The 50,942-nt window shown below is 74.7% G+C and carries 27 protein-coding genes and 3 pseudogenes; 14 read left to right on the forward strand and 16 right to left on the reverse strand.

Annotated elements, in window-relative coordinates; all coding sequences use genetic code 11:
- The first annotated feature begins 588 nt into the window (after positions 1–588).
- Entirely contained in the window at positions 589–1,227 is a 639-nt protein-coding gene (locus ACFVFR_RS10750) for a LuxR C-terminal-related transcriptional regulator (RefSeq protein WP_383699626.1), read from the forward strand.
- Positions 1,228–1,272: 45 nt separating this feature from the next.
- On the opposite strand, the gene ACFVFR_RS10755 is transcribed toward ACFVFR_RS10750, so the two are convergent.
- The 3 genes from ACFVFR_RS10755 to ACFVFR_RS10765 are packed head-to-tail and all read right to left on the reverse strand — an operon-like array spanning position 1,273 to position 7,005.
- Positions 1,273–4,239 carry a Z1 domain-containing protein gene (locus ACFVFR_RS10755; protein WP_383699628.1) on the reverse strand — a complete coding sequence of 989 codons (2,967 nt, stop codon included), beginning with the start codon at positions 4,237–4,239 and terminating at the stop codon, positions 1,273–1,275.
- A 1-nt stretch (position 4,240) separates the two neighbouring features.
- Positions 4,241–5,482, reverse strand: a complete 1,242-nt coding sequence (locus ACFVFR_RS10760; RefSeq protein WP_383699630.1) for a PD-(D/E)XK motif protein — start codon at positions 5,480–5,482, stop codon at positions 4,241–4,243.
- Positions 5,479–7,005 carry an ATP-binding protein gene (locus ACFVFR_RS10765; RefSeq protein ID WP_383699632.1) on the reverse strand — a complete coding sequence of 509 codons (1,527 nt, stop codon included), beginning with the start codon at positions 7,003–7,005 and terminating at the stop codon, positions 5,479–5,481. The genes ACFVFR_RS10760 and ACFVFR_RS10765 overlap by 4 nt, the downstream gene beginning before the upstream one ends.
- A 545-nt stretch (positions 7,006–7,550) precedes the next feature.
- Here ACFVFR_RS10765 and ACFVFR_RS10770 point away from each other — a divergent pair.
- A complete protein-coding gene (locus ACFVFR_RS10770; RefSeq protein WP_383699634.1) occupies positions 7,551–8,081 on the forward strand; it encodes a ricin-type beta-trefoil lectin domain protein in 531 nt (176 codons plus the stop codon).
- 105 nt (positions 8,082–8,186) lie between these two features.
- Here the strand turns inward: ACFVFR_RS10770 and ACFVFR_RS10775 are convergent, their stop codons facing one another.
- On the reverse strand, positions 8,187–9,329 hold the full coding sequence (locus ACFVFR_RS10775) for a LuxR C-terminal-related transcriptional regulator (protein WP_383699636.1): 1,143 nt from the start codon (positions 9,327–9,329) through the stop codon (positions 8,187–8,189).
- Positions 9,330–9,696: 367 nt separating this feature from the next.
- Here ACFVFR_RS10775 and ACFVFR_RS10780 point away from each other — a divergent pair, with 367 nt between their 5' ends.
- Positions 9,697–11,256, forward strand: coding sequence for an FAD/NAD(P)-binding protein (locus ACFVFR_RS10780; RefSeq protein ID WP_383699638.1), 1,560 nt, complete (start codon positions 9,697–9,699; stop codon positions 11,254–11,256).
- Positions 11,257–11,298: 42 nt separating this feature from the next.
- Here the strand turns inward: ACFVFR_RS10780 and ACFVFR_RS10785 are convergent, their stop codons facing one another.
- The gene (locus ACFVFR_RS10785) at positions 11,299–11,871 is read right to left on the reverse strand and encodes an HD family hydrolase (protein ID WP_383699640.1); all 573 of its coding nucleotides are present in this window, start codon (positions 11,869–11,871) and stop codon (positions 11,299–11,301) included.
- 158 nt (positions 11,872–12,029) lie between these two features.
- Here ACFVFR_RS10785 and ACFVFR_RS10790 point away from each other — a divergent pair, with 158 nt between their 5' ends.
- Positions 12,030–13,217, forward strand: a complete 1,188-nt coding sequence (locus ACFVFR_RS10790) for a helix-turn-helix domain-containing protein (RefSeq protein ID WP_383699642.1) — start codon at positions 12,030–12,032, stop codon at positions 13,215–13,217.
- Between the two features lie 149 nt (positions 13,218–13,366).
- Here ACFVFR_RS10790 and ACFVFR_RS10795 read toward each other — a convergent pair whose 3' ends face one another.
- Complete coding sequence (locus tag ACFVFR_RS10795; RefSeq protein WP_383699644.1) at positions 13,367–13,570, reverse strand: DUF397 domain-containing protein; 204 nt, start codon at positions 13,568–13,570, stop codon at positions 13,367–13,369.
- Positions 13,557–14,435: a helix-turn-helix domain-containing protein gene (locus ACFVFR_RS10800; RefSeq protein WP_383699686.1), complete on the reverse strand. Its 879-nt coding sequence runs from the start codon at positions 14,433–14,435 to the stop codon at positions 13,557–13,559. Before ACFVFR_RS10800 ends, ACFVFR_RS10795 begins: the two co-directional genes overlap by 14 nt.
- Positions 14,436–14,863: 428 nt before the next feature.
- Between ACFVFR_RS10800 and ACFVFR_RS10805 the strand changes: the two genes are divergently transcribed.
- Together ACFVFR_RS10805 and ACFVFR_RS10810 are read left to right on the forward strand one after the other, a co-directional pair.
- The gene (locus tag ACFVFR_RS10805; protein ID WP_383699646.1) at positions 14,864–15,445 is read left to right on the forward strand and encodes a hypothetical protein; all 582 of its coding nucleotides are present in this window, start codon (positions 14,864–14,866) and stop codon (positions 15,443–15,445) included.
- On the forward strand, positions 15,442–15,750 hold the full coding sequence (locus ACFVFR_RS10810; RefSeq protein ID WP_383699648.1) for a hypothetical protein: 309 nt from the start codon (positions 15,442–15,444) through the stop codon (positions 15,748–15,750). The genes ACFVFR_RS10805 and ACFVFR_RS10810 overlap by 4 nt, the downstream gene beginning before the upstream one ends.
- Before the next feature lie 32 nt (positions 15,751–15,782).
- Here ACFVFR_RS10810 and ACFVFR_RS10815 read toward each other — a convergent pair whose 3' ends face one another.
- The 3 genes and pseudogenes from ACFVFR_RS10815 to trmB all read right to left on the reverse strand — a co-directional run.
- On the reverse strand, positions 15,783–16,394 hold the full coding sequence (locus ACFVFR_RS10815; protein WP_383699650.1) for a dihydrofolate reductase family protein: 612 nt from the start codon (positions 16,392–16,394) through the stop codon (positions 15,783–15,785).
- 209 nt (positions 16,395–16,603) lie between these two features.
- On the reverse strand, positions 16,604–18,112 hold the full coding sequence (locus ACFVFR_RS10820) for a PrsW family glutamic-type intramembrane protease (RefSeq protein ID WP_383699652.1): 1,509 nt from the start codon (positions 18,110–18,112) through the stop codon (positions 16,604–16,606).
- A 1,308-nt stretch (positions 18,113–19,420) separates the two neighbouring features.
- Positions 19,421–20,173 (reverse strand): annotated as a pseudogene (gene trmB / locus ACFVFR_RS10825) (tRNA (guanosine(46)-N7)-methyltransferase TrmB); the annotation flags it as partial.
- Positions 20,174–20,680: 507 nt separating this feature from the next.
- On the opposite strand from trmB, the gene ACFVFR_RS10830 reads away from it, so the two are divergent.
- Complete coding sequence (locus ACFVFR_RS10830; RefSeq protein WP_383699654.1) at positions 20,681–20,935, forward strand: hypothetical protein; 255 nt, start codon at positions 20,681–20,683, stop codon at positions 20,933–20,935.
- Positions 20,936–21,812: 877 nt separating this feature from the next.
- Here the strand turns inward: ACFVFR_RS10830 and lhgO are convergent.
- Both lhgO and ACFVFR_RS10840 read right to left on the reverse strand, forming a co-directional pair.
- The gene (gene lhgO / locus ACFVFR_RS10835) at positions 21,813–23,018 is read right to left on the reverse strand and encodes an L-2-hydroxyglutarate oxidase (protein ID WP_383699656.1); all 1,206 of its coding nucleotides are present in this window, start codon (positions 23,016–23,018) and stop codon (positions 21,813–21,815) included.
- Between the two features lie 375 nt (positions 23,019–23,393).
- Positions 23,394–24,914, reverse strand: a complete 1,521-nt coding sequence (locus tag ACFVFR_RS10840) for a hypothetical protein (protein WP_383699658.1) — start codon at positions 24,912–24,914, stop codon at positions 23,394–23,396.
- A 1,281-nt stretch (positions 24,915–26,195) separates the two neighbouring features.
- Here ACFVFR_RS10840 and ACFVFR_RS10845 point away from each other — a divergent pair.
- The 3 genes and pseudogenes from ACFVFR_RS10845 to ACFVFR_RS10855 all read left to right on the forward strand — a co-directional run.
- Positions 26,196–28,493 (forward strand): asparagine synthase-related protein, encoded by a 2,298-nt coding sequence (locus tag ACFVFR_RS10845; RefSeq protein ID WP_383699660.1) that lies wholly within the window; start codon positions 26,196–26,198, stop codon positions 28,491–28,493.
- Between the two features lie 1,029 nt (positions 28,494–29,522).
- Positions 29,523–30,509, forward strand: a pseudogene (locus ACFVFR_RS10850) (BTAD domain-containing putative transcriptional regulator); the annotation flags it as partial.
- Positions 30,510–32,180: 1,671 nt separating this feature from the next.
- Positions 32,181–33,377: pseudogene (locus ACFVFR_RS10855) on the forward strand (ATP-binding protein); the annotation flags it as partial.
- Positions 33,378–35,460: 2,083 nt separating this feature from the next.
- Here ACFVFR_RS10855 and ACFVFR_RS10860 read toward each other — a convergent pair.
- Together ACFVFR_RS10860 and ACFVFR_RS10865 are read right to left on the reverse strand one after the other, a co-directional pair.
- A complete protein-coding gene (locus ACFVFR_RS10860; RefSeq protein WP_383699662.1) occupies positions 35,461–36,417 on the reverse strand; it encodes a glycerophosphodiester phosphodiesterase family protein in 957 nt (318 codons plus the stop codon).
- Positions 36,418–36,784: 367 nt separating this feature from the next.
- Positions 36,785–38,737, reverse strand: coding sequence for a sigma-70 family RNA polymerase sigma factor (locus ACFVFR_RS10865; protein ID WP_383699688.1), 1,953 nt, complete (start codon positions 38,735–38,737; stop codon positions 36,785–36,787).
- A gap of 457 nt (positions 38,738–39,194) precedes the next feature.
- Between ACFVFR_RS10865 and ACFVFR_RS10870 the strand changes: the two genes are divergently transcribed.
- Positions 39,195–39,704, forward strand: a complete 510-nt coding sequence (locus ACFVFR_RS10870; RefSeq protein ID WP_383699692.1) for a hypothetical protein — start codon at positions 39,195–39,197, stop codon at positions 39,702–39,704.
- 2,087 nt (positions 39,705–41,791) lie between these two features.
- Here ACFVFR_RS10870 and ACFVFR_RS10875 read toward each other — a convergent pair.
- The gene (locus ACFVFR_RS10875; RefSeq protein WP_383699664.1) at positions 41,792–42,670 is read right to left on the reverse strand and encodes a TetR/AcrR family transcriptional regulator; all 879 of its coding nucleotides are present in this window, start codon (positions 42,668–42,670) and stop codon (positions 41,792–41,794) included.
- Positions 42,671–42,992: 322 nt separating this feature from the next.
- Between ACFVFR_RS10875 and ACFVFR_RS10880 the strand changes: the two genes are divergently transcribed.
- Together ACFVFR_RS10880 and ACFVFR_RS10885 are read left to right on the forward strand one after the other, a co-directional pair.
- Complete coding sequence (locus ACFVFR_RS10880; RefSeq protein ID WP_383699666.1) at positions 42,993–44,336, forward strand: NAD(P)/FAD-dependent oxidoreductase; 1,344 nt, start codon at positions 42,993–42,995, stop codon at positions 44,334–44,336.
- 330 nt (positions 44,337–44,666) lie between these two features.
- Positions 44,667–48,359, forward strand: a complete 3,693-nt coding sequence (locus ACFVFR_RS10885; RefSeq protein WP_383699668.1) for a SpoIIE family protein phosphatase — start codon at positions 44,667–44,669, stop codon at positions 48,357–48,359.
- Positions 48,360–48,541: 182 nt separating this feature from the next.
- On the opposite strand, the gene ACFVFR_RS10890 is transcribed toward ACFVFR_RS10885, so the two are convergent.
- Positions 48,542–49,879: an MFS transporter gene (locus ACFVFR_RS10890; protein WP_383699690.1), complete on the reverse strand. Its 1,338-nt coding sequence runs from the start codon at positions 49,877–49,879 to the stop codon at positions 48,542–48,544.
- A 138-nt stretch (positions 49,880–50,017) separates the two neighbouring features.
- Here ACFVFR_RS10890 and ACFVFR_RS10895 point away from each other — a divergent pair, with 138 nt between their 5' ends.
- A complete protein-coding gene (locus ACFVFR_RS10895) occupies positions 50,018–50,578 on the forward strand; it encodes a MarR family winged helix-turn-helix transcriptional regulator (RefSeq protein ID WP_383699670.1) in 561 nt (186 codons plus the stop codon).
- Positions 50,579–50,942: the final 364 nt, after the last annotated feature.

Here is a 50,942-nt window from a genome sequence, read left to right on the forward strand (position 1 = left end):
ACCCCCCCCCTGGGGGGGGGGCTGCCGGCGGCCTGGCCCTGCGCCCGCGGGGGGGCCGGGGGCGGGGGGGGGGCGGGGCGGGCGGGCGCGCGCCCGCCGCGCCGGCACGGCCCCGCCCAACCCCCCTCGCACGGACGGGCGGCCGGCACCCCCGGTGCCCAACTCGCGGCAATAATCCGGCAAAGAGAATACGCCGAACCCGACACCGGGGAAGCGGGCGCGGCGCACGCTCATATCTCCGTCATTGCGCCGGCATTACCTCTCGACGAACACGGCCCCGATAAGGGCAATGTGGATTGTGCTCGCCTCCGCATTCCGTACGCGCTACCCGCCTGCCACGACCGGAGTTCGCGTACGGGCACGAAGTCCCGTCAAGCGGGTGTGCTAAGTTCCGGCTACTCGATGGGACTGCCGATGGCCGGCGTTGATCGACGTCTGACCAACGTCGAACGGGCATTGAATGCTGACTTCCCGGAAGCGTCCGACTACGAATAGTGTGCGCTCGCCGGGCGATTTCGTCGGCTTGGCCGTCCCGTTCAGGCGCCTCGGCGGCGCGGCCGTCGACCTTGAATCCAGGCAGGGGAAGCCATGGGTCGCATTGTTCTCGTCATTAGTTCTCCCTCGTTGCACCGCCGTGTCGGCGACGCGCTGACCGCGCCCGGCTGGGGCGTCGCGTCGTGGACCAAGACCCAGCGTGGCCGGGTGGCGCCCGCCGTGGACGTGGCCGTCGTCGAATCCCGGGCACTCGCCGCCGAACCCTCCTTCGCCCGGCTCGGGATGCGGGTGATCGCGCTGGTCAACGGCGTGAGCGACCCGTTCTGGCGCTCGCCCCAACGACAGTCGGTGGCCGGCGTCGTGGACCGGCACGACCCCGACCACGGCTATGTGTCCGCGGTGCGCGAGGTGCTCAGCGGGCGCGGCTGGATCTCCCCGGAGCTGGTGCCCTGCGTGCTCGCGGGCCCGACCGCCGGGTCACGGCCGGCGGCCCCGCAGCCGCCCGCCTCCGGCCGCCTCACCGGCCGCGAGGAGGACGTGGCGCTGCTCGTCGCGGAGGGCCTGTCCAACCCGGAGATCGCCGACCGGCTGAGCGTCGAACTGAGCACCGTGAAGTTCCACGTCTCCAACGTGCTGCGCAAGCTGGGCTGCCGCAGCCGCGCCCAACTGGCCGGCGTCTTCCACGCGTACGAGCGCACCGCGCGCGTCGGATCGGCGGGCCCGCCGAGGTAGCGGGCCGGGCCCCGGCCGGCCGGGCGCCCCCGGCGGGCCGGCGGCTCAGCGCTCGGCCGGGGCGGACAGCACGTCCACGATGGGGGCGTCCCGCAGGGCAGAGATCTTTGCGCGAAAGTGCACGAGTCGCCGCTTGGTGTCGATCGCGCTGCGGGGCGGCAGCAGCGCGAAGGCCATGATCACCCGGGTGGCGTCGGCCACGCCGTCGGTGATCGCGTCGCGCACCGGGCGCTCGCCGGTGATGTCGAGCACCGGGTAGAGCAGGGCCACCCCCTGGCGCGGGGCCACCAGCGCGCCCGGCTGGCCCGCCTCGGCGATCAGCCGCTCGGCCGCCACCCGGTGCTCGAAGCCGGTGACGCGGCTGAACGCGTCCCGGAAGGGGGCCTTGCTGCGCTGGGCCAGCGACAGCGGCGGCGAGCCGTCGATCGTGGCCCACAGCCGGTCCTTGGCCACCAACTGCGGCGCCACCAGCAGCCAGTCGTCCACCCGCGCGAGCCGGCCGTCCAACTGCTGCAGATACGTCAGGTGCGGCTGGAACAGGTCGGGCCGGCTCCACTCCAGCTCCTCCAGGACGCCCACCAGCCGCGCGTGCGGGACCACCGTCGTCCGGGCCGGGAAGCGGCGCACCAGCGCGCTGGAGGCGTCCGGCGGGTTGGTGAACTGCTGGTCCGCGCCGCCCAGCTCGGCCAGCAGCGACTTCCAGCGCCCGACGTTGCGCCGCACGGCGGCGGGCTGGCCCGCGTAGGCGGCCGGCTCGATCCAGGTGCCCGGCGAGCGGATCTCGATCAGCTCGGCGTTGTACATCTTGTTGGCGCTGGTGGGCTTGAGCCACGGCAGGTGCTGCGCCACCAGCGGCGGTACCTGCGCGGGCGTGACCTGCGGCCGCCCGTCGATCAGCGGCGCGTACCGGTTGAGCTCGGCGCGGAAGCTCTCCTCGTCGCGGCAGACCGCCTCGAACGCGTCGTACAGGTCGATCTCCCTGCGCCCGGACGCCTCGCCCCGGCTGATGTACAGCCGCACCAGGTCGCGGTAGCCCTTGCGGAAGCCGAACCAACGGCCCATCTGCATCAGCGTGTCGGCCTGTGTGGTGGTGCGCCGGTAGTAGGAGATCGTCAGGCCCTCGACGGTGAAGCCACGGGACAGCTTGGCGCCGCCGACCAGGATCTTCCACAGCGACCGCTTGTCGAAGTCGGCCGTGCCCTGCTCGATGTCCTTGTCGCTGTTGACCACCAGGACGGGGTTCTCGTCGCCGCCGATACGGATACAGGCCGCGCCGACGTGCGCGGCCACCTCCGCGAAGCTGGCCGGCGTCGCGTACCCGTCACAGCGGGCGGCGCTGACCGGCGCGAAGTCCGTCTCGAAGAGCGTCCGCAGCCGGGCGTGCCCGCTCGGGCCCATGTAGCCGGCCGAGTCCCACAGCTGGGTCAGCCGCTCGGCCAGCGCGCGGTGGTCGGCGGTGCGTACCGACTCGTGGACCAGCATCGTGTGGTGCGGGTAGCGCACGCCGCGTGGGTCGTGCCGCTCCCGGTAGAGCTTGACGGCCGCCGACAGCACGAAGGCGTCCAGGGCCTGTTGGAGCGAGGCGGTGTCGGCCTCGCCCGTGCTGGGCGGGATATCGCGCACATGGGCCTTGCCCTGCGAATTGGCGTACGTGCGCTCGTGCCACGGAATTCCCGAATCGAGGTCGTGGAAGGCCCGAATGCCCATGTATCCGGCGGGCGCGGGCAGCGAGACGATGAAGTCCTTCGGGAAGATGTCGGCCGTATCGCTGGGGTCGATGAAGACATTGGCGAACGGCGTCGCCGTGTACCCGACGTACTGGGAACGCGGCAACAGCGCCAGCAGGCTGGACACCAGGCCGTTGATGGCGGTGCGTTCGGCCTTGCCCTCGCGGAGTTTGCGCGGGTCGGAGGTGTTGACCGACGCCTGGTCGGATTCGTCGTCGATGATGATGACGGGAATCTCGTTCAGTGGCGTGCGGATCTTCTTCAGGTCCTTGAGGAGTTTCGTCAGGACGGTCTTGTTCTTCTTCACCACCATCAACCGGGCCGCGCTCCGGTGCAGGTTGCGCGGGTCGTGTAAGGGCAGCGCGGGTTCCTGCTTCTCGAATTCGAGGGCGGTGATGCCCTGGAGGAGGCGTTTGTAGTCGTTGTCGCGGGTCGTCATCCGCATGATGTCGAAGGCGCCGAGCACCGACGGCAGCCCGCCGTGGGCCAGGAACCCCTCCCGGTGCCACTCGGGGTCGTCCGCGTAGTCCGACTCGCTCTCGTCGCCGCCGCGCAGGATGTTCTCCCGGCCCACCAGCTCCATGTCCAGCCGGCGTTGGGTCTGTTGGCGCAGCAGGTTCAGGGTGCCGGCCAGCACGATCACCAGCCGGTAGCCGGAGTCGATGGCCTTGGCGATCACGCCGGTGAAGTTGGCCGTCTTGCCCGACTGCACGTGCCCCACCACCAGCCCCTTGGACTGGTACGCGGTGGCCGTGGCCGGGTTCGCCAGCCGCTCCACCACCCGGTCGGTGGCCTCGTCCAACGCGGCCAGCGCCTCCGCGTTCCATCCCTTGCGCTCCAGCACCCGCTCGTACGCCGGCCAGTACCAGTGCCGGCTCTGCTGGGCGGCCGGTGTGTACCAGGGCGTGAACTCGGTGCTGATGACGGTGGGCGCGTCCGCCACCGCCACCGGCACCAGCTCGGTGAGCGCCTTGCGCGTCCGCTCGTCCAGCGCGAGCTGGGCGTAGACGTCCGCGCGGCGCGCGTCCGTGCAGGCCGGGGCGGCCGACCAGGCCGGCGCCTGGGCGAAGTCCCAGGCGGTGACCGCGCGCCGCCACAGCTCCACCAGCGGGTGGCCCGCGTACCCGGCCAGCAGCCGGTCCCGGAACCCCGCCTCGGTGGTGTCCGGCTCGCCCTCCACCCCCCGCGCCCAGTAGTCCAGCCCCCCGGCCAGCGGCTGCGGGCCGGCCTGGCGCAGCGCGGCGAGGACGATGGTGTGCAGGCGCAGCGTGGGGTCGTCGCTCATGTCAGACGCTCCGGGTGGTGCGGGCTGAGGGGGCGCTCGTGGGCGCGGGCCCGGTCGGGGCGAGGCCCGTACGCGTGCGGCCGGGCGCGGGGCCCGGCGTGCTCGCGGGCGCGGGCCCGGTCGGGGGAGTGCCGGGGCCCGGGGCGGCGGCGCCGGGGCTCGGGGTGCCGTCGGGTGGTGTGGCGGGGGCCTTCGCGGGGTGCCCACCGGCCGGGGCCCGCCGCCCGGCGCCGGCCGGCGGGTGGCTCTCGGCGGGCAGCCGCAGCTCCGCCGGCGCGTCGGCCGCGTCCGTCAGGCCCGTCAGGTCGATGCCGTAGGTCAGGCCCACGATCCGCTGCCGGGCCTCGTCGGACAGCGCGGCCAGCACGTCCGGACCCAGCCGTGGCACCCGCGCGTCGCCGGCGCTCAGCACCAGCGGCTCGGTCCGCAGCGACCACCGCTCCGGGTCGGGCGCCGTCGCCAGCGGGCCCAGCCACTCGCACCGGCCCAGCAGCTCCGTCAGCCGGGGGGTGAGGTCCGGCGCGTGCTCGGCGACCTCCTCGCGGACCCGACGTACCCGCTCGCTCAGCGTCTCGCCGGCCGAACCGCCCCGGGTGAACTGGAGGGAGAGCAGCCACAGCGGCCGGCCGCCGGTCGGCACGAGCTGTGTGGTGCCCCGCACGCTGTGCAGCCGGCGTTCGCTGGCCGTGCTCTTGACCTCGACATCGTGGTCGGGCAGTCCGAAGTCGTGCTCCTCGCTGTCCGGCCCGCGCCACGAGGTGAGCGCCACCGGCCAACCGAAGCGGCTCGCGAACCACTCCAGCGCGTACAGCTCGCCCAGCAGCCCGACGCGCTTCTCCTCGCTGACGCCCCGGGTGCGCGCGAGCAGCTCCGTCCACGAGGCCAGCGTCTCGGTGAACGCCCGCGCCGGGCTGTGCCCCTCGCGGCGGACCCGGTCGGCCACGCCCGTGAGCAGGTCGTGGAAGTCGCGGAACAGGGCCCGCTCGGCGGTCGCGATCTCCAGCATGCGCTGGCCCCGCGCCGCCACGGGCCGTACGACCACCGCCGTCAGACCCGACAGCGGCACCCGGTCGGCCGGGTCGAGCGCGATGCGCAGCCCGGTACGCGCCCCGTACGCGTCCACGAAGAACTCGATGCGCGGCTCGCCCGCCAGCGGGATGACGGTCGGGGTGCCGTCGTCCACGTATCCGGCCACCGTGGGCCACTCGACGTGCGGGGTGCCGGCCGGTGGGCCGCCGGTCACTGTTCGTCCATGCGGTCCAGCTCGGTGCGCGCGGCGGAGAGCAGGATGGACTGCCAGAGCTGGAGGTTGTCCTTCTCCCGCGAGCCGCTGTACTCCTTCTCGAAGACCTGGTGCAGCAGCAGGTAGACCAGCGACTTGACCATGGGCGCGTCGTTGAGCCCGCCGCGCCGCCCGCCCAGCAGCGCGGGCCGGTACGTCTTGTTCAGCAGGATCGCCCGCTCCTCGCGGTCGACCGCGAAGAACACGTCGCTGCCCAGCTTCTCCCAGCGGATCGCGATCGGCTCCTCGCCGGGGATCAGCGGCAACTCCTCCTCGACGGTCCGCTTGACCTCGGCGGCCAGGCCCTTGCCGGGCCCGATGACCGGCTTGCGGTCCACCCCGGCCCGCTTGCGCGCCTCGCGGTAGGTGGCCTCCGCCGCGTCCAGGTACTCCTTGAACGCGTAACCCGACGCGTCGCGCGCCTCGTTGAGCGCCACCGCGAACGCCGGGGACGCCTCGACACCGGCCTTCTTGACCGTCAGCCGGAACGCGTCGCCACCGTCCGGCGGCAGCTCCACCGCGACCCGGGCCAGCGCCAGGTGCGGGTCGGGCTGCCGGAAGCCGTTCCAGCCACCGGCCTGCACGAGCCGGTCGTTGCGGTAGAAGTAGAAGCCCTGCTTGTCCAGGACGGTGCCCACCGCCCGGTACTCGTCCAGGTTCGACTTCGGCGTCCACACGTGCCCGGCCAGCGGTACGCCACCAGCCCCCTCGACGTCGGCGGTAAACACCTTCGGGAAGCCCGCCGCGCCGGTGACCGGGTAGCCGAACGGGTCCAGCGACTCCACGCCGAAGTCCATGTACACCGTGCTGGTCCGCACGTCCTCGACGGCGATGGTGATGTTGAAGTCGGGCCGGGCCAGGAACCGGTGCAGGTAGAGCCCCAGGTGCAGGCCGAGCTTGGGGATCATCCGGGTCAGGTAGCGGTCGGTCTGCCCGCCGCCGCCGTGCTTGGGGAAGTCCCGTACGCCGTCCCAGCGCACGATGGTGCCGTGCCAGGTGATGGGCCGGTCGTAGTAGCGGTCCATCAGCTCCTGCGCGTAGCCCGGCTCCACGATGTCGCACTGGAAGCTCTCCTTGGCCTGCGCGGTCACCCACCGCCGGCCGGCCGCGCGGCTGCGCTTGGTCTTGCTGATCACCGACACCGAGTCGGCGTGGCTGAGCGAGGCGGCCTTCAGTCCCGTACCGAAGATGCCGAGTGACCTCTCGCCGTACTCGCGCCGCCCGCCGACCGTCATCGCGACGTCGAGGGCCTCCTCGTCCATGCCGCGCCCGTCGTCCACGACGAGCAGGCTCACCAGCTCGTCGCCGTCGCGTAAGACGTGGATCACCACGTCCTTGGCGCCCGCGTCGATCGAGTTGTCGATGAGGTCGGCCAACGCCACCTCGAATCCGTAACCCTGGCTGCTCAACGCGTCCATGTACCGGGGGTCCGGCGGAAGCCGCTTGCTGCCGGTGGTGGGTACCTCAAAGTGCCAGTCGCTCATGGCCTACCTGCCTCGGAAACACTGCTCGCAACGTTCCCCGCCCCGACGGAGGCGGTGGGGGGTAGGCGCACGTCGGAGGGTCTCTGGGATCGAGCTGATCGTACCCGGGCACGTCGCCGAACAGGGAGAAGTCGGCAGAAGTCAGTTGCCCCGTCAACGGAGTTCGGCACGGGGTGCCCTTCGGGCGGGGGCGGGGTGTGCTCCGGGCCGGGTGTGAGGGGTGCCCGTCGGGCGGGCGTGGGGGCGCCCTTCGGGGGAGGGGGAGCGGTCGTGCGGCGGCGGGGGGAGGGGAGTTGGCGGTGGCACGCGGTGCCGTGCGGAGGGTCCGGGGTGGGCGTGCGCACGTGTGGCGTACGAGGTGGCCCGCCGCCGGGGGCCACCGGGCGGCGTGGCGGCACCTCGCGCCGCGCCCGAGCCCGTCCGCGTGAGGTGGCCGGGAGGTGGGGATTCATCTCAACGTCGTTATCACCCGGGTCTGTTGGCCGGGGCCCGCCGTCGTGCTCCGGCCGCCGTCGACCTGTCGATCGGGAAGGGACACACACCCCGTGGCTCACACGTTCCGCAAGCTCCTCGTCCCGGCGTTGCTCGCGCTCGCCACCCCCACGCTGCCCTCGGCCGCCGCGCCCGCCGCCGCGGCCACAACGCTCGCTCAGACCCCGCCCGCCGCACCCGCCCAGACCCCGGCCGGCGGGACCCCGCGCGCGGGCACCACCTGCCTGGCGCACGACTATCCGCGTACGCGCATCGTCAACGTGGAACCCTGCAACGCTTTTGACCCGCAGCACCGTTGGACCTCCAACGGCGCCTTACTCCCCGCCGCCTCGCACTCCAACATGTGCCTGACCAGCGACTATCCGAGAACCCGGATAGTGAACGTGGAGTCGTGCGACGCCTCGTCGTCCCGGCAGAGATGGGCGCTCAACGGCGAGTCGCTCTCCCAGGTGGGCCACCCCGGTATCTGTCTGGCCACCGACTACCCGAGAACCCGGATCGTCAACGTCGAGTCGTGCGACGCCTCCTCCCCGCGCCAGCGCTGGACCGTCCAGGGGCAGCAGATCTCCCTGAGCGTGCTGTGACCGGCTGACCCGTAGGCGGGGCCGCTGTCGGGAAGGGCGCCGCCGCGCGAGGGGCGTGGCGGCGCTCGTACGGGGGCCGGCGTCCGGTCGGAGGGGTGCCCGCGTTCAGACGGCGCGGGCCCAGGCGGGCGGCTGCCCCGGGCGGTGGAGGTCGGCCGGTTCGGGGAGCGCGGGCCAGTAGTGGTCGGTGAACAGGCGGGCGACCAGCGCGCCCCGGCTGGTGACACCGGCCTTCGCGAACACCGTCTTGAGGTGGTCGCGCACCGTGTGCGGCGAGATGAACAGCGTCGTGGCGATCTCGGCGGTGGCCATCCCCCGCGCGGTGAGCTGCGTGATCTCCAGCTCCCGCGAGGTCAGGCCGTACGCCTCGGCGACCAGCACCGCCAGATCGGCGGGCGTCGCCGGCTCGATGACCAGCGCCACCGGCCCCGGCCCGCCGCCCGCGCCGGTCAGGCACGAGGCGTGGCAGGTCAGCCAGCGGCCGTCGACCGTCCGGAGGCGTACGCGGGCGTTGCCCCGGGCCCGGCCCTCGGCGACGGCACGCGCCTGGAGTGCCGCGCCCATCACCCAGATCGGCAGTTCCAGCCCGAGCGGCGTCGGGAACGCGGGCCCCGCGGGCAGCCGCGCGAGATGGTCGCGCGCCTCGTCGTTGACGGAGGTGGCCTCGCCGTCCGCGTCGAAGAGGATCAGCCCCGGCGCTGGCGGGTCGGTGCCGCGCGCGGTCGCGGCCGGCTGGGCGAACGTCCGCAGTCGCTCGGCCAGCGGCTGGGACAGTCCGGCCAGCAGCGCCGTCTCACGCGGGCCGAACGCCTCGGCGGTCCGGAACAGGCTCAGCAGCCCCCACGGCCGTGCGCCGATCCGGAACACGGCCCGCAGTTCGTCGTGTACGCCCTGGTCGCGCAGCAGCCGGCGGAACCGTGAGCTGCGGGCCGGCAGGTCACCGGTGGCCGCGCGCAACCCGGCGGCCGGTACGGCGGCGTGGGCCAGTTCGCGGAACGGCAGGATGTCCTCCTCCAGGAGTTCGCTGCGCCAGTAGGCCGCGCAGCCCTCGCCCGAGCCCATGTTCTCCACCAGCATCGGCGCGGTGATCAGCCCCGTCTCCGGGTCGGCGGCGGTCCACACGGCCGAGTCGAACGGCACCAGCCGCCGCAGTGTGCCCGAGGCGCGACGGAAGAGGTCCAGCGCGTCGGTGGCCTGGTCAGCGGCCACGAGCACCGGTCGGTAGCGGTCACTCACCCGTGTCCCCATAGCTGGTCCCCCGTCTCCTCGTCGGCCTCGCGGCCCTGCGGCTTCGTGCCCCTCGTGGCCCTCACCCCGTCCGCCCCACGCCCCCCAGCCTGCCCCGCCGCCCGACCGAACAGAACCCCTCATCCGAGGGGGTCACCGCCCCCCAAGCCCCCGAAAGCGGGGGATGGGGCGGCCCGCCGACAGCCGGCAGGGTCGGTGCTGTCCGCAGCCACCGAACGAGCGCGGCGGACCAGCCCGCCGAACAAGTGGGGCGGATGTGCGGGACGGACGCGTACGGCGGTCGTGCGCGCCGGACGAGCGGGGCCACCGAGTGCGGCGCCCGTGCGCGGCGAACAAGCACAGCGAACGAGTACCGGAGGGAAAGACCATGGACATAGCGATCGTCGGAGGAGGCCCGGCGGCCGTCAGCCTGCTGGACGCGCTCGCCTTTGCCCAGGGGGGCGAGGGTGGCGCGGACGGCGCCACGCGGGGTGGCGCCGGGAGCGGCGGGGCGGCTGGGCCCACCGGGCGCGGCCCCGTCACGGCGGGTGGGCCCGCCACCGGCACGCCGGGTTCGCCCGGCCCCGGCAGACCGGGCGAGCCCGGCACCATCACCGTCTTCGAACCGTCGCCCCACCTGTGGCGGGGCCGCCCGTACGGTCCGGACCTGGCGGCGGTGCTGGTCAACACGCCGCCCGCGCTCATGTCGGTCCGAGCCGGCGACCGCGACCACTTCGCGGCCTGGCTCGGGGAACGTGGCGCCGAGCACACCGACCCGCTCTTCGGCCAACCCCTGGTGCCCCGCGCCCTGTACGGCGACTACCTGGCCCACAGCGCCGAGCGGGCCGTGGCCGCGCTGGCCGAACAGGGCCGGCCGGTACGCGTCGTGCCGGCCCGCGTGGTGGGCGTCACCGTCGGCGCGGGCGGGCGGTTGGTGTCGCGGACGGACGACGGGCAGGAGTACGCGGCCGACCGGGTAGCGCTGTGCGTGGGCGGAGGCACGCCCCCCGACCCGTACGAACTGAGCGGTACGCCGGGCTTCACGGCCGACCCGTACCCGCTCGCCGACTCGCTCGACGCCGTCGGTACGGGCGAGGACGTGACGGTCCTCGGCAGTGGACTGACCGCCGTGGACGTCGTCGTGGCGCTCGCCGCGCGCGGCTACCAGGGCCGGATCTCGCTCCTGTCGCGCGGCGGGGTGCTCCCGTACGTCTGGCAGCGCCCGACCGGCCACCAACCCACCCACGTCACCGTGGAACGGGTGACGCGCGCGCACCGCGAACGGGGTCAGCTCGCGCTGAGCGACCTGGTCGACCTGTTGCGCGCGGAACTGGCCGACGCGGGCGAGGACGTCGACGCCCTGACGGCCCAGCTCAGCGCGACGCGCACGGCCGACCCGGTGCGGCGGCTACGGGAACAGCTCGCCGAGGTGGACGACCCCCGCATCGGCCGCCGCGTCCTCCAGCAGACGGCCCACACCGTCGGCCCGCACGCCTGGCGCCTGCTACGCGAACCCGACCGCGCGTGGCTACGGCGCCACCACCGCACGGCCGTCAGCGTCGCCTCCCCGATGGTCCCGGTCAACGCGTCCGTCCTGATGCGCCTCCTGGATTCCGGCCAGCTCACCATCGCCTCCGGCGTCCGCTCCGTCGAGCCGGCCAACGGAGGCTTCCGCATCCGCGACGCCGACGGCGAGCGCACCACGAGTGCCCTGGTCAATGCGGTGAACGCGGCCACCCAGGCCGCCCCCGACCCGACCCGCCCCCTGATCCACTCCCTCACCACCACCGGCCTGGCCACCCCCCACCCCGCCGGCGGCCTCCTCCCCACCGACCCCCGCCTGCACGTGATCGGCGACCTGTCCGGCGGCGGCCCGTTCCTCACCTCCAGCGTCGCGGGCGTCGCCCCCCAGGCAAGCCGCGCGGCGGCGGCGTTGGGGAGGGGGTAGGGGGCGGGGCGCCGCGCGAGGGGGCGCGGGGCGCCGGCGCGGCTACCGCAGGTACGTGCGCTGCCACTCGGCCGAGGACATGTCCTGCGCGGCGTCGGCCAGTTCGATGGCGGACGCGGTCCTGAGCTTCGTCCGGGTGTTGTCGACCCATTCCCGCGCGTTGCGGTAGCCCTGTTCCAGGTATTCGAGTCCCTGGATCATGCACTCCAGCGCGTCGGCGTCGTGCGCGACGAGGACCTCGACGGAGTCGCCGTTCTCGTACTCGTCCACCACGGCCTGAATCCCCGCCGCGACCACCGGGTGCGCGTCGGCGACCTGGTCACGGGTGACGTCCTCGTTGCTGGCCGCCGTCAGATAACGCCGCCCGATCCAGGTGATGTCACCGACGCGCGTCTCCTGCGTGTCGTGAAAGGTGCACAGCAACGCGACCCTGCCCGGGTCGGCCCCCTCCATCATCGCCAACACCGCCCCGATGACGGCCACGCGAAACGAGTGCTCCGCGATGGTCTCCGGATCCCTGACCCCCGCGATCCACCACCCGGAGCGCTTCCCGCGCTTCAACGCGCCCATCTCCATCAGATAGCCAACGGTCCCCTTGGCCTGCTGATCAGACATGCGATGCCCTTTCCGGAGCACGCGGACATGTGGGTCGTGACGGTAGCAGGGGGGGCAACACCCTGCACTTACAACCGAGTTGGCTGTCTGAACGCACCGCGCCCGCCGCCCCCGTGCGGGAGTACCGTGCGCGGAAGCAGCACAGAACGGGAGTCACCATGCCCGACCCCAGCGACAGCATCGGCGCGCGCGTGCGGGAGTTCCGCCTCATCCGCGACTACTCCGTCCAGGAGCTGGGCCGCCAGTCCCACGTGTCGGCGAGCCAGCTCTGCCGTATCGAGAACGGGGACCGGTACCCGAGCGAGCCCATCCTCGCCGCCGTCGCCCGTGCGCTCGGCGTCAGCGTCTCCGTGCTGCGCGGCCAGCCCTATGTCCAGGCGCTGCAACGCGACCGCCTCGACGCCCTGCTCACGCCGGTCAGCACCGCGTTCGACGACTGGGACCTGTCACCCGCCGACGCGCCGCCCCCGCGCTCGCTCGCAGCGCTGGAGGCGGAGACGGGGGAGCTGGTCGGGCTGCGCGTGCAGGCCGAGTTCACGGGGCTCGCCGAACGCCTTCCGGGGCTGGTCAGCGAGGTCTCCCTCGCGACTCAGCTCCAGCCCGTGGGGCGCGGGCAGGAGCGTGCCTTCGCGCTCCAGGCCGAGGTCGCGCGCACGGCGGCCATCGTCGCCTACCGGCTGGGTTACATGGACCTGGCGCGCCTGGCGCTGGCCCGCATGGCCGCCGCCGCCCCGCACTCCGGCGATCCTCGCCAGGTCGCGATCGAGCGCTACGAGCGCGCCCAGATGGCGGCGGACAGCTCGCGGCTGGACCGTGGCGTCTCGCTCATGCGTCACGCCCTGCGCGACCTGGACGACGACGGAGCCCGCGCCACCCGAGCCGTACGCGGAACGCTCCAGCTCAGGGCCGCCGTCCTGGCGGCACGCAACGGCGACGGCTCGACGGCGGGCGACTGGCTGGGCGAGGCGACCGAGTTGGCCGGGACGACCGGTGAAACGCGGGACTACGCGCTCGCGTTCGGCCCCCTCAACGTCCGCTTGCACCAGATCGCCGCCGCCGGCGACCAGGACGACCACGCCACGGCGCTGGCCTACGCCCAGGGCGTCCGCCTACCGAAGGGCTATGCCCCGACGCGGGCGGCGCACTACTGGATCGACCGCGCCCGCGCGGAAGCGTGGACCGCTCGACGTACGGCCGCTCTCGACTCGCTGCACGCGGCGCGCACGGCCTCGCCGCAGCTCACGCGCTACCACCACTCGGTACACGAGACCGTGGCAACCCTGCTGGGGGCGCGCCAACGCGCGGAGGAGCCGCTTCGTAGGTTCGCCGAGTGGTGCGGCGTCTAGGGCCGAAGTGGTCGCACCGGAGCGGTGCGGGCGGGGCGGCGAGGTCAGAGGGTGCGGCATTGCGGCTCCCTGAGAGGGGACGGGGCATCGAGGGCGAGCCTTCCCCGCCGCCGAGACGTGGAGGCGGGGAAGGCTCTGCACCCAGATGGCTAGGGCTGGAACTCTCCCGCAGCCACATCGTTCACGAACGCGCGCCACTCGTCGTGCGAGACCACCAGCGTGCCACCGCAGGGGTTCTTGCTGTCGCGCATGGCGACCGTGCTCTCGTTGATCGCCACCTCCACGCACTCGGCTTGGCCGTTGCTGTGGCTGGACTTGAACCAGTCGGATTTCGTCAGATCAGTCCTGCTCATGTCTCCCTGCCAGATCGTCGATAAGGCGTCGTGACGCCTGCTCATCAAGTGATCGATACCAGATGCCTTCGAACGCGCTCTCGTAGCTCTGCACCTCAGCGGGCTTATCGAGGTACAGACTCCCGGTGAAGCCGTCCGAGTAGACGGTGGTGGGTTCAGTCGCGGTGCCGTCTCCCGTAGTGGGGAATCGCAGGAGAACGAACGGCCCTGTGACGACGCCGGGGTGTAGCCCAGTGCTCAGCGGTGCAACGCGGATGGCGATGTTGGGTGCCTCCGACGCTGCGGCAAGTCGGTGTAGCTGTTCCCTCATCTCAGCCCACTCGCCGACGGGACGGCGCAGGACTGGCTCCCCTAGCACCAGACGCAGCGTTGGTGGGTCGGTAACTCGGGTGAGCAGCGCCTGTCGTTCGAGCCGTAACCGCACTCGTTGTTCGACCTCGTCCTCACTGGCGTCTGGGTTGTGCGCTCGAATGACAGTCCGGGCGTACCCCCCGGTCTGGAGCAAGCCAGGCACCAGATCGCTTTGGTACGAGTCGAGGCTTGACGCGGCTTCCTCCAAGCCGATGTAGACATCGAATCCTTCGGGGATGACCTCGCCGTATGCATGCCACCAACCACGGGCCTTTGTTTCTCGTGCCAGACCCATGAGTGCTTCCGTGAGCTTCGGTGTAGCTCCGTAGACGCGGCACATCGCCTCGACGTCGAGACTGCGCAGGGACGTCTGCCCCGTTTCGATCCTCCACATCTTGGCTTCGGACCACTCAAGGTTGCGCGCGGCTGCGCGCACGGTCATCCGTGCTCGACCTCGCAAGTCGCGTAGATGTCTGCCGAGTTGACGTCGCGGCACCGTCGAGCCAGTCGTCATCCCCTGCTCCCCTCTGGCACTCATTATGAAGGACTCCGCGCACTCGACTTGAAATTCTCGATGCGCCATATTCGCAATAGTCTCTGCTTTTTTGGTGTCTCGCAGGGAATTCCCCGAAGTGAAGTCTTGCAGAATCCCTTACGGCACGGCAGGGTTGAGTTACTGAGCGTGGCGACGTCAACACGTTCTGGTTGACGCTGTGTTACGCCCTGTCGTGCGGACGTCTGGTGTTGGTCGGGCAGCGCTCAATTCAAGGAACCCAACTCTCGGTAATGGAGGCTCGGCGTGCCTGAAACTCCTCACGCCCGGACTGCGCCCGGTGGCCGTGCTTGGCCGTCACGGAAACACCGCACGCGGTGTCCGTTCACCCGCGCTGTCCCGCTCGCGTCCGTCGGCGACGTGCCGCTGTCTGTTGCCAGGGGGTGCCCGTGACCTCCCTGGCCTGGGTCCCACCGGCAGGTGAGAGCCTGATGTTGCTGCGGGCCGGCTACCAGTGGGACGCCGTGCGGACGTCCACCGTCATCGCCGAGGCGGCGTTCGAGATCCTGGACGGGACCGAGAACTGCGCCGCCATCGTGGATGCGCGGGCCGGCTGGGTGTACTGGCTGGTGCCGGTCGGTCAGACGGCTGGGTTCGCGCACTGGGAGCGGTTGAACCGGCACGTCACGACGATCACCGCGAGCTGCGGCACGCACTTCGTCGGCGTGCCGCCCGCGCACCGGCACGCCGGGCCCGGGCCGCACTGGCGGATCACGGGGGAGTGGTCGGGGCGGTACCTGGCCCAGCCGTACTACCTGGGTGCCGTGCTGACGTCCGCCGTCTTCTTCACGTACGGGCCCGGCGCGTTGCCCGCCCAGTGCGCGCTGTGCGAGCGCGAGTTGGAGCCGGCGCACGCGGTGACCGTCCACGCGCGCCGCGTGCCCGCCGACCCCGCGCCCCGGCCGCTGCGCGTCCACCCCGCCTGCGCCCGTACCGCCCGGGTCCGCGCCGGGCAGGAGGCGGCGACGTGAACCACCACGCCCGGCGGCCCGACCGCCACCACCGTCGCCGGCACCGCTACGTCGAGATGACTCTGGCGCCCGACCCGGAGGCCGCCCCGTACACCGTCCGGTCCGCGTGCCTCACCTGCGGGGAGCGTTCGCCCCTCCCCGAGTCGACCGAGACCATCTCCGGCCAGCACCACCAGGCCCAACGCTGGTGCACGAGCCACGCCGCCGCCGATCACCCCGACGGCCGCCATCTGCGCTACACGGCGACCGTCACCCTGCGCTGGCACGTCACGCCCGCCGAGGACATCGGGCCCACCGCGCCGTGAGCGGCGGGCCCGAGGTGGGGGCGGACCGGGGGTTACGCCCCGCCGCCGTACGTGCCGTGGTCGGGCAGGCCCGTGGTCTCGTAGGTGTGGAGGGCCAGGCCGGCGGGGGTGGTCTCGTGGTGGACCAGGCGCAGGCCGGTGGGGGCGCCGTCGACGGGGAACAGGCGGCGGCCCTGACCCACCACCACCGGCGCGATCGCCAAGCGGAGCGTGTCGACCAGGCCGGCGGCCAGCAGCGACTGGGCCAGGCGGGCGCTGCCGTGGATCTGGAGTTCGCGGCCGGGGCGCCGCTTCAGCTCGGCCACCTGGGCGGGGATGTCGCCGGACAGCAGCGTGGTCGCGTTCCAGTCGGCCCGGGTCAGGGTCTGGGAGGCGACGTACTTGGGAAGGCCGTTCAGGATGGCGGCGTTGGGGTGGTCGGTCATCTTCGGCCAGTCGCGCGCGAAGTTCTCGTACGTACGACGGCCGAACAGGAACGCGTCGGCCTCGGCGAGCCAGCCGCTCGCCAGGCGCTCGAACTCCTCGTCCAGGTGCGGGACGAACCACCCGCCCTGGGTGAACCCGTCGCTGGTGTCCTCGTCCGGGGCCCCCGGGCCCTGGGAGACACCGTCGAGCGTCAGAAACTCCTGCACAACCAGCTTCATCGAGCATCACCCTTTTTCGCCGCTACGTCCGATACGGCCTCTTCGGCGGGGGAACGAGGCACGGACCCCCTCACCGTAGACGCCGTGCGCGCCCGATCACCTGAGTTCGCGGGCCGTGCGTCGGTGTGCGTCGCCGCGACCCGCCGTACGTCAGGGGGTGGCCGCCCGGTGTCGCCGACCGCGACGGTGGGCGGGCCCGCCCCGGTGCGTTACGGCCGGCCCGGCGGCTGTGCCCCGTGACCGGGGTGGCCGCCGGGGCCCGCGCCGGGCGGGTGGCTCTGGGCCGGCCAGGGGGCGGGCTGGTGGTGGGGCGGCTGCCAGCGGCCGGGGGCGGGCGCGGGGGTCCAGCCGCCCGTGGGGGGCTGTGGCCAGGGCGTGCCGTAGCCCCTGCCGTACCCGGGGCCCGCCGTCGGGGCGGGGGCGCCGTACGCGTGACCCGGTGGCGTCGCGTACCCCGGCGCTCCGTAGCTCGGCGGTGGCGCGTATCCGAGCGGTGGCGCGTACCCGGGGGCCGGGTAGCCGCCCCGCGCGTACCCGGGGGGTGGGGCGAGGGCCCACGGGGGCGGCGGGAGGGAGAGGGCCGCGTGGGCCAGGGCCGGCTGGGCCAGGTCGCGGCGCTGCCACAGACGCTGGAGGAGGTCGCGTTCCCGGGCGACGAAGTCGGGGCCGGCGGTGCCCCGGTAGGCGCGGTCGCGCAGGAACGCGAGCGAGGTGGCGGACGCGATGTAGTCGGCCACGGACCGGGCCGCCGCCGGGCCGCGCGTGCGGCGGGCGAGGTCGCGCGCTATGGCGCGGGCCCGCATCGAGGACAGCGCGACCGGCTCGGGCGGCGTCAGCCAGCCGGCCGCCTGGTACGCCGGGAGCTGGGCGCGGATGACGCGCAGCTCCTTGCCGCGCGACCAGATCGTGAACCAGGTCAGCAGCGCGAACAGCGGCACCATGCACAGCCCGTACACGGCCAGGAACCCGTACCCGCCCATGGACGCCGAGCCGTTCCACGCGCCGTGCAGCACCATCGAGGCCAGCAGCCCGGCGATCGGGATGAGCACGCGGCGGGTGCGCTGGTGCGGCGGGCGGGCGGCGGCGATGCCGAAGCAGATGCCGGTCACGGCGGTGAACAGCGGGTGCGCGAACGGGGACATCACGGCCCGGATGAAGAACGTCGCGGCCGTCGTGGACTGGAGCCCGGAGTAGCCGAACTCCTGGTCGCTGACGAAGGCGTTCCCCAGGTAGAGGATGTTCTCCGTGAACGCGAAGCCGGTCGCGGTGATGCCGGCTATCACCACTCCGTCGACCACGCCGTGGAAGTCGCGCCGCCGGTAGAGGTAGAGCAGCAGGACGGCGGCGGCCTTGGCGGACTCCTCGACCACGGGCGCGACCAGCGTCGCGCCCCAGGTGTCCCGGTCGGCCGAGGACGACTCGACGACCGTGGTCATGAGCCAGTCGGTGGCCAGTCCGTTGGCCAGCAACGCGACCAGCGTGGCCGCGCACGAGCCCCAGGCGAACGCGAAGAGGAGGTTGCGCCAGGGTTTGGGCTCCACACCGTCGGCCCAGCGGAACGCCGCGATCAGCAGCGGCACGGGCAGGATCGCGAGCCCGAGGCCCACCAGGAAGCCCTTGGTGCCCGTCTGCTCCCGGACCAGCGCCAGGATGACCAGGCCGGACAGGGCCAGCAGCAGGATCAGCGCGGCGGCGCGCAGCGGCCGGCTGTCGCGCATCCGCTCCCACCGCTCCCGACCGCCGGCCCACGCGCGCCGCCATCGCCCGGCGTGCGCGTCCGACCCCGCCTCCAGCCCCGGGCCCGGCTCCCCGCCCGGCCCGGGGCCCGCGCCGAGACCCGCCCCGTACGGCAGCGGCCCGGGTGCGTACGACCCCGGCTCCCCTCCCCGGGGCGGCGGCCGGTCGCCGTGGGCCGGCGGCGCGGGCGCGTACGGCGGCGGCGCGGGCGCGAGCGCCACCGTCGTGGGTGTGGGTGTGGGTGTCTGTGCGGGCGGGGGCGTGGTGGGAGGTGCGGGAGTGTGCCCCGGGGGCGGGGTGGCGGCGGGGTACGTCGGCCCTGGTGTGGCGGCCTTTGGCCGCGCGACCCGGGGGGTGAGCTGACGGGCGGCGGGCGACTCCGCCTCGGCGGGTGGCGGGCCGGCCGGCTGGGCGGCGGGTCGCGCGTCGGCGGGCCGGGGCGCGGGTTCCGTATGGGCCGACCGCGTCTCGGGCCCTCCGGCGCCCGGCTCCGCACCGTTCGACCGCGCGCCGCCCGACGTCGTGGCGTCCGGCTCCGAACCGGCCGGTCGCGTTCCGCTCGGGCCCGCCGTGACGGTCGGGCCCGCTGTGACGGTCGGGCCCGCTGTGACGGTCGGGGCCGCCGTGACGGTCGGGACGGTGGTCGGGGCCGGCGTCCCGGCAGCCGGCTCCTCGCCGCGAGGCGTCTGGTCACCCGCCTGCACGCCGTCCGGCTCCGAGCCGTTCGACCGCGCGCCGTCCGGCGTCGTGGCGTCCGGCGTCCTACCGCCCGGCTCCGTACCGCCCGGCGTCGTGTCCGGCTGGCCGGTGGGTGGCTGGGGTGTGGTGGGTGCGGGGGGTGTGGGTGAGGGACGGGTGGGCTCGGGCCGCGGCGCCTCGCTCTCCTCCCGCTGGGCGGGTGGGTCGGTCGGCGGCGGGCCTGGCCGCTGCTTCTCGTCGCTCACCCCTCCCGGCGGGGCCGCGGTCGGGGGGTGACCCGTGCGGTCCGGTGAGGCGGGGTGGTGCGGGGACGAGGACTCGTGCACTCGGCGACCCTAACGAAGGGGGCAGTGGTGGCTCTCCGGATTATGCCCGGCCCCTCACGGTCGTGCGGGGTCGTCTCCGGCGTCGGTGTGAACAGGCCGCGCACACCCGCTCGCGCGCCGTGGCTCGGCGCCATCGGCGGGGGGAAGTCCCACGTCGGACGCGCTGGGCCCGGCTTCCGTGGCGGCGTGCCCGGCGTGCGGGGGGCGCGCCCCGGAGCGCGCGGGGTGTGCCCCGGTGGTCTCGGTGACCGGTACGCCGGGGGTCCGCCGAAACAGCAGGTCACGCACCGGGTGTCCCTTGTCGATGCCCTGGCCCTCGAACTTGGTCAGCGGCCGGAAGTCGGGCCGGGGCGCGAAGCCCCCGTCGGCCTGGGTGTTCTCGAAGTACGGGCTGGCGGTGAGGACCTCCAGCATCTGCTCCGCGTACGGCTCCCAGTCGGTCGCGCAGTGCAGCACCGCGCCGGGCGCCAGCCGCGACGCGGCGAGCGTGAGGAACTCCGGCTGGATCAGCCGCCGCTTGTGGTGCCGCTTCTTTGGCCACGGGTCGGGGAAGTACACGCGCAGCCCGGCCAGCGCCTCGGGGGCGATCATCTCGCGGAGCAGGATGATCGCGTCGCCGTTGGCCACCCGGACGTTGGTCAGGCCCGCGCGCTCGACGAGGGCGAGCAGGTTGCCCTGGCCCGGGGTGTGCACGTCGGCGGCCAGGATGCCCGTACCGGGGTCGGCCTCCGCCATCCGCGCGGTGGCCTCGCCCATGCCGAACCCGATCTCCAGGACCACCGGCAGCTCGCGATCACCGAAGAGTTCGCCCAGGTCAAGCGGGTGCAGCCCGTCGATGTCGAGGCCCCAGCGAGACCACAGCCGGCGCAGCGCCCCGCCCTGGCCCGGCGTCACCCGACCTCGGCGCGGCCGGAACGAGCGGATGCGGCGCTCGTGGTGCGACCCGGCCGGATCGATGGCCGGACCGTCGGGAAACCGTGGCACCCGCGAGGCATCCGGTACGCCCGGTGCGGACATGCCGTCGGGGGCGGACGCACCGCCCGGTGGGTGCGCGCTCCCGGTGGTGTGCGGGGGGCGCGGGGCGGGCTGCTGGGAGGCGGTGTGGTTCTCGGACACAGTGGGTTCGATTCTACGGGCCACGCCGTGCGGCTCACGGGCCACGTCGTACGGCCCCCCACCGGCCCCCGTCACCCACTCCGGCCCGGTCGTCCCGTGTCCCGCCGCCGGTCCCGTCGGTTCCGCGCTGGCCGCTGGCCGCTGGCCGCTGGCCGCTGGCCGCTGGCCGCTGGCCGCTGGCCGCTGGCCGCTGGCCGCTGGCCGTCGGCCCCGGCCCGTACGCGCCGCTCGAACCGGGTCGCGCACGTCGTCCCGGACCATCCGTGCGGGGCCGCGTCACACGCGCGACACAGGAAATCCATGGGGCACCTGTGACAAATGTGGCCTCATGAGGCGAACATAGAGCAGCACTTGTCAGGAACATGTGCGACAGCGGGCGGACAGGAAGCGAGCGTACGGGGGCGAGCGATGGTCTGGGAGCAGCTTGACGCGCCGGGAGAAGGCGGACGCGGGGCGCTGTGGTTCAGCCCGCCCCCCGAGCGCCGGCCGCTGCCCGCGCTGCTGCCGCCCCAGCCGCGCTGGACCCGCCTGCTCACCGGGCTGATCACCGGAGCCGTCGCCACCCTGCTGCTCTTCGCGGCGGGCAACGCCTCCGGCGAGGAGCGCGAGGCACGGGCCCCACGGGTGGGTGGCGGCCACGCCCACCACACCCCGAACCGCTGACCCCGGGCCCCGGCCCCCGCCCCGAGCCCCGGGTCCGAGCCCGAGCCGGTGACCCTCGGCCTTTGGGCCCGAGCCGGTGACCCCGAGCCCGAGCCGCTGGCCCTCGGCCTTTGGGCCCGAGCCGGTGACCCCGAGTCGGTGACCCCGGGCCTGAGCCGCTGACCCCTCGGCCTTTGGGCCCGAGCCGCTGCCTCTCGGCTCCCGCCCCCGTCCCCGAGCTCTGACGCGTGACCCCGGCCGCCACCGCGCCGGCCTCCACTCCGCACGCGAAGCCCGCACGCCCCACGCGGGGGTCCCCCTTACCCGCCTGGCCGTCGCCCCCTCCGTGACTGTCGGCCCCGGCCCGGCCCGTGCGTCAGCAACGCCCGTCACGCCGGCGATGTCCGTTCGCAACCGTCGTCCGTCCCTCCGCCTGGCCGGTAGGAAGCCGCCGCCCGCCCGGCCCGCAAGGAGCCCAGGTCCGCAGGCAACCCCAGTCGGCGGGGGACCCCAGCCCGCGTGGAGCGCCCGCCCGTACGGAACCCCTGCCCGCAGGGAGCGCCCGCCCGCAGGAGCCAGCCCCACCCCGGTGGAAACCCCCGTCCGTACGAGGGCCCCGGCCGCCCGCCCGGTCCGGCCCGTACATGAGGTGTCCGCACAGCCGCGTCGTCCGCACGCGACCCCCGCCGTGCACGCCCTTGCCGTACGCGCCCTCGCCGTACGCGGCCCTCCGCCGTACGTGGCGCCCCAGGCGCGGTGCCTCCGGGCACGGGCGTCCCGTACGCACCCGTGTGGGGCGGGCGCCCCGCCAGGGGGGGCTTCGGGGGCGCGCCCGGGCCGGGGCGCCGTCGCCTGGGCGTGCCGGGCGCCCGGTCGGAGCGCGCCGGGCGAGGCGCGCCTAGAGCTGGCGTAGGGCCCGGCGGGCCACCTCGCGGCCGATGGCCAGGGAGGCCGTCGCCGCGGGGGAGGGCGCGTTGAGCACGTGCACCATGCGGGGGGACTCCTTGAAGAGGAAGTCGTCGACCAGGGTGCCGTCGGGCAGCAGGGCCTGAGCGCGCACGCCGGCCGGGGCGGGTATCAGGTCGTCGGTGGTGATGTCGGGCAGCAGGCGGCGCACCGCGCGGGTGAAGGCGCGGCGGGACAGCGAGCGGTGCAACTCGCCCATGCCGTACCGCCAGTGGCGGCGGGCTATCCGCCAGGAGCCCGGGTAGGCCAGTGTGCCGGCCAGCTCGCCGGGGCGCACGGTCAGCCAGCCGTACCCCTCGCGGGCCAACGCGGGCACCGCGTTCGGGCCGACGTGGACGCCGCCGTCGATGCCACGGGTCAGGTGGACGCCGAGGAAGGGGAAGGCGGGGTCGGGCACGGGGTAGACCAGGCCGCGCACCAGGTGCGCGCGGGCCGGCCGCAGCTCGTAGTACTCGCCCCGGAAGGGGATGATCCGCATGCCCGGGTCGTCGCCGGCCAGCCGCGCGACGCGGTCGCTGTGCAGTCCGGCGCAGTTGACCAGGGCCCGCGCGCGCAGCACCTCGCCGGCGGTGGTGCGGACCGCGACGGCGGAGGCGCGCCGCCCGATGACCTCGACCCGCGCCCCGTACCGCACCGAGGTCCCCGCGTCCTGGGCGAGCCGGGCGAGCTGGGTGGAGACGGCGCCGAAGTCACAGATGCCCGTCGTGCCCACGTGCAGCGCCGCCCGGCCCCGCACCCGCGGCTCGTACGCGGCTATCTGGGCCGGGCCCAGCTCGCGTACCGGGATGCCGTGCTGGCGGGCGCGCTGGGCCAGGGAGTGCAGGCGCGGCAGCTCGGAGACCTCCGTGGCGACGATCAGCTTGCCGGTGACCTCGTGCGCGATGTCGTGCTCCGCGCAGAACTTCACCATCTCCGCCGAACCCTGCACGGCGAACGCGGCCTTGAGCGAACCGGGCGGGTAGTAGATGCCGCTGTGGATGACGCCGCTGTTGTGACCGGTCTGGTGGCGGGCCGGGCCCTGCTCCTTCTCCAGCACGACGACCCGGGTCCCCGGCGCGGCGCGCGTGATCGCGTACGCCGTCGACAGACCGACGATGCCGCCCCCGATCACCAGCACCTCAGCGTCGTACCTCACCACGTCACCTCCCCGACGCTCCCGATCGTCGCCCTCCGCACCCGGCTCCCGCGCGCCGCCCAGGCCGCGCAAACCGGGGCATCCGCACTAGCGCGGCGCAAAACACCGCCGCGATTACCGCCCACCTCACCGACGCTCACCATCATGACCTGCGCCACTGACAACCGGCCGAAACCAAAGCGGCGCCCCGGTTCCGACCAGGTGTGCGAAAGGCGACGCGGCCGTGACGGCGTCGTGTCCCCGCACGCGCCTCAGCCCGCGTCCGCTCGGGCGGCGGCGCGGGCCGGGGCGGGCCCGCCACCGGGCCCGGCGCGCGCGGCGTCGGAGGCCGGCGGCGGGCCGGTCGGTCGGGGGCCTGGCGTACGGCCGGGCCGGGAGTCACGCCGGGGCGACCAGCAGGGGCCGCGCCCGCTCGCGTAGCTCCACGACCCGCGGCTCGTCGCCGTACGGTTCGAGCCGGTGCAGCAGGTCCCGGACGTACTCCGTGGTGCGGGCCGAGGAGATGCGGCCGGCGACCTCCACCGCGCGGGTGCCCGCCGCGCAGGCCGCGTCCAGATTGCCGGACTCCAGTTCGGCGACGGCCGAGACCACGAGCCGCAGCCCGTGCGAGCGCACGAACTCCTCGGTCGGGCAGGCCAGCGCGCGCTCGGTGAAGCGGCGCACCTGGCGGGGCAGCTTCAGGTCCCGGTAGCACTCGGCGGCGTCCGCCGCGAACCGCTCGTAGGAGTAGAAGTCCAGCCAGGAGGGGTCCGGGTCGCCCTGGCGCGAACGCTCCAACCACCCCTCCGAGGCCCGCAGCGCCGCCCCGCACGCCGGCCCGTCGCCCGCCTTGGCCTGGGCGCGGGCCTCCACCAGCCGGAAGAAGCTCATGGTGCGCGCCGTCGCCAGGCCACGGTTGCGCTCCAGCGCGGCCTGGGCCAGGTCCACGCCCTCGTCGGCGAAGCCCCGGTAGGTGGCCTGGAGGCTCATCGAGGCGAGCACGTACCCGCCCAGCGGAACGTCGGCCGCGCCGCGCGCCAGCCGCAGCGCCTGGATGTAGTAGCGCTGCGCCGCCTCCTGTTGGCCGGTGTCGAACGCCATCCAGCCGGCCAGCCGGGTCAGCTCGGCCGCGGCGCCGAACAGCGCGCGGCCCACCTCGTCGCTGTACGCGCCGAGCAGCAGCGGCGCCGCGTCCACCCGCAGGCACTCGGGCACCATCGAGGAGCGCCAGTCACCGCCGCCGTACTTGGAGTCCCAGCGGCGGGCGTCCTCGGCGGCCTCGCGCAGCTTGCGCACGTCGCTGTGGCCCACCCGCTGCGGCGTGCCGTCCTGGGCGGGCGCGCCGTTCTGGTGCTGCTGCGCGGGCGGCGGCTGCTGGCGCGGCGCGGACGGGGGGTGGGGCTGGTGGCGCGGTGCGGGCTGGTGCGGGTGCTGGTGGGCGGTCGGCTCGCGCGCGACGGAGCTGTCGGCGGGGGATATCAACCAGCGCGAGGCGGGCGTGGCGTACGCCGTGACGGCGAACGATCCGGCCAGGCTCTGCCAGATGCCCCCGCCTCCGCGCCGGCCGGCGAGATCCAGCCGGTACAGATCGGTCGCCGAACGCACCGCCTGGCCGATATCGCGCGGGAAGGCGAGGCCCACCTCAGGCGCGGGATCGGCGTCCGCGAGGCCGATCTCGTGCAGCGGCACGGGGCGCCCGAGCTTGCTCGCGATGGCCGCGGCGATCAGGTGCGGGGCGGCGCCCTGCGGCACCATGCCCTTCGACACCCAGCGGGCCACCGATGTCTTGTCGTAGCGAAGAGTCAAGCCCCGTTGCGCGCCGAGGTCGTTGACCCGGCGCGCGAGCCCGGCATTGCTGATTCCCGCGAGGGCGAGAACGGTGCCGAGCTTCTCGTTCGGCCCGCGTAGCTCCCTGGACATGCGCACCCCTCGACAGCACCGACGGCCGCCCCGGCATAGGCGCGGGGCATTCGTAAACCCAGCGTAGTTCGCCGCATCCCGACCGTTAAGAGGCGAGGTCCCGGATGGCGGGATTGTGGTCCGTTACGGGGTGCGAGGCGTGGCGTGTGCTCCTGGCACGTGTGGCCGTGCGCCCGGCCGTGCGCTCTGCCCGCTCCTGGGTGGGAGCGCTTCTCTTGGGGTGCGTGGGTCGGTCCGCCGCGCTCCGGTTCGGCGGACTGTGGGGACACCGTCGCCTCATTCCCCGCGGGTGGCGGAGCGGTCCGGGAGGCGCGCCGCGTCTCTCGGACCGCAGAGGCGGCCCCCGTACCGGCCCCGCCGGCCCCGCCGCACCGACGGGCCCGCCCGGCACCGGAGGAGACATCCCCGACGGCCGCGCGGAGTTTGGCCGGTTATCAACTCCGCGGCCCAGGCCCGACCGGATCGACGCGCGAGGCCGTCCGAAGGTTCCGCTTCCGCGCCGCCCCCGGCCGACCCGGCGCCGGTCAGGCGCACGGCGGGGGCCGGTCGCCGGCACTCCGCACCGGGCCCGCGCGGTGGCCTGCGCGCCGTGCGCGGCGCGCCCCGGCGGCGCCCGGGCGCCGATGCCCCGGGACCGGCGGCCGGAGTCCGGTCGCCCCGTGAGCGCCGCCCGCGCCCCCACGGCGCCCGGGGAGCCACGCCGGCCCCGCGCCCGGTCGCCGAGCCGGGCACCGGGGCGCACGCGACGGCACGCGCCCCCTGGGCGGCGGCCCGGTACCGCGCTCCGCCGGTACCCCGGGGCCCCCGCGCGGTCCCGGGCGCGATCCGTCCCGACCGCCCCGGGCACGCGCTCCCACGGCTCGCTCCGGGTGCGCGCCGGCATGCCCCGCCGCCCTCCGCTTCGGCCCCGCGTCGCCGCCGGGCGAGCACGCAGTGTGACGAAAAGGCCCCGCTACGGGGCCGTACGAGACCCCGCACGGCGGGCATGAGTGTCCGGATTCCTACGGGAGTTGGCCCCGGTGTGGGGTCGGCGTGGGCCCGGGTTCGCCTGTCGCTCGCCTTGCTGGGCTCGGCTGTGACCGCTCGTACCGCGTCCCGCCCGAATCGCGTGGACGTGGCAGCATTGCCCTGACGGAGAGGCATCACGCGCTGATGACCAGCCCGTTGGGGAGTGCCGCGCGCTGTCGGCGCCGCGTGTTGGCCCCAGCGACGCGCGACCCGCGGGCTTACTGTGCGGGGTGACTGCTCCTTCTTAGTTGTCCACAGCCTGTGGAGGCGGCGATGCGGTGGTTGGTGGGGTGGGGCAACATCGCCTCGGGGCCCTCCCTCGCCCAGGGAGGCGCCCTACAACCGGTGGGCGCGCAACTCGTCTGGGGCGGCCCCGACCCGTTGTGGGCCGTCGGCGACTGGCGGCCCGACGAGGTGCGCGTGGTGCACGCCGACGGCGCGGCCCACCTGGCCGTGCTCGGCTGCTGCGGCGCCAGCGACGACGAACTGCGCACCGGCCTGCTCGCGGCCCGTGGCGGCGCCCTGCGCCACCTGACCGCCTGGCCTGGCAGCTACACGGCCGTCGCCCAGGTCGGCCGCCGCGTCACCGTCGCCGGCGACCTGGCCGGCGCCCGCCCCGTGTTCTACACACCCTGGGAAGGCGGCACGGCCTACGCGACCGCCGCCCTCCCGCTCGCCGACCTCATCGAGGCCCAACTCGACATCGGCCACCTCGCCGCCCTGCTGGCCTGCCCCGACTCACCCGAAGCCGTCGGCGACGGCACCCCGTACCAGGGCGTACGCCGCGTACCGCCCGGCCACGCGCTGGTGTTGCGCGGCGGCTCGACCCCGGACGGCGCCGGCCGGGCCCACGGGCGCGCCGGGGCACGGGAGACGAACGGGTACGGCGCCGCGCACCAGAGAGCCGACGGCGCGTACGGCGCCGCCTACGGCGACGGGCCCTACCGCGACCACGGCAACGGGTACGGCGGCGACCAGCGGCACGCGCGCGACGGCTCGCGCACCGCCCCCCGGGGTGGCTCGCGGGACGTCGTCAGCTACGAACCCACCGCCTCGCTCGCCGTCGCCGCCCCCCAACTCGAACCGGGCCAGGCCGTCGAGGGCGTACGCGACGCGCTCGTCGAGGCCGTCCGCGTACGCCTGGCCGCGCCCCGGCACGCCCCCGAGAGCGACGGCCCCGGCCTCGACCCGGGCCCCGTGCCCGGCATGGGGCCCGCCGAACGGCGCGCGGCCCGGGGCGGGCCCGCCGCCGGCGTCGGCGCCGACCTCTCCGGCGGCAGCGCCTCGGGCACGCTGGCCCTGCTCGCCGCCGGCCTGCCCGGCGTGCCCGGCACCCCGCTCGGACACGGCACCGAGGCGGGCGAACGCCTCCTCGCCGTCACCTTCAACGACCTGGCGACCATTCCCGGCCGCATCCGCGAGGCCGAACTCGAACGCGCCCACACCATCGCCGCCAACCCGCGCCTGCACCACGTCGTGGTCGCCGCCGGCGCCGAGGTCCTGCCGTACGCCGCGCTCGACCGTGGTCCGCTCACCGACGAACCCGGGCCCGCGCTGGTCAGCGCCGAACGCCACCGCCGCAGACTCGCCGCCGGCAGCGCCGACCACCTCGTCGGCCACGGCGCCCGCCAGGTGCTCGACGCGCACCCGGCCCGCCTCGCCGACCTGCTGCTCGACCGCCGCCGGCGCCACCTGCTGCGCCCCGCCACGGCCCTGGCCCGCGCCGACGGACCCTCGGCGCACTCCTTCTTCGTCCCCTTCACCGTCTACCGCGCCGCCCGCAAACTCGCCCGCACCCCCTACCGCGAGGGCGTCGAGGAAGTGGCCAGCCGGCTGCTCGACCGGCGCTTCGGCGAGGCCGACGGCTCGGGCGCGGAAGGCATCGGCGGCGCCGTCGGGGCCTCGCTCGCCGCCCTGGCCTGGTGCCGTCCCGGCCCCGCCGCGCGCTGGCTGACGGGCGAGGCCCTCGCGGAAGTATCGGTTCGGCTGGACGAGGCCGCCGCACGCCCCGTCCTGCTCCGCCGCCCCGGCGAGCGCCGGGCGGATGCCGCGCTGGCCCGCCACGCCGCCGACCACCGCGTCTTCGAACAGGCGACGGAGATCCGCAGCCAGCGCCTGCACGCCCCGTTCCTGGACAACCAGGTGGTACGCGCCTGCCGCGCGCTCCCCGAAGCGCTCCGGGTGCAGCCCGGGGCGCGCGCCTCGGTGCTACGCGCGGTGCTGGCCGGAGCGGGCGTCCGTGAACTGCCGCCCGGCTGGGGAACGCCCTCGAACGGCAGCCACACCGTCGCCGCCCGCACCGGCCTGCGGCACGCCATCGACGACCTGATCGCCCTCTTCGACGCCCCGTTGCTGGCCGACGCGGGACTGGTGGAGGCCCGCGTGGTCCGCAAGGCGCTGCGCGCCGCCGCCGAAGGGGAGCGCGTCCCCCTGGACGGCATCGCCGAACTCGTCTCCACCGAGGTGTGGCTACGCCGCCTGCTCGCCCGCCGCGGCACCTGCTGGACCGGCACCGCGGCCCCCCGCCAACGCGCGGTCGCCGGCGGCGTCGTCCCCCGCACCAGTCTCTGACCCACCCCGTGGCGACGCCCGCCGGCGGGGTGCGGGGCGAAGCGCGTGGCGCGATACGGAGGCCGCCGGGCCCACCGGGCCGCTCGCCCGGGTGGGGGAGCCGCTCGACGCGGGTGGTCGCGCCGCGACTGGTGAACCGTCCGGAGTGGGTGCTTCCTGTCGGGTTGGGCGGGGCACCTGACGTGGGGTGAGGTGGCCCGGGCTGGCCCGCGCTGATCGGGGTTGACCCGGACTGTCGGGGTGGGGCGGGCGGACGCCTGGGCCGGGGCTGGTGGATGGGGGCGGGTGACCCCGTGCGGGCGGGACGGTCACACGGGATGGGCGTGTCTTCCAAGGCGGGGGTGATCGCCTGGGGCTGGTGTGTGCCGTGGAGTGTGGCGGGCCGCGCGGGTCCGGTGTGCCGGTGGAGGGCAGCGGGTCGTCCGTGGCTACGGGGAGCGCCTGTCGGGGCGGCCCGGCCGGCCGCGTTCGACGTGATCTCGGAGGGCGGTGGGCCTGGCCCCTGGGGTGGGGTACGTCTTCGGGCCGGGTCGCTTGGGAGGGGGCTGGTTTCGGGGCTGGGCTCTCGCTGGGGGGCGGGCTTGTTTCGGGTTGGCCTGTCCGCTGGGGGCGTTCTCGGGGGTGGGTTGCTCGCGCCGGGTCGGTGTGATTTCGGTGGCGGATTCGGGTGGTCCCGTGGGGTGGGCCTCCCCCGGAGTGAGGTGAGGGCGCGGCGGGGCGGGCGGCTGGGACCTGGCGTGTGCCGGGGTGGGTTGGCTGACCGCGTCGGGCGGGGCCGGTGAGTTGGACGGCGCTCCGGGGCCTGGGGTGTTTCTCGGGTCCGATGTGCTCTTCGGGGTCGCCGGGCTTGCCGGGCTTGTGGGGTGGGTGGCGTTTGTCGGGGTGTCGCGTTGCCCGTGGTGTCCGGGCTGTCGGAGTGTCAGGGTGTCGGGCCGCTGGGTTCGTCGGCGTACGGAGGCGGGCGGGGCGCGGAGGTGCGTGGGGTGTGGTTGCGGGTGCGGAGGCGCGTGGGGCGCGGGTGCGTACGGGATGGCCGGGTTGTCGGGGGCGTGCGGGGGAGTCCGTCGGTGGCGCGAGGGGAGCGCGGGATCGACGTATGGTCGACGCCTCCCCCCCACGGAGCGGGGTGGGGCGGGCCGAGCCGGGGCGGTGTGGCGTGGTCGGCTGGAGCAGGGCGGGGCGGCGGTGGGCCGACGGGGTGGGGCCGGCGTCGCCGCAGGGGTTCGGAGGCGGTTCGCACGGCGTGGCGATCTGCCGCCTTGGCTGGCGTCTGGGCAGGTCAGGACGGTGGGGCGGGGGCGGGAGCGGTGTGGGGCCGAACAGTTCGACGAGCTGAACGAGGACAATGAGCGCGTGCGGTACTTGATCCTGGGCGTCACCGAGGCGTACGACCATCACGGGCAGCCGCTGCCCGTCGGCGGCCCACGCCTGCGCGCGCTGCTCACCTCGCTGGCCGTACACGCGACCCGTCCGGCCACGGCGCTCGCCCCGGCCGCGGCGCTGATCGGGGACGTGTGGGGCGACGAACCGCCGCACGACGCCACCGCCGCGTTGCAGGCGCTCGTCGGACGGCTGCGCCGCAACCTCGGCAAGCCGGCCGTCCAGTCCGCACCCGGTGCCTACCGGCTCACCGTCGCGCCCGACGACATCGACCTCGCGGTCTTCGAGCGACGCGCGAGCGCCGGGGGCCGCGCGCTGGAGGACGGCGACGCCGCGACGGCCGTTCGGTTACTCCGCGACGCGCTGGACCTGTGGCGCGGCCCGGCACTGGCCGACCTGCCGGACCGCGCGGTGGCCGCCGCCCGCGCCAACGCGTTGCGGCTCACCGCGCTGCACCAGCGGATCGACGCGGAACTCGCCCTCGGGCACCACCGGAACGCCATCCCCGAGCTACGCGAACTCGTCGCCCAGCACCCGCTTGACGAGCCCTTCCGCGCCCAACTCATCCGTGCCCTACGGGCCGCCGGCCGGTCGGCCGACGCGCTGGCCGCGTACGAGGAGGCCCGCCGCACCTTCGCCGAGCGGCTGGGCGCGGACCCGGGCGGCGAGCTCCAGCACCTGTACGCCGATCTCCTCGCGGGCCCGTCCCCGGCGACCCCGTACGACCCCGCCCCCAGGCCAGCCCCCACCAACGGCCCAGCCCCGGCCGCCCCTCCGATGCCCGACACCCCGGCCTCGACCAGCCCAGCTCGATCCGCCGACCCGGCCCCGCCCAACGGGATCAACCCTGCCGTCGGGTCAGCGTCAGGGAGCGAGGGCGACTCTGTGGTCGGGCCAGTGTCGGGGCGTGGGCCGGACCCTGCCGTCGGGTCAGCGTCAGGGAATGGGCCCAACCCTGTCGTCGGGTCAGTGTCAGGGAGCGGGCCTGACCCTGCCGTCGGGTCAGTGTCAAGGCGTGGGGGCGTGGGTGACCCTGCCGCCGGGTCAGTGTCAGGGCGCGGGCCCAACCCTGCCGTCGGGACGGCCTCGGTCGGTGGGCCCAACCCTGTCGACGGGCCAGCCTCCGTGGGCTCCGGCATCCCTGCCGCTGGGTCAGCTTCGACCGACGGGCTCAACGCTCCTGCTGGGGCAGCTTCGGCCGACGGGGGCAACCGTGCCGCCAGGTCGGCGTCGGGGAGTGGGTCGAACCCTGCCGTTAGGTCAGCGTCAGGAAGCGGGCCGGACCCTGCCGTTGGGTCAGCGTCGGCCGACGGTGGCCAACCTGTCGTCGGGTCAGCCTCGCGGGGTGCGGACAGCCCTCCCGTCGGGTCAGCCCCCACCGACTCGGCGCCGCGTACCGAAAGGGACTCGTCTACCGACGTGCCACCACCCGACGTCGCGAGCCCGGTAACCGAGGGCGGGCGGATCGCGTACGGCCAGCGGGACACTCGGGATACTCGGGACACTCGGGACACTCGGGACACCTGGAACACCCGGGACACCCAGGGGGAGCGGGGCGCTGGCGCGGCGGGCTCCGACCCGGCGGGTCCCAGCGCTGCGGGCGACACGGGCGACGCGGGGAACGCTTCGGGCACTCCAGTCTCCCCAGTCACCCGGCCCGATCCCGGTACCCCGGCTGCCCCGACCACTCCGCCCGGTCCCAGTACCCCGCCCACCTCGGCCACTCCGGCCGGTCCCAGTACCCCGACCGCCCCGCCCACTTCCCGCACGCCGCCCGCCGAAGACCTGTCGGGACGAGCCGCGCCACCCAGCGGGTGGGAGGCGCCCGCCCCGTACACCGCACACACGAGTCCGGCCGAACCAGGCACCGAGGCCGCCCCGGCCTCCCCCGCCACCCCCGCCACCCCAGCCACAGCCCCCACGCCCTACCCGAGCCACCCTCCGGCCTTCCCGGCCTCTTCGGTCGTCCCCAGCCCACCCGACACATCCGACGCACTCAGCGCACCCGGTGGGCCCACCCCGCCCGGCACATCCAACCCACCTAGCGCACCCGGCACTTCCACCGCCTCGGACGCCCCGGACGCCCCGGGCGCACCCGCCAACCCAGCCGTCGCGTCGGCGGCCCCCACCTGGCCCGTACCAGCGTCCCCCGCCCCGCACACCCCCGGCGCCCCGGGCTCGCGGCCGGGTGGTGCGGTGGGTGGCGGGCGCGCGTCGGCGTACGGTGGCGCGCCACGGGGGAACCTGCGGGCGCGGCTCACGAGTTTCGTCGGGCGGCGGGCGGAGATCCGGTCGTTGCGGCAGGAGTTGACCGGCGCTCGGTTGATCACGCTGACCGGACCCGGCGGCTCCGGTAAGACCCGGCTGTCGGAGGAGGCCGCCGCCACCGTCTCCGACGCGTACCCCGACGGCGTGTGGATCGCCGAACTCGCACCGTTGGACAGCCCCGCCGACGTGTCCGGCGCGGTGCTCAGCGCCGTCGGCCGCCGGGACACGGCCCTGCACTCCGGGGGCCTGGAGACGCGCGCCGGGCTGGACGGCGCCACACCCACCATGCGCCTGGTCGACCACTGCGCGCACCGCACGCTGCTCCTGCTCCTGGACAACTGCGAGCACGTCATCGAGGCGGCGGCCGAACTCGCCGAGACGCTGCTCACGCACTGCCCGGGCGTCACCGTGCTGGCCACCAGCCGCGAGCCGCTCGGCGTGCCCGGCGAGGCGGTGCGCCCCGTCGAGCCGTTGGCGCCCGCGCCGGCGCACCAACTCTTCGCCGAGCGCGCCGCCGCCGTGCGGCCGGGGTTCGACCTGGCCAGCGACCCGGACACGACCGCGGCGGTCGCCGAGATCTGCCGCCGGCTGGACGGGTTGCCGCTGGCCATCGAACTCGCCGCGGCCCGGCTGCGGATGCTCTCGCCCCGGCAGATCGCCGACCGGCTCGACGACCGGTTCCGCCTGCTGACCAGCGGCAGTCGGACCGTACTGCCCCGGCAGCAGACGTTGCGCGCGGTCGTCGACTGGTCGTGGGACCTGCTGGACGCGCGGGAGCGCACCGTCCTGCTGCGGGCCTCGGCCTTCGCCGGCAGTTGGGACCTGGCCGCGGCGGAGACGGTCTGCGCGGACGACCCGCGCGGCCCGGCCGGGCCCGACGCCATCGACGCCGCCGACGTGCTCGACCTCCTGGGCACGCTGGTCGACAAGTCGCTTCTGGTCGTCACGTACCCGCCCGTCGCCGACGGGATCGGCGGCGACACGCGGTACCGCATGCTGGAGACCATCCACGAGTACGTCAGCGAGCACGTCGCCGAGCGCGCGCTGGCCGGCCAACGGGGCCGCGCGGAGCGCACCGCGACCGCCCGCCGACACGCCCGCTACTTCCGCGACCTCGCCCAGCGCGCCGAGCCCCGGCTGCGCTCGGCCGAGCAACTCCCCTGGCTGCGCCGCGTCGAGACCGAACTGGACAACCTCCGCGCGGCCCTGCACCGTTGCCTGACGCCGGCCGAGCAACCCCCGTACCTCGCGTGCCCCACCAGCGCCAGCCACCCGCCCCGGCATCCGGCCGACGCCCCCCACCCACCGGCCAGCCGACACCACGGCCCGCACCGGGACGCCCCCGACGGTATCGGTGACAGCTCGGGCGACGGCATCGGCGACGTCGACACGGCGAGCGACCTCGTCTTCGCCCTCGGCTGGTTCTGGTGGCTGCGCGACTACCGGGGCGAGGGCGCTGACTGGGCCCGCCGCACCCTGGACTTCGAAGCGGCGTGTTACGAGGCGACCCACCCGGGCCCCACGACACCCCCGCCCACCCCTCCGGACCCGCCCACCCCTCCGGGCCCACTCACTCCCCAGGGCCCGCCCACCACCGAGGGCCCGACCACCCCCCAGGACCCGCCCGCCGCCGAAGGCCCAACCGCGCTCCCGGAGCCGACCGCGCCCCACGGCCCGGCGGCCACCCCGCGCACGACCGCCGGCCCCACCCGCCCGGAGCGCACCCGGTCGACGGCGTACGAGCCCGCCCCGCACGCCACCGACCCGCCCGTCTGCCCGCCGTACGCCCCCAACTCGCCCGCCCCGGAGAGGGACGGCGTCGACGCGTACGCCGCTACGACGGAGCACCCGGCCACCTCCCCCGCGCCCCCGTCCCACCCCTCCCCGCCGCCCGGCGGTTCCCGGGTACGCCCGGAGCTCGACGGGCAGCCGCCGTCGGCGGACCCGGTCGCCGTCGCCCGCTACTGGCGCCGCATGGACCTGCAACTCCTCCACTACTTCCTGCTGTCCGAGCAGCGTTCGGCCGACGCGCTGCGCGACCCGGCCTCCCTCGCCGTCGCCCGCGCCATCCGCGACGCGTACGGCCTCCGGCAGGGCGCGGGCAGCGCGCGGTTCCCCGGGCTGCTGTGGCCCTTCGCCGGCTACCTCCTCGACGGGCACGCGGGCGTCGCCCCGCTGCTCGACCAGGCGGCCGAGAACTGCCGCCGCAACGGCGACGACTGGGCGCTCGGCGTCACCCTCATGTTCCGCACCCATATGGCCATCGACATGACCGGCGGCATGCGCCGGGTCGACCGGGACTGGGCCGAACTGCACGAGATCAGTCGCCGGGTCGGCGACCGGTGGATGCGGGCCCAGGTCCACGAGGCCAGTGGCGAGATGGCGGCGGCGCACGGGCACTACGCCCAGGCCCGCGCCTTCTACCACGAGGCGCTGCGCCTGGCGCGCGAACTGGGCGCGCACACCGAGACCCCGTTCCTCATCTCCCGACTCGCCGAACTCGCCTTCTCCTGCGGTGATCCCGCCGCCGCGAGCGTGTTGCTGGACGAGTCGGACGCGGCGGCGGAGCGGTTCGGCGGCGTGGAGGCCCGTGCGTTCAACGGCTCGCTGCGCGCGTCCATCCACCTGTTGTACGGCGACGTCGCGGGCGCACGCGCCTGGTGCGACCGGGCCCGCGTGGCGGCCCAGCACGCCTCGCCGCCACCGCAGTTCACCGTGGCGCTGGGCAGCATCGAGGCGCGCATCGCCACCGACGAGGGCGACCCGCGCGAGGGGTTGCGTCTGCTGCGGGACGCGCTGACCGCCGGCGTCGCCACCAACTGCACGGAGGTGCTGTTGGCTCACGCGGCCGAGAGCACCGCGTACGTCCTGGTCAAGCTGGGAGAGCACGCCGCCGCCGGCCGGCTCCTCGGTGCGGCCGACGGGTGGCGGGACACGCTCCCGCGCAGCCCGTTCGCCCGCGCCACGGCGGACCGGGTCGCCCGCGCGGCGGGCCGGGCGATCGGTGACGCGGAGTTCGCCGCGCTACGCGAGGCGAGCCGCGACCTGTCGGCAGCCGCCGCGATCGCCCTGATCGGCGAGGTGGTGACGGCCGGCCCCCGGTCGCGCCCCGCCACCCCCTGACCGACCCCGCCACCCGCTCCGGCCGAACCCGCCGACTCCCCGCACACCCCTGTCGACTCTTCGGCCGCACCCCCGTGACTCTTCGGCGCGACCCGGCGGCCGAGCGAAGCGCCAGGCCCCTACACCGGCCCCGACGCTGGCGCGAGGGGGCCGGCGTAGGTGCGGAACGGTTCGGCGCCGGCGGGCGCGGCCCGGCTCAGTGGCCGCGCGGGGGGCGGATCATCTGCTGGGGCGAGTCGACGAGGACCGCGTTGGCGCCGAGTCGGGTGGCGGTGCGCAGGTCCTGCGGCGTGTTGATGCCGAGCATGACGATCGGCGTACGCGCCTTGTGCCCGGACCGGAAGCAGTCGACGGACTCACGGGTCCACAGCTGGGCGGTGACGGCCGAGTCCCCGGTACCCAGCGTGAACTTCTCCTGGAGGTTCATCTGCCGCTTCAGCTCGAACCCGGCCCACGAGCCGGCGGGCGGCGTGCTCTTGCAGGCGCGCTCCAGGGCGACCTCGGCCAGCCGCTGGCGCGTCGCGTCCCGGGACTCGGCCACACGCGCTCGCGGATTCTTCGCCAGCAAGTCCGTGACCTGCGCGTCAGTGGAGTACAACCGCACCCGCCCCCACGCCCGCTTCTGGTCCAACAGCCGGGAGACGGCCTCCACGACGTGCGGGGCCGGCGCCTGCTTGAGGTCGAGGTAGACCTCCTTGTTCGCGGGTATCGCGTCCAGCGCCGCGCCGAGCGTGGGAATGCGCACCGGGTGCGCGCGGTAGGGGTAGGCGCCGCCCGCGTCCTTGAACTGGTACCCGGCGTTCAACGCCGCCAGGTCACGCAGCCGGCGGTCGGCGACGGCCCCGGAACCGTCGGTGAGCGAGGACAGGTCCGTCGGCCGGTACAGCACGGGCACGCCGTCCCGCGTCGCCTGCACGCTGAGCCACTGCCCGTCGACCCCGGCCCGCAGTGACGTGCGGATCGCCACCAGGGTGTTCTCGGGGGCGTCCGCCGTCCCCGCCCGGTGCGCGATGACCAGCGGCTTCGTCCGCCCGCGATCGTGGCCGTGGCCGGTGTCGCTGGGACGCGCGGTGGCGGAACCGCTCGCGGTGAGCGCGGGAACGGCGCCGGCCAGTACGGCAACGGCCACCAGCGCGGAGGTACGACGACGCACGGAAACTCCTGCGGGAACAAGGGGGCGGGGCAAGGGGAGGAACAAGGCGGATAAACGCGACGGTTGGGGTCGCTGTCGGGCAACGTAGCCCTCGCCGGTGAACGAGGCGGGTCCTCCAGTCGACAACCACGACAAGCCCCCGCCGCCCCACCGCTCCCCGAGCCCCACCGCCCCCGGGCGACCCGCCCCGCCACCCTCGAACGCCCCGCGCCCCACGCTGCCGGGCCCACCCCGGGCCACGCGCCGGTGGGCCACGCGCCCGGGCCACCCGCGTCCGCCCCGCTCCGGGGAGCGGACCCGCGCCGCCCGCTCCCCCTCTCCACCTGGCCCTACCGGACTCCGCCCCGGCGAGCCCGCGTACGCCCCCTCACCGACAGCCGATACGTGACTGGGCCCAGTCGCCGAGGGCCACACCACCGAAGATCGAGTGCGGCTCCACCACCAGCCGGATGGACTTCAGTCCGGCCAGCGAGATCCGTACCGGAACGGCCGGCTGACCCGCCTTGATGACCCCCGAGCGCCACAGCCGCCGCGACCCCCCGTAGACGGCGAACCGCGCCTCGCCCCATCCCTGGGTGAGGTCGTCGAGGCCCACGTGCGCCTCGTAGGTCGTGCACGAGCGGTTGAGGTCGATCGTCACCGACGCCGGCGCGTGCATCGTCGCCCCGTGCGCGTACCGCTTGCCGCCGATCGACAACGCGTCGCGCTGCCACAGCGGGCTGCTCCCGGCGAGCCGCAGCTCCGGCTTGGTGCCGTCGCCGACACCCCCGTACTCCAACCGGTTGACCTGGTACACCCTCGGCGGCGGAGTGGGCTTCGGCGGCGGGGGCGGCTTCGGCGGGGGAGCGGGCGCGGGCGGCGTCGGGCGCGGCGAGGGCGGGGGCGGCGGCTGCGGCGCCGGAGTGCTCCGCGTCGGCTTGGGCCGGGGCTTCGGCGGGGGCGGCTTGGGCCTGGGCTTCGGAGTGGGGCGCGGCGTCGGCCGGGCCGTGGACGGCTTCGGCTTCGGCTTCGGAGGCTGCGCCGGCGGGGGTGACGGGGGTGGCGGCGGACTCGGGGGCGGGGTCGGCTTCGGCGGAGGGTGCGGCGTGCCGGGCACCGCGATCGTCGGCTCCTTGGCCTGCGGCTCCCGCTTCGGCTCCGACCCACCGGAGAACGCGTACGCCAGGATCGCCCCCGCCACGACCACCACGCCCGCGACGATCGCGGCCTTGCCCGCCGTCCCGAGCCCCTCCCCGGCGGCGGCCCCGCCAGCACCGGAGCCCGCGGCCCCGCCGGCGGAGCCCGCCGCGCCCGTACCCACCAGACCACCGGCCGCGCCGCTGGCCGCCGCGGCGCCCGTGGCGGCCCCGGCCCCCGCGACACCGGCCGCCACGCCCGCGGCCTTGACCGCGTACCCGGCGGCGAACCAGCCGATGACCGCGACCGGCAGCGCCGCCCGCAGCCTGGCGTTCACGTCCGCCACCTCAAGCGCCGCCATCCGGCACGCCGCACAGTTCTCCAGGTGCTTGCGCAGCCCGCGCTCGGCCCGCATCCGCAGTCCGCCCCGGGCGTAGGCGCCGAGCCGGTCCGCGTACCGCGCGCACTCGCCGCTCGCCGCCTGCGCGGTGTTGACGTGGGCCTGGAGGTACGCCTGCTTGAGCTTCTCGCGCGCCCGGTGCGCGAGAACGGCGGTCGCGTTGTCGGTCAGCCCGAGCAGCGGCGCCACCTCGCGCAGCGGCTCCTCCTCGACCGTGGTGTGCCACAGCACCGTCTGGTAGTGCTCGGGCAGGCTGCGAAACGCCCGTACCGCCAGCGTCTGCTCCGCCGCGTGCATGGCCCGCACGTCAGCCCCGTCGAACTCCAGCTCCGGGGCGCCCTCCGCGCGCGCCGCGCTGTCCGCGAACACCGCGAAGTCCTCGACGAGTTGCTCCCGCTTGGCGGTCTTCGTCCACGTCGCCGCCACCCGGCGCACCGTGGTCAACAGGTACGCCCGCACCGCCGTACGCGGCCCCGCTCCACCCCGCACGGCCTGCAACGTACGGGCGAACACCTCCGCCGTCAGGTCGTCCGCGGTGTCCGCGTCCCGGCAGCAACTACGGGCGTAGCGGCGCACCGCCGGCGCGTGGCGCCGGTACAACTCCTCGTACGCGCTGCCGTACGCCGCCCCGTCACCGGCCCGCATCCGCGCCAGCAACTCGGTGTCGGACGGCGGGCCGCCCCCCGCCGAACCGTCGTCGGCCCCGCCCGCCGCCTGCCTCACGACGCGCCCCACGTCCTCGGCCCCCGCGACGACGTCTCCGGCGGCCACGTCTTCGGCCGCGTCGGCTCCTTCGGAGGGCAGCGCGTCAGGGGGGCGCGCGTCGGGCGAGCCCGGGCCCGGGCCTGTCGGGAGCGGGTGTGTCGGATCAGGGTGTGTCGGGTCGGGGTGTGTCTGGCCAGGGTGCGCTGGATCGGAGCGTGTCGGGTGTGTCGGATCTGGGTGCGCCTGGCCGGGGTGGGCCGGGTCGGAGCGTGCCGGGTCGGAGCGTGCCGGGTGGGAGGGTGCGGGGCCCGGGCGTGGCGGGCCGGGGTGTGTCGGGTTGGTCTGGCGTGGGGCGTGGGGCGTGGGGCCGGTCGGAGCCAGCCCCGCCGCGCCCCCGGCGCCTCGTGTGGCGCGAGTGCCGCCCGTGGAGCCAGCACCTCGCGTGGAGCCAGCACCTCGCGTGGGGCCGGGGCCGCTCGTGGGGGCGGTGCCTCCCGTGGCGCCGGGCCTGGGTGCGCCGGACCCGCCGGGGCCGGCTGGGGGAGGAGTCCTGCCCGTGCGGTCGTCGCTGGTGGGGCTGGGGAAGCTCGTGGGGGCGGGGCTCGGGGTGCCGGTGGGGCCGGAGAAGTCTGTGGGGCCGGGGTTCGGGTTGCCGGTGGGGCCGGGGAAGCTCGTGGGAGCGGGGCCCGAGCTGCTGGTGGGGCCGGAGTCGCCGGTGGGGTCGGGGTTGGGGGTCGGGTTGCCGGTGCGACTGGAGTCGCCCGTGGAGCCGTGGCCCGGGGTGCCGGTGGGGCCGGCGCTGTTGGTGGTCTCGGTGCCGTCCGGGCGGGCCGCGCCGCGCGCCGTACGCCTGCGCCGTACGCCCCCGGCCCGCTGCTGCGGAACGCTGGGCTCGCCCCCCGAGGCCGCCCGCCGCTCGCCCGCGCCGGACGCCGCCCCCGACCTCTCAGCTCCCTCGCCGGACCGGGCTCCGGGGACGTTCGGCCCGTTCCCGTTGCCGGCCCCCGCCGCCGGCCCGCCGGACGCGGCACCGGTCACGGACTCGCGTGAGGACGGGCCCCCCTGACCGGGTATCTGACCGGGCTGGCGACCGTGCTCCGGGTCGTGGTCCGTGACGTCGGCAGACCCGTCGTCTTCACGACCGCACCGTTCGTCCGGCACCTCAACACCCATTGCCGCAGCCCCCGTACGCACTGTCCGACCCGAACACGCGGGAAAGAGTCCCATAGCCATCACTGACCTAGCCTTATCTCTCCCAGCAACCACCCATCCGGGGTCGGTTCGCAAGAGTGAGCCCCACCGTTCACCCGAACGAGGAACCCTTTCTGCACCTGTCTCGCCCGGCCGTCCACACCGCGCCGGACACCGAAGTGCAAACCCTCAGCACACCGCACACCCCCCACCCCCCGCGCCCTGCCCACCCAGCCCGCCCCCCCCACAGACCCGCTGGACCATCACCCCCACCGACCGACGACAACCAACCTGTCGGGCCGAGCCCCCGTGGCGGCTACCCGGCGCCGCTCTACGGCGACCAACCTGTCGGGCGCCGTGCCCCCGAGGCCGCCACCTGCCCCCCGACCAACGCGGTGACCAGCCTGACGGGCCGAGCCCCGGGTGCCACCCGTCACCCGTCACCGGCCAACGCCGACCACCCGCCACCCGGAGCCTCCGGCGCCGCCACCCGTCACGGGCCAACGCCGACCAACCGTGCCGGCCGCCGAACCCTCCCAGGGCCGCCACTGGCCCCCAGCCGCGCCCCCGCCGACGCGGCCCACCGGACGACGAAGCCCCTCCACCACGCCCCGAGTAGGTGCCGGTACGCCCCCTCGACCAGCCGACCCCCGACACCAGCGAGCCCGGGCCAGCCACGCACCCACTCCGCGCACCAACCGACCCCGCCAGCATCACCGGCACTTCGGGCCAGCGGGCTTCCGCACCATCGAACGCTCCGACCAACCCCACCCCGCACCACGTGCGCCCGCGTCGGGCACACCCCGCCCAGGCAGCACGCCATGCCAGCGGACGACCCGCGCCCCAACGGCACTCCGAGTAGCCGCCCTCCCGGCCCCACCGGCGACCACCCCGGCCTACCACGGCCGCGCCCCGACGCCATCCCGTACCCGTGACGCCACCCCGTACCCGTGACGCCACCCCGTACCCGTGACGCACTCCGGTGTACCCGTGACGCCATCCCGTTCAGCGGACGCCCCGTCAGCAGGCCGCGCACCTACGGAATGAGCCGTTCCACAGCAGCGGTTCGGCCCAGCGGCGCCTGGGGTGGCAACCTCCGTGCCACCGGCGACAGCCCACACCCAGCGCGGACCCGTCATCCGTGAAGGCATGGACCTCAAAGGCGTCGACCTCGCCTCGGCACGTCCCGCGCCAAGCGGCGGACCGGCTCTCTCGGCGACCGGCGCCATCAGCGCTCACGGCAGACAGCCCCTGTCCCCGCACCACCCTGGCCAGCCAAAACCCCGCGCCAGCGGACAGCTCCGAGCCAACGCGGGGAGAACCCACCCACGTCGCCGGCGACAGCCTGGGCCCAACACGACTCCGCACCAGGGGCCCCGGCCGACCGGCCCCGCGTCACCGCGCAGCCAGCTCCCTACGGGCCGAACCCACCCCGCGACAGCGACCCCCGTGACAGCGACCCCGGCGACACCGCCGCCTCCGACAGCCGCCAGCCGACATACGTACCAACCGGCATACGCGCGCCCGGACACGGACGCCAAGCCAGCCCAGACGTCAGCGGAGACCAGGCCCCGCGTCGGCGACGACCAGCCCGGACATCAGCCAAGAACCAGCCCGAGCACCAGCGGGGAGCTGCCCCTCGCGTCAGCGGAGACCCACACCGTGGGGACGCCCTGGACGGCCGATCCCGCCGACTCGGGCCACCCCGCGTGGGCGCCACGCGACCAGGGCGACTCGGCCGCCGTCAGGCGACCACGGCGACGCCCGTGCCACCCGCCGCACCCCGCCCCGCGCAGCCGCGCCCTGGCGGACCAAGCACCCTCGGGTTCGCGTACCGCTGGCACGCGAACCCGAGGGCGGCCGTCACGCCCCGTCGGGCGACGACGACCGCCACTTGGCCGCTGGGCGTTCGGACAGGCGACGCTCACCCAGACGGTGGGCGCTCGCTCAGGCGGTGGGCGCTCAGCCCACCGGTCGTGAACGCAGCCCGTCCAGCAGGATGTCGAGCAACCGGGCCGATGCCGCCGCCTGCTGCGCCGCGTCGGGCAGCGACGGCGCGGCCGTCGCTATCACCAGCAGCACGTCCGCGACAGTGACATCCGCCCGCAACTCGCCCGCCGTCCGCGCGCGCTCCACGAGCTTCCCGACGACCTCAAGCAACGCCGTGGCGCCACCGTCGTCCGGGTACTGCTGCGCTGTTCCGTTGTTCACCGTGTCGTGTACCGCCGTGGGCCCCGTCGGAACGGGGGCGGGAGCGGCAACCGGCGCCGCGACCACCGGGGCCACCGCGCTCGGGCCGGTCACCGAGCCGGTCACGACGCTGTGCCCGGCCCCCTCCAGCGGCTCCGGCGTGCTGCGCTGCTCCACCAGCCGCAACTCCGGCGCGGCGGGCGGCGACTGCCGCTGGTGCGGCACGCGTGCCGCCTCGGCCTCCGCCTCCGCGTCGACGCCCACCCGCAGCACCTGCGGCGGCAGCAGCCGGCCAGCGCCGGACGCCACCGAGGTCCGCAGGAAACGCGAGAGGGCCGACCACGGCTCGTCCTCCTGGCGGAGGGCGGCGCGCGCCTGATCGGTGAGGCGCGCCGTCTCCTCCTCGGCTATCCGACGGACCAGCACGTCCTTGCTGGGAAACCGCCGGTAGACCGTTCCGACGCCGACTCGGGCGCGGCGCGCCACGTCCTCCATCGGCGCGCCGTAACCCAGCTCCCCGAACACCTCACGGGCAGCTCGCAGCACATGTTCAAGATTGCGCTGCGCGTCGACCCGCAGCGGCGTATTACGGCCATTGCCCCCGTCTGTCGTGGCGACGCTGGATGACCAATGCGAACTCTGAATGTGCATAACCGATCCCCCGGTAATGACGTCTCCCCCCGGAGACTCCCCGCCCTGACTGTCGAGGCTGTGTCGACACCCCGACGAAGTACGAACATAGTTGAGCCCAGGTCAAGAATGAAGGGGTAGTTCCGTCCAGAGCGCCCCCCGATCGGAGTACGCGGCCGATCTCTCCCGATTCGCCACCCGCTCAATGCCCTGCTACCGCGCGCTGACCTGCGCACCTTCCGCGCGTGTGCCCGAACCAAAGCCTCCACTTTCCCTCGGCCCTCCGGTCACACATTTCGTCGAGCCTGTGGACAAAGCCCGGCCGCGGGTGCGTCATGGGAGGGTGAAGGAACCCGCGCGCATTCTTGTTGTCGGCGGTGGCTACGTCGGGATGTACACCGCGCTGCGCCTCCAGCGGAAGCTGAAGCGCAGCGAGGCGCAGGTCATCGTGGTCGACCCCGAGCCGTATATGACCTACCAGCCGTTTCTGCCCGAGGCGGCGGCCGGTTCGATCTCCCCACGGCACGTGGTGGTGCCGCTGCGCCGGATCTTGCCGAGATGCCAGGTCGTCATTGGCGAGGTCACGACGATTGATCACGCCAAGCGCACCGCCGCCGTCCGCACTCTCGCCACCGCCGAGGAAGGCACCGGCGCGATCGAGATTCACTACGACGAGCTGGTGCTCGCGCCCGGGTCCGTTTCCCGCACTCTCCCGATCCCCGGATTGGCCGAATTTGGAATCGGCTTCAAGACGGTCGAGGAGGCCATCGGTCTCCGTAATCACGTCCTGGAACAGCTCGACATCGCCTCCTCCACCCGCGACCCGGAGGTCCGCGACGCGGCGCTCACCTTTGTATTCGTGGGTGGCGGCTACGCGGGCGTCGAAGCGCTCGGCGAGCTGGAGGACATGGCCCGCTACGCGGTCCGCTATTACCACAACCTCTCGCCGGATGACTTGAAATGGGTGCTCGTCGAGGCCACCGACCGCATCCTTCCCGAGGTCGGCGAGGAGATGGGCCGCTACGCCGTACGCGAGCTGCGCAACCGCAACGTCGACGTACGCCTGGAGACACGGCTCGACTCGTGCGAGAACCGTGTCGTCGTCCTCAGCGACGGGACGCGGCTGCCGGCGCGCACGCTGGTGTGGACCGCGGGCGTCAAGCCGCACCCGCTGCTGGCCGCCACCGACCTGCCCACCAACGGCCGGGGCCGGCTGCCGTGCACGGCGGCCCTGCGGGTGGCGGACGTCGAGCACGCCTGGGCCGCCGGTGACGCCGCCGCCGTACCCGACGTCACCGCGGACACGCCCGACGCGCTGTGCGCTCCCAACGCCCAGCACGCCGTACGACAGGCCAGGGTGCTCGCCGACAACATCGTCGCCGCCCTGCGCGACCAGCCGCTCACCGACTACGCGCACACGTACGCGGGCTCCGTGGCCTCGCTCGGCCTGCACAAGGGCGTGGCGCACGTCTACGGGCGCAAGCTCAAGGGGTACCCCGCGTGGTTCATGCACCGGGCCTACCACCTCAGCCGGATCCCCACCTTCAACCGCAAGGCGCGGGTGCTGGCCGAATGGACCCTGTCGGGACTGTTCAAGCGGGAGATCGTCTCGCTCGGCTCGTTGGAGAACCCGCGCGCCGAGTTCGAACTCGCCGCCGGCACCGGACGTCACCCGGAGGCGAGCTGACCGTTCGCCACGCCGCGCACGGCGGAGCCGGGAACTCCCCCGGCGCGACTGGCGTCTGACGGATGTCAGTCCGGTCGGTCACACTGGACGTGTGACCATGGGTGGGCTCGTATCTGCGAAGAGTGACAAGCACGAGGATCTGGACGTTTGCCGCATTCCCCCGGGGCCACGCCCCCGCACTGCTGTCCGCCACCCCGCGTCGGTGCGCCGCTCTGCCACGACTCCGCGAGGTAATCCTCTGTGAACTTCACGCGTTGGAGCGTCCGATTCCCAGGTTCCCAGCGGCGTGCCGCCCGCGCCGCGCGCGCACCGTCGGCGGGTGGCGGTTCGGTGCCGGCGGCCCGTGGCGAGCGGGGTGAGCCGGGCCGGACCCCGGAAGCCGCCGGCCCCCGCCCCGACCCCGCCGAGGCCCCCACCCTCGAAGAGGTCTCGGCACAGAGCCTGTTCACCCAGGTCCCGGCCCCGGTGGCGGTCGTCTACGGCCCCGACCACCGCATCGCCTACGTCAACGACGCCTACGCCGCCCTCTTCGGCGGCTGCGCCCTGGGCCTGCCCGCCCGCGAGGCGTTGCCCGAACTCCATGACCTGGGCCTGCTGCCGCTCATGGACCAGGTCCTGCGCAGCGGCACGCCGCGCACGGTCAAGTCGCGGCGCGTCCCGCGCGACGGGGTGTCCACACCTCCCCAGCCCGGCGCGGCCACCACGCCGCCCGCGCACGCCGAGCCGCACACCCCCGCCCCGACAACCCCGCGCCCCCACACACCCCAGCCCCCGCCCACCTCCCACGCCGCGCCCGTACCCCCACACCTCATCGACACGGCGGTACGCGACGACAGCGCCTCCTCGTCCGGAACCACCCCGCCGACCGCGCCCCCGCCGCCCGGCCCCGCACCAGACGGCGGCCCCGCGCCCGCTGGGTCAGCGCCGGACGGCCCTGCGCCAGCCGAGGCCGCGTCGAGCCAGCCGGTGCCGGGCGCGCCCGCATCGAGCACGCTCCGTACCGGTGCCGCCACGTCGGAACCGCCCCCGTCCGGACAGCCCGCGTCGAGCGAGACCGCGTCGAACGGGCCTGACGCGCCCCCGCGCCGCGCGGACGGTGCGGACGGTGCCGCGCCCGACAGGCCCGCGCCCGGCGGCCCCGCGTCGGCCACCCCCGGGGCGAGCGTGTCCCGCGCGGACGGGTCGCGCACCCACCCCGCCGCGACGGCCCACCCCACAGCTGGCCGGCCCACGGCGAACGGACCGACGCCGGGCGCCCCGGCGCCGAACGAACCCGTGTCACGCGGGCTCACACCGAGCGAACCCGATGTGGGCGCACCCCGCACGACCGAGCCCGCACCGACGGCGCCAGTTGAGTCCGGTGTGGCCGAGTCCGGTGTGGCTGTCGCCGACGCGACCGGTCCCGCCTCGCCCCGTACGGTCACAGGCCCGGCCACCGATCCCGCCACCGGAGTGGAGCTCGCCGTGGCCACGCCGGCAGAGCCCGGCCCCGCCACGGACACGGGCCGCGACCTGAGCCCCGCCCCCAAGCCGAGCACGGGTCCCGGGGCGGACACGGTCCCCGAGGCGAGCGCGAGCGCCCACCCCGCGACGCATTCGAGCTGCGGCCCAGGTGCTCGCCCGGTCGTCGCGGGTACCGAGCCCGTGCCCGAGCCGGGACACACCCCAGGCACCCCACCGCAGACCAACCCCGCCACAAGCACGGCTCCCGACACGAGCCCCCGCACGAGCGCGCACCCCGCCGACGGAGCAGACCCCGCCACGGGCACCGACCCCAGCACGCACCCCCGGACGGCCGCCCACCCCGCCACAGGCACAGGCACAGGCACCGCGACAGGTGCGGGCGCCGCCACGAGCGTCGACACCGCCGGCGTCACCCTCGGCATCGAGGTCGGCACCCGCGCCACCCCCGGTACGCGTCCCGCCCCCAGCACGGACGCCGGCTCCGCCGCGACGGCCCACCCCGCCGCCCACCCGGGCAGCCGCGGGCACGCGGGCCGCGACACCGTGCCCGACCGCGTCCACCCCACCGGCACGCCCGCCGCCGCGACCGATCCCGCACCCGCCACTGTCGCCACCCACCCGGCGAACGAGCCCGCGGCCCACCCCGCCCGCGCGACGGTCGCCAACCCACCCACCGCGCCGCACCCGGTGACGGGCCAGGCCCTCCCACCGGTGACCGGCGCCCCGAGCCCCGAGGGCCAGGCACGCGGCGCCCGTCGCCCCAACGTCGCCCGCCCCGCACCACGCGCCGCGTCCGTCAGCCCCCGCACCCGCGACAGCTACTACACGTTCACCTGCACCCCCATCCGAGTGGCACCGCCCCTCACGGTCACCCCCGACCACCTCGCCGCCCACCACCCGGGCCCGAGCTCGCCGCCGGACACCGCCTCACCGCAGGGCACCACCCCCGCCACCGAACAGCCGGCCGCTCAGCCACGCCCCGCGAACGCCGAGCCCGGTCACACCGTCGAGCCCGGTCACACCGTCGAGAACGGCACCGGCCCCAGCGCCGGCCCACCCACCTCTCCCGTGCCACCGGCCTCCTCGGCCCCGGCGAGCTCCCACCCCACCATCGCCAACGGCACCGCTCCGGGCCAGGCCCCGACAGCCGACCCCCGGGCCAGCCACACCGCCGCCCCGGAGGGCGCCACCACATCCCCGGCCCGGCTGGTCATCGGCGCGCAGGGCTGCGCGGACCCGCTCACCCCCGGGCAGCCCGCACCCCACGCCCCGCCAGCCGCGCACACCACCGACCACGCGGGACACCCCACACCGCAGGCCGCCCACCCCGAAGCCGCCTCCTCCGACCAGCGCCCCGCCCCCTTCTACCCAGGCGTCCTCGTCTACGCCGCCGACGTCACCGACCAGGTCGAGGCCGTCGAACGTCTCCGTGCCAGCGAACGCCGCCAGCGCGAGGCCGCCGTCACCCTCCAGCGCAGCCTCCTCCCGCAGAAGCTGGAACAGCCCGACGACCTGCGCGTCGCCGCCACCTACCAGCCCGGCGGCACGGATGCGGCGGTCGGCGGCGACTGGTACGACGTGATCACCCTCGGCGCCGGCCGCACGGCCCTGGTCATCGGCGACGTCATGGGGCGCGGCCTGCGCGCGGCGGCCGTCATGGGCCAGTTGCGCACCGCCGTCCGTGCCTACGCCCGCCTCGACCTCCCACCTCACGAGGTGCTGCAACTCCTCGACGGCCTGGCCGCCGAGATCGACGCCAGCCAGATCGCCACCTGCGTCTACGCCGTCCACGACCCCAACGAGGGCCGGCTCATCTACGCTTCCGCCGGCCATCTGCCCATCCTGGTCCGCGACCCCGACGGAACCGTGCGCCGCGCCGCCGAGCCCACCGGCCCACCCCTGGGCACCGGTGGCTGGCTGCACGCCTCGGGCTCGGTGCCACTGAGCCCCGGCTCCAGCGCGGTCCTGTACACCGACGGCCTGGTCGAACGCCGGGACCGGGACATCGACGAGGGCGTGGCCGACCTGGAGCGCGCGTTCGCCGGCGCCGCCGGCTCGCCCCAGGTGATGTGCGACCGGCTGATCAGGGCCCTCGGCATCACCGCCGACCACGATGACGACGTCGCCGTCCTGGTGCTCCAGCACCCCGCCCGTACCGGCCACGACGCCGAGCTCTTCCACAACGCCGCACTCGAACTGCTCGGTGGCGTGGAAGCCGCCCCCCGCGCCCGCGCCTTCGCCTCGGGCGTCCTCGCGAGCTGGCGGTTCCCGACGGAACTCCGCGACCTCGGCGTCCTCGCCACCAGCGAGCTCGTCGCCAACTCCCTCCAACACGGCACACCCCCCATGCGCCTACGTCTGCGGCGCACCGACCGCCGACTGATCATCGAAGTGACGGACGGCGACGACCACCTACCGCGACGCCGCCGCGCCGAACCGGTGGACGAGGCCGGCCGGGGCATCTCGATCATCGCCACCATCGCCTCGTCCTGGGGGTCACGACGCACCCCCGACGGAGGCAAGGCGGTGTGGTGCGAGTTCGCCCTACCCCGTCACTGAACCCAAAGCCCTCCTTCGCTCGCCCCGGGCCCCGTGGGCCGGCCCTCCGCCCCAAGTGATCCGCCCGCCGGACCGCCCTGAGGCCGGGGCACCCCGCCCCGGCTCGGAGGCACGGGCACCGCGCCCCCGAGCCGGACCGCACGGCCCCTCAGGGCGCGGAGCCGGGACCGGAGGCCCGGAACTCAGGCCGCCGTGGTCACCGCCCCCTGCTCCGGCTCGCCGACCGGTCCACCGGGCGCCGCCTCCACCCGCGGCGCGGGAACCGGGGCAGTGGCGGCGACAACCGCGAGCTGCGGATTGTCCTGGGCCGGCGTAAGCCGCCGTCCCATCCGCAACGCCAGCGCCGTGATCCCGAGCGAGCAACCGATGAGCATCACGATGTACGCCGTGTACAGCCCGGCACCGGCCATCAGCCCACCCACCGCGGGCCCCACCGCCAAAGCGAGCTGCTTCACCAACGCGAACGCCGAGTTGTACTGGCCCACCCGCGAGCCCGGAGCGAGGTCGGCGACCAGCGGCGCCACGGTCGGCGACAGCATCGCCTCGCCGAGCCCGAACAGCGCGTACGTCGAGATGATCGCGGCCGTCGCCATCGCCTGACTGCCGTGGATCAGGCCGGAAGCCCCGGCGACCACCCAGGCGACGGTCCATATGAGCCCGACCAGAGCGATCACCCGGCTCCGCCGCCGCCCCTCGACCAGCTTGAGCACCACGAACTGCGCGATCACGATGACCGCCGTGTTGGCGGCCAGCGCCACCCCCAGCGTCGCCGGCGAGATCCGCGTGACCTCCACCGCGAACGCCGAGAGCCCCGACTCGAACTGCCCGTAGCAGGCGAAGAACATCACGAAGCCCAGCCCACACAGCTGCACCATCGCGCGGTCGGCGAGCAGCACACGCCAACCGCCCTTGGCGCCCTCGGCCGCCGGTATCGCGTCCTCCACCTTCGGCACCTGCGGCAGACGTACGGTGGCGATCGCCGCCCCCAGCACCAGGAACATCACCGACTCGATCGCGAAGAGCCGCACGAAGCTCGACGGGTGCGAGGTGTCGACGAGCAGCCCGCCCAGCAAACCGCCGAGGCCGAGGCCGAGGTTGTTCAGGAAGAACTGCGTCGCGAACGCGCGCGAACGCGTCGTGGGCGTCGAGCACCAGACGATCATCGTGGCCAGCGCGGGCTGGATCACCGCTATACCCGCGCCGAGCATGCCGGCCGCCGCGATCACCGACGGCTCGCTGGACGCGAGCCCCAGTCCGAGCGAACCGGTGGCGGCGGCGACCGTTCCCGCGATGGCCACGGGCAACGGCCCTCGCCGGTCGATGACCCGACCGGTGAAGGGGAGCACGACAAGCGCGGCTACCGCGAACGCCGCGAGCACCACGCCCGCGGTGCTCGCACCAAGATCGCGAACCTGTGCCACGTAGATGAACAGGAACGGGACGGTAAAGCCGTTGCCGAACGCGCTCAGCGCGTTGCCCAGCTGGATACGGCGCAGCGCGGCGCCCATCGCGGTGGTCACACTCACCTGCCTAGGTAGATAGAAGGGGAAGGACTGCGGAAGACCTGAAGCTTGAAGACTTCAGCTCTAAAGTTCGACGCTTAAGAGTACATGCCGAAGGACTTCAATGCCAAGGGGGTGCATGCCATACTGCGCGGCATGCCCGAGACATCCACCCCGAGCGACAGCGCGAGCGAGCCGAGCCTCGAGGAACAGATCGCGGCCTACCAGCGCGAATTCCGCGACCTCGACCCCCAGGTCGAGCAGGTCGTCTCCGCCCTCCAGCGCCTCAACCGGCGCATGAACGTCGCGTACGGCCGCCAGACCACGACCCTCGGCATCAGCAACACCGAGTGGGAGGTCCTCAAGGCCCTGGTCCTCTCCGGGGCGCCCTACCGGCTCGGCCCCGGCGAGCTCGCGAAGCGACTCGGGCTGACGCCCGCCGCCATGACGCACCGGATCGACCGCATGGCGGCCGAGGGTCTGGTGACGCGGGAGCGCGACGAGAACAACCGTGTCCGGGTGATCGTGGAGCTGACGGACGACGGTCGGGAGCAGTGGCTGGAGGCCATGCGCATGGCGACCGTGTTCGAGGAGGACCTGCTGCAGGACCTCACCACCACCGAACGGCACCTGCTGGGCGACCTGCTCACCCGGCTGTTGCGCCGGGTGGAGGAGGCTCAGCCGGACGCCGGCGGCCGGCTCAGCGACCTCGACTGACCCAAGTTGACACGCCCAGGGGCCATCCGTAGTGTTCTCCGAGTTGCCACGGCGCTGTAACGGTTCTGTGGCAGCGCTTCGCGCCGCACCGGCGGCACACCACTACCGCACGGCCCCTGAACGGGATGGATTTCGGCATGCCGGAATTCGATTCGAAAGCCTCGATTATGAGGCTCGGGGGAAATCCGCTAAAGTAGTGAACACGCCGGAAGGCGCGGAAAACCCCGCTCCAACAGGGGGCCAGAAACGAAATTCGGACCGGAAACGGTCGGGAAAAGGATCTGGTAAGGTTGGAAACACCGAAGGGAAGCGCCCGGAGGGCCCGGTGAAACGGGACCGAAGGAAGCGTCCGTTCCTTGAGAAC

Origin of the sequence: Streptomyces sp. NPDC057702 (genome assembly GCF_042799315.1) — a bacterium.
Taxonomy (GTDB): Bacteria; Actinomycetota; Actinomycetes; order Streptomycetales; family Streptomycetaceae; genus Streptomyces.

What these genes read in the sequence shown, in the direction of transcription:
- ACFVFR_RS10750 (WP_383699626.1), top strand. Translation starts at nt 589, where the DNA reads ATGGGTCGCATTGTTCTCGTCATTAGTTCTCCCTCGTTGCACCGCCGT.
- ACFVFR_RS10755 (WP_383699628.1), bottom strand. Translation starts at nt 4,239, where the DNA reads ATGAGCGACGACCCCACGCTGCGCCTGCACACCATCGTCCTCGCCGCG.
- ACFVFR_RS10765 (WP_383699632.1), bottom strand. Translation starts at nt 7,005, where the DNA reads ATGAGCGACTGGCACTTTGAGGTACCCACCACCGGCAGCAAGCGGCTT.
- ACFVFR_RS10775 (WP_383699636.1), bottom strand. Translation starts at nt 9,329, where the DNA reads ATGGGGACACGGGTGAGTGACCGCTACCGACCGGTGCTCGTGGCCGCT.
- ACFVFR_RS10780 (WP_383699638.1), top strand. Translation starts at nt 9,697, where the DNA reads ATGGACATAGCGATCGTCGGAGGAGGCCCGGCGGCCGTCAGCCTGCTG.
- ACFVFR_RS10785 (WP_383699640.1), bottom strand. Translation starts at nt 11,871, where the DNA reads ATGTCTGATCAGCAGGCCAAGGGGACCGTTGGCTATCTGATGGAGATG.
- ACFVFR_RS10790 (WP_383699642.1), top strand. Translation starts at nt 12,030, where the DNA reads ATGCCCGACCCCAGCGACAGCATCGGCGCGCGCGTGCGGGAGTTCCGC.
- ACFVFR_RS10795 (WP_383699644.1), bottom strand. Translation starts at nt 13,570, where the DNA reads ATGAGCAGGACTGATCTGACGAAATCCGACTGGTTCAAGTCCAGCCAC.
- ACFVFR_RS10800 (WP_383699686.1), bottom strand. Translation starts at nt 14,435, where the DNA reads ATGACGACTGGCTCGACGGTGCCGCGACGTCAACTCGGCAGACATCTA.
- ACFVFR_RS10815 (WP_383699650.1), bottom strand. Translation starts at nt 16,394, where the DNA reads ATGAAGCTGGTTGTGCAGGAGTTTCTGACGCTCGACGGTGTCTCCCAG.
- ACFVFR_RS10820 (WP_383699652.1), bottom strand. Translation starts at nt 18,112, where the DNA reads ATGCGCGACAGCCGGCCGCTGCGCGCCGCCGCGCTGATCCTGCTGCTG.
- ACFVFR_RS10830 (WP_383699654.1), top strand. Translation starts at nt 20,681, where the DNA reads ATGGTCTGGGAGCAGCTTGACGCGCCGGGAGAAGGCGGACGCGGGGCG.
- ACFVFR_RS10840 (WP_383699658.1), bottom strand. Translation starts at nt 24,914, where the DNA reads ATGTCCAGGGAGCTACGCGGGCCGAACGAGAAGCTCGGCACCGTTCTC.
- ACFVFR_RS10845 (WP_383699660.1), top strand. Translation starts at nt 26,196, where the DNA reads ATGCGGTGGTTGGTGGGGTGGGGCAACATCGCCTCGGGGCCCTCCCTC.
- ACFVFR_RS10875 (WP_383699664.1), bottom strand. Translation starts at nt 42,670, where the DNA reads ATGCACATTCAGAGTTCGCATTGGTCATCCAGCGTCGCCACGACAGAC.
- ACFVFR_RS10895 (WP_383699670.1), top strand. Translation starts at nt 50,018, where the DNA reads ATGCCCGAGACATCCACCCCGAGCGACAGCGCGAGCGAGCCGAGCCTC.